This window comes from Pseudomonas sp. Eth.TT006, from assembly GCF_054456575.1.
In genome coordinates, this window is record NZ_JBTJEN010000024.1 from 1 (window position 1) to 55325 (window position 55325).

At 61.2% G+C, this 55325-nt stretch carries 51 protein-coding genes; 19 read left to right on the top strand and 32 right to left on the bottom strand.

The genetic code is table 11. The annotated features are described in order from the left end of the window. Nucleotides 1–149: 149 nt before the first annotated feature. The 9 genes from ACXR0M_RS25510 to ACXR0M_RS25550 all read right to left on the bottom strand — a co-directional run bounded on the left by ACXR0M_RS25510 (nucleotide 150) and on the right by ACXR0M_RS25550 (nucleotide 8322). Nucleotides 150–1202 (bottom strand): AI-2E family transporter, encoded by a 1053-nt coding sequence (locus tag ACXR0M_RS25510; protein WP_458834395.1) that lies wholly within the window; start codon nucleotides 1200–1202, stop codon nucleotides 150–152. A gap of 69 nt (nucleotides 1203–1271) precedes the next feature. After that, nucleotides 1272–2078 carry a DUF4892 domain-containing protein gene (locus tag ACXR0M_RS25515; RefSeq protein ID WP_458834396.1) on the bottom strand — a complete coding sequence of 269 codons (807 nt, stop codon included), beginning with the start codon at nucleotides 2076–2078 and terminating at the stop codon, nucleotides 1272–1274. Nucleotides 2079–2193: 115 nt separating this feature from the next. Continuing rightward, nucleotides 2194–3048 (bottom strand): alpha/beta hydrolase, encoded by an 855-nt coding sequence (locus tag ACXR0M_RS25520; RefSeq protein WP_458834397.1) that lies wholly within the window; start codon nucleotides 3046–3048, stop codon nucleotides 2194–2196. Then, complete coding sequence (locus ACXR0M_RS25525) at nucleotides 3045–3851, bottom strand: alpha/beta fold hydrolase (protein ID WP_458834398.1); 807 nt, start codon at nucleotides 3849–3851, stop codon at nucleotides 3045–3047. The genes ACXR0M_RS25520 and ACXR0M_RS25525 overlap by 4 nt, the downstream gene beginning before the upstream one ends. 297 nt (nucleotides 3852–4148) lie before the next feature. Beyond that, nucleotides 4149–4592: a hotdog fold thioesterase gene (locus ACXR0M_RS25530; RefSeq protein ID WP_458834399.1), complete on the bottom strand. Its 444-nt coding sequence runs from the start codon at nucleotides 4590–4592 to the stop codon at nucleotides 4149–4151. Nucleotides 4593–4623: 31 nt separating this feature from the next. After that, nucleotides 4624–6279, bottom strand: a complete 1656-nt coding sequence (locus ACXR0M_RS25535; protein WP_458834400.1) for an AMP-binding protein — start codon at nucleotides 6277–6279, stop codon at nucleotides 4624–4626. Between the two features lie 202 nt (nucleotides 6280–6481). After that, a complete protein-coding gene (gene sixA / locus ACXR0M_RS25540) occupies nucleotides 6482–6934 on the bottom strand; it encodes a phosphohistidine phosphatase SixA (protein WP_458834401.1) in 453 nt (150 codons plus the stop codon). Next, nucleotides 6931–7278 (bottom strand): DUF4389 domain-containing protein, encoded by a 348-nt coding sequence (locus ACXR0M_RS25545; RefSeq protein ID WP_458834402.1) that lies wholly within the window; start codon nucleotides 7276–7278, stop codon nucleotides 6931–6933. The genes sixA and ACXR0M_RS25545 overlap by 4 nt, the downstream gene beginning before the upstream one ends. An 18-nt stretch (nucleotides 7279–7296) precedes the next feature. Further along, nucleotides 7297–8322, bottom strand: a complete 1026-nt coding sequence (locus tag ACXR0M_RS25550) for an NAD(P)H-dependent glycerol-3-phosphate dehydrogenase (RefSeq protein ID WP_458834403.1) — start codon at nucleotides 8320–8322, stop codon at nucleotides 7297–7299. A 196-nt stretch (nucleotides 8323–8518) separates the two neighbouring features. Here ACXR0M_RS25550 and ACXR0M_RS25555 point away from each other — a divergent pair, with 196 nt between their 5' ends. The 6 genes from ACXR0M_RS25555 (at nucleotide 8519) to ACXR0M_RS25580 (ending at nucleotide 16080) form a co-directional block, all read left to right on the top strand. Further along, entirely contained in the window at nucleotides 8519–10642 is a 2124-nt protein-coding gene (locus tag ACXR0M_RS25555; RefSeq protein ID WP_458834404.1) for a TonB-dependent receptor plug domain-containing protein, read from the top strand. 1 nt (nucleotide 10643) lies between these two features. After that, the gene (locus tag ACXR0M_RS25560) at nucleotides 10644–11576 is read left to right on the top strand and encodes an ABC transporter substrate-binding protein (RefSeq protein ID WP_458834405.1); all 933 of its coding nucleotides are present in this window, start codon (nucleotides 10644–10646) and stop codon (nucleotides 11574–11576) included. Beyond that, nucleotides 11573–13477: a response regulator gene (locus tag ACXR0M_RS25565; RefSeq protein ID WP_458834406.1), complete on the top strand. Its 1905-nt coding sequence runs from the start codon at nucleotides 11573–11575 to the stop codon at nucleotides 13475–13477. Before ACXR0M_RS25560 ends, ACXR0M_RS25565 begins: the two co-directional genes overlap by 4 nt. Nucleotides 13478–13724: 247 nt before the next feature. Further along, nucleotides 13725–14240: a 3-hydroxyacyl-[acyl-carrier-protein] dehydratase FabA gene (gene fabA, locus ACXR0M_RS25570; RefSeq protein ID WP_003227150.1), complete on the top strand. Its 516-nt coding sequence runs from the start codon at nucleotides 13725–13727 to the stop codon at nucleotides 14238–14240. Nucleotides 14241–14251: 11 nt separating this feature from the next. After that, entirely contained in the window at nucleotides 14252–15472 is a 1221-nt protein-coding gene (fabB, locus tag ACXR0M_RS25575; protein WP_007968959.1) for a beta-ketoacyl-ACP synthase I, read from the top strand. 419 nt (nucleotides 15473–15891) lie between these two features. Beyond that, on the top strand, nucleotides 15892–16080 hold the full coding sequence (locus ACXR0M_RS25580) for a hypothetical protein (protein WP_458834407.1): 189 nt from the start codon (nucleotides 15892–15894) through the stop codon (nucleotides 16078–16080). A gap of 155 nt (nucleotides 16081–16235) precedes the next feature. Here ACXR0M_RS25580 and ACXR0M_RS25585 read toward each other — a convergent pair whose 3' ends face one another. From ACXR0M_RS25585 to ACXR0M_RS25620, 8 genes are all read right to left on the bottom strand, one after another. Beyond that, the gene (locus ACXR0M_RS25585) at nucleotides 16236–16778 is read right to left on the bottom strand and encodes a DUF2058 domain-containing protein (protein ID WP_458834408.1); all 543 of its coding nucleotides are present in this window, start codon (nucleotides 16776–16778) and stop codon (nucleotides 16236–16238) included. 25 nt (nucleotides 16779–16803) lie between these two features. After that, the gene (mazG, locus tag ACXR0M_RS25590) at nucleotides 16804–17637 is read right to left on the bottom strand and encodes a nucleoside triphosphate pyrophosphohydrolase (RefSeq protein ID WP_458834409.1); all 834 of its coding nucleotides are present in this window, start codon (nucleotides 17635–17637) and stop codon (nucleotides 16804–16806) included. 132 nt (nucleotides 17638–17769) lie between these two features. Next, nucleotides 17770–20013 carry a GTP diphosphokinase gene (relA, locus tag ACXR0M_RS25595; RefSeq protein WP_458834410.1) on the bottom strand — a complete coding sequence of 748 codons (2244 nt, stop codon included), beginning with the start codon at nucleotides 20011–20013 and terminating at the stop codon, nucleotides 17770–17772. A gap of 101 nt (nucleotides 20014–20114) precedes the next feature. After that, complete coding sequence (gene rlmD / locus ACXR0M_RS25600) at nucleotides 20115–21491, bottom strand: 23S rRNA (uracil(1939)-C(5))-methyltransferase RlmD (protein WP_458834411.1); 1377 nt, start codon at nucleotides 21489–21491, stop codon at nucleotides 20115–20117. Further along, entirely contained in the window at nucleotides 21491–22393 is a 903-nt protein-coding gene (gene cysM, locus ACXR0M_RS25605; RefSeq protein WP_458834440.1) for a cysteine synthase CysM, read from the bottom strand. The genes rlmD and cysM overlap by 1 nt, the downstream gene beginning before the upstream one ends. 107 nt (nucleotides 22394–22500) lie before the next feature. Further along, entirely contained in the window at nucleotides 22501–23526 is a 1026-nt protein-coding gene (locus ACXR0M_RS25610) for a PDDEXK nuclease domain-containing protein (protein ID WP_458834412.1), read from the bottom strand. 185 nt (nucleotides 23527–23711) lie between these two features. Continuing rightward, nucleotides 23712–25136, bottom strand: a complete 1425-nt coding sequence (locus ACXR0M_RS25615; RefSeq protein ID WP_458834413.1) for a histidine kinase sensor domain-containing protein — start codon at nucleotides 25134–25136, stop codon at nucleotides 23712–23714. After that, the gene (locus ACXR0M_RS25620) at nucleotides 25123–25845 is read right to left on the bottom strand and encodes a response regulator transcription factor (RefSeq protein WP_458834414.1); all 723 of its coding nucleotides are present in this window, start codon (nucleotides 25843–25845) and stop codon (nucleotides 25123–25125) included. Before ACXR0M_RS25620 ends, ACXR0M_RS25615 begins: the two co-directional genes overlap by 14 nt. A 217-nt stretch (nucleotides 25846–26062) precedes the next feature. Between ACXR0M_RS25620 and ACXR0M_RS25625 the strand changes: the two genes are divergently transcribed. Together ACXR0M_RS25625 and ACXR0M_RS25630 are read left to right on the top strand one after the other, a co-directional pair. After that, nucleotides 26063–28816, top strand: coding sequence for a response regulator (locus ACXR0M_RS25625; RefSeq protein ID WP_458834415.1), 2754 nt, complete (start codon nucleotides 26063–26065; stop codon nucleotides 28814–28816). An 81-nt stretch (nucleotides 28817–28897) separates the two neighbouring features. Beyond that, nucleotides 28898–29887 (top strand): 2-hydroxyacid dehydrogenase, encoded by a 990-nt coding sequence (locus ACXR0M_RS25630; protein ID WP_458834416.1) that lies wholly within the window; start codon nucleotides 28898–28900, stop codon nucleotides 29885–29887. A 12-nt stretch (nucleotides 29888–29899) separates the two neighbouring features. Here the strand turns inward: ACXR0M_RS25630 and ACXR0M_RS25635 are convergent, their stop codons facing one another. After that, the gene (locus tag ACXR0M_RS25635; RefSeq protein ID WP_458834417.1) at nucleotides 29900–30331 is read right to left on the bottom strand and encodes a hypothetical protein; all 432 of its coding nucleotides are present in this window, start codon (nucleotides 30329–30331) and stop codon (nucleotides 29900–29902) included. Between the two features lie 133 nt (nucleotides 30332–30464). Between ACXR0M_RS25635 and ACXR0M_RS25640 the strand changes: the two genes are divergently transcribed. Together ACXR0M_RS25640 and ACXR0M_RS25645 are read left to right on the top strand one after the other, a co-directional pair. Then, entirely contained in the window at nucleotides 30465–30899 is a 435-nt protein-coding gene (locus tag ACXR0M_RS25640) for a hypothetical protein (RefSeq protein ID WP_458834418.1), read from the top strand. Next, the gene (locus tag ACXR0M_RS25645) at nucleotides 30899–31303 is read left to right on the top strand and encodes an META domain-containing protein (RefSeq protein WP_458834419.1); all 405 of its coding nucleotides are present in this window, start codon (nucleotides 30899–30901) and stop codon (nucleotides 31301–31303) included. Before ACXR0M_RS25640 ends, ACXR0M_RS25645 begins: the two co-directional genes overlap by 1 nt. Before the next feature lie 327 nt (nucleotides 31304–31630). On the opposite strand, the gene ACXR0M_RS25650 is transcribed toward ACXR0M_RS25645, so the two are convergent. Continuing rightward, nucleotides 31631–32098, bottom strand: a complete 468-nt coding sequence (locus tag ACXR0M_RS25650; RefSeq protein WP_458834420.1) for a TlpA disulfide reductase family protein — start codon at nucleotides 32096–32098, stop codon at nucleotides 31631–31633. A 114-nt stretch (nucleotides 32099–32212) separates the two neighbouring features. Between ACXR0M_RS25650 and arsC the strand changes: the two genes are divergently transcribed. Genes arsC through ACXR0M_RS25665 form a run of 3 tightly spaced genes read left to right on the top strand, consistent with a single transcriptional unit; the run spans nucleotide 32213 to nucleotide 33587 of the window. Continuing rightward, the gene (gene arsC / locus ACXR0M_RS25655) at nucleotides 32213–32566 is read left to right on the top strand and encodes an arsenate reductase (glutaredoxin) (RefSeq protein WP_458834421.1); all 354 of its coding nucleotides are present in this window, start codon (nucleotides 32213–32215) and stop codon (nucleotides 32564–32566) included. Then, nucleotides 32563–33159, top strand: a complete 597-nt coding sequence (gene wrbA, locus ACXR0M_RS25660) for an NAD(P)H:quinone oxidoreductase (RefSeq protein ID WP_458834422.1) — start codon at nucleotides 32563–32565, stop codon at nucleotides 33157–33159. Before arsC ends, wrbA begins: the two co-directional genes overlap by 4 nt. Nucleotides 33160–33161: 2 nt before the next feature. Then, on the top strand, nucleotides 33162–33587 hold the full coding sequence (locus tag ACXR0M_RS25665; RefSeq protein WP_458834423.1) for a DUF2069 domain-containing protein: 426 nt from the start codon (nucleotides 33162–33164) through the stop codon (nucleotides 33585–33587). A 113-nt stretch (nucleotides 33588–33700) separates the two neighbouring features. Here the strand turns inward: ACXR0M_RS25665 and ACXR0M_RS25670 are convergent, their stop codons facing one another. Next, complete coding sequence (locus tag ACXR0M_RS25670; protein ID WP_458834424.1) at nucleotides 33701–34375, bottom strand: DNA-3-methyladenine glycosylase I; 675 nt, start codon at nucleotides 34373–34375, stop codon at nucleotides 33701–33703. A gap of 152 nt (nucleotides 34376–34527) precedes the next feature. Further along, nucleotides 34528–35352: a tRNA 2-thiocytidine(32) synthetase TtcA gene (gene ttcA, locus ACXR0M_RS25675; RefSeq protein ID WP_041067551.1), complete on the bottom strand. Its 825-nt coding sequence runs from the start codon at nucleotides 35350–35352 to the stop codon at nucleotides 34528–34530. A 352-nt stretch (nucleotides 35353–35704) separates the two neighbouring features. Between ttcA and ACXR0M_RS25680 the strand changes: the two genes are divergently transcribed. Both ACXR0M_RS25680 and ACXR0M_RS25685 read left to right on the top strand, forming a co-directional pair. After that, nucleotides 35705–36307, top strand: a complete 603-nt coding sequence (locus tag ACXR0M_RS25680; RefSeq protein WP_458834425.1) for a Yip1 family protein — start codon at nucleotides 35705–35707, stop codon at nucleotides 36305–36307. Between the two features lie 146 nt (nucleotides 36308–36453). Next, nucleotides 36454–36948 carry a SprT family zinc-dependent metalloprotease gene (locus tag ACXR0M_RS25685; protein WP_041067555.1) on the top strand — a complete coding sequence of 165 codons (495 nt, stop codon included), beginning with the start codon at nucleotides 36454–36456 and terminating at the stop codon, nucleotides 36946–36948. A 132-nt stretch (nucleotides 36949–37080) separates the two neighbouring features. Here ACXR0M_RS25685 and ACXR0M_RS25690 read toward each other — a convergent pair whose 3' ends face one another. Continuing rightward, complete coding sequence (locus tag ACXR0M_RS25690; RefSeq protein ID WP_458834426.1) at nucleotides 37081–38262, bottom strand: CaiB/BaiF CoA transferase family protein; 1182 nt, start codon at nucleotides 38260–38262, stop codon at nucleotides 37081–37083. A gap of 256 nt (nucleotides 38263–38518) precedes the next feature. Beyond that, nucleotides 38519–39853, bottom strand: a complete 1335-nt coding sequence (locus ACXR0M_RS25695; RefSeq protein WP_458834427.1) for a dicarboxylate/amino acid:cation symporter — start codon at nucleotides 39851–39853, stop codon at nucleotides 38519–38521. A gap of 351 nt (nucleotides 39854–40204) precedes the next feature. Between ACXR0M_RS25695 and ACXR0M_RS25700 the strand changes: the two genes are divergently transcribed. Continuing rightward, nucleotides 40205–41203, top strand: coding sequence for an AraC family transcriptional regulator (locus ACXR0M_RS25700; protein WP_458834428.1), 999 nt, complete (start codon nucleotides 40205–40207; stop codon nucleotides 41201–41203). Between the two features lie 147 nt (nucleotides 41204–41350). Here ACXR0M_RS25700 and ACXR0M_RS25705 read toward each other — a convergent pair whose 3' ends face one another. Continuing rightward, nucleotides 41351–42697 carry an ATP-binding protein gene (locus ACXR0M_RS25705; RefSeq protein WP_458834429.1) on the bottom strand — a complete coding sequence of 449 codons (1347 nt, stop codon included), beginning with the start codon at nucleotides 42695–42697 and terminating at the stop codon, nucleotides 41351–41353. After that, on the bottom strand, nucleotides 42694–43371 hold the full coding sequence (locus tag ACXR0M_RS25710; RefSeq protein WP_458834430.1) for a response regulator: 678 nt from the start codon (nucleotides 43369–43371) through the stop codon (nucleotides 42694–42696). Before ACXR0M_RS25710 ends, ACXR0M_RS25705 begins: the two co-directional genes overlap by 4 nt. A 219-nt stretch (nucleotides 43372–43590) precedes the next feature. Here ACXR0M_RS25710 and ACXR0M_RS25715 point away from each other — a divergent pair, with 219 nt between their 5' ends. Both ACXR0M_RS25715 and ACXR0M_RS25720 read left to right on the top strand, forming a co-directional pair. Further along, nucleotides 43591–44382, top strand: a complete 792-nt coding sequence (locus ACXR0M_RS25715; RefSeq protein WP_458834431.1) for a dienelactone hydrolase family protein — start codon at nucleotides 43591–43593, stop codon at nucleotides 44380–44382. A gap of 169 nt (nucleotides 44383–44551) precedes the next feature. Further along, nucleotides 44552–45277 (top strand): 4'-phosphopantetheinyl transferase family protein, encoded by a 726-nt coding sequence (locus ACXR0M_RS25720; protein WP_458834432.1) that lies wholly within the window; start codon nucleotides 44552–44554, stop codon nucleotides 45275–45277. 117 nt (nucleotides 45278–45394) lie between these two features. On the opposite strand, the gene ACXR0M_RS25725 is transcribed toward ACXR0M_RS25720, so the two are convergent. Further along, nucleotides 45395–47005, bottom strand: coding sequence for an ATP-binding protein (locus tag ACXR0M_RS25725; RefSeq protein WP_458834433.1), 1611 nt, complete (start codon nucleotides 47003–47005; stop codon nucleotides 45395–45397). Further along, nucleotides 47002–47724, bottom strand: coding sequence for a response regulator (locus tag ACXR0M_RS25730; RefSeq protein ID WP_458834434.1), 723 nt, complete (start codon nucleotides 47722–47724; stop codon nucleotides 47002–47004). Before ACXR0M_RS25730 ends, ACXR0M_RS25725 begins: the two co-directional genes overlap by 4 nt. 846 nt (nucleotides 47725–48570) lie before the next feature. Between ACXR0M_RS25730 and ACXR0M_RS25735 the strand changes: the two genes are divergently transcribed. Beyond that, nucleotides 48571–51465 carry a ribonucleoside-diphosphate reductase subunit alpha gene (locus tag ACXR0M_RS25735; protein WP_458834435.1) on the top strand — a complete coding sequence of 965 codons (2895 nt, stop codon included), beginning with the start codon at nucleotides 48571–48573 and terminating at the stop codon, nucleotides 51463–51465. A gap of 636 nt (nucleotides 51466–52101) precedes the next feature. On the opposite strand, the gene flgE is transcribed toward ACXR0M_RS25735, so the two are convergent. From flgE to ACXR0M_RS25760, 5 genes are all read right to left on the bottom strand, one after another. After that, nucleotides 52102–53418, bottom strand: a complete 1317-nt coding sequence (gene flgE / locus ACXR0M_RS25740) for a flagellar hook protein FlgE (protein ID WP_458834436.1) — start codon at nucleotides 53416–53418, stop codon at nucleotides 52102–52104. 30 nt (nucleotides 53419–53448) lie between these two features. Further along, on the bottom strand, nucleotides 53449–54177 hold the full coding sequence (gene flgD / locus ACXR0M_RS25745) for a flagellar hook assembly protein FlgD (RefSeq protein WP_458834437.1): 729 nt from the start codon (nucleotides 54175–54177) through the stop codon (nucleotides 53449–53451). A gap of 15 nt (nucleotides 54178–54192) precedes the next feature. Beyond that, nucleotides 54193–54636, bottom strand: a complete 444-nt coding sequence (flgC, locus tag ACXR0M_RS25750; RefSeq protein ID WP_003227217.1) for a flagellar basal body rod protein FlgC — start codon at nucleotides 54634–54636, stop codon at nucleotides 54193–54195. Nucleotides 54637–54639: 3 nt separating this feature from the next. Beyond that, nucleotides 54640–55047 carry a flagellar basal body rod protein FlgB gene (flgB, locus tag ACXR0M_RS25755; RefSeq protein ID WP_007917581.1) on the bottom strand — a complete coding sequence of 136 codons (408 nt, stop codon included), beginning with the start codon at nucleotides 55045–55047 and terminating at the stop codon, nucleotides 54640–54642. After that, nucleotides 55044–55325: hypothetical protein (locus ACXR0M_RS25760; RefSeq protein WP_458834439.1), on the bottom strand; the 282-nt coding region annotated here is incomplete at its 5' end. The genes ACXR0M_RS25760 and flgB, both read right to left, overlap by 4 nt.

The window sequence follows — 55325 nt, forward strand, 5'->3', positions numbered from 1 at the left end:
CAAGCGTTTTTTTGCTTACTTTTTTTAGGCGTTTGTAAAAAAAGTGAGTCGCCGTCAGGCGAAACCGCCAGCCGCAGCACCCGAAGAAACGGATATTCACACGATCAAACCAAGAACCTGGTCGGCCCAAAGGCCGCCAAGTCAACGCGTCACCGCCGATCCTCAACCCGACCCTGACTCTGGCTCCAATCCGTCAACAAACTATAAGCCACCGCCAACAACGTAGGCCCGATAAACAACCCGATAAACCCGAACGCAATCAACCCGCCAAACACCCCAAGCAACACAATCACCAACGGCAGATTGCCGCCACGACTGATCAAATAAGGCTTCAACACGTTATCCACGCCACTGATGATGAACGTCCCCCAGATCCCGAGAAACACCGCCATCCCATACTCACCTTTCCAGGCCAGCCAGGCCGTGGCCGGAATCCACACCAGCGGCGGCCCCATCGGAATCAGACTCAGCAGAAAGGTCACGATCCCCAGTACCAACGCCCCCGGAACCCCGGCAATCAGGAAGCCGATCAACGCCAGAATCGCCTGTGCCGCTGCGGTACCGATCACCCCGTTGACCACCCGCTGCACGGTGCCGGCCACCAGCTCGATGTAATAGCCGGCCCGCTCGCCGATCAGCCGCTGCAGCAGACTGTGCACGAACGCCGCCAGCCGTGGCCCGTCACGGTAGAAAAAGAATACGAAAACAATGCTCAGGGTCAGCTCGAGAATCCCGCCGCCGATCTGCGCACTGCGCGCCAGCAACCAGTTGCCGACCTGCCCCAGGTACGGCTTGATCGACACCATCAGTGCCGCGCCCTGCTGATCAATGCTGTTCCAGACCCCGACCAGCCGTTCCCCCACCAGCGGCACCGTGCCCAGCCAGACCGGCGCCTCCGGCAAACCGTCGACCTGCACATCCTTGATGAACGCCGTGGCATCGCGCACATGATCGGCCAGGTTGAACCCCAGCCATACCAGAGGTGCCGCCACCAGCAACATCCAGCCCAGGGTCAAGATAGCCGCGGCGAGGGACTCACGGCCATTGAGCCAGCGGGTCAGCAGCACCATCAACGGCCAACTGGCGAACGCCAGCACCGCGCCCCAGAACAGCGCCGACCAGAACGGCGCCATCACCCACAGGCTGGCGCCAAACAGCACCAGCAGAAGGATTTGCACCAACAGCCGATCATTATTGAGCATGTAAGGTCTCGAAAAAGTCAGTCCGTCATAGAGTAGGCGAACATGCCAGGCATGCTCGCCCGCTACAGCTTATCGCAGCAGATCGATGCGCAGCCCCGCGCTGTCGGCGCTCCCCGCTTCCATCCGCGCCGCACGCACGCCTTGAGCGATCAGCGCCTGACGCCAGGCCTCGGCCTTCGGCCCGGAAATTGTCACGCGCTGGGTGGTGTCGAGATTCAGGCCACGAGAAATCAGGCGTAGCCAGGTGTCATCCGGATCGCCCGCCAGTTTCGGCAGATCCAGCTCACCCGTGCTCTTGAGCTGGCGCAACAGCGTGGCCGAGGTCGGCAGCAGCTCGCCCAGTGGCGCGCTCGCCTCGAACTGCTCGACATGCAGGTAGGCTTTGCGATTGCCTCGGGTGATGCTGTAGAGCGCCACCAGAGTGTTGTCCTGCGGTGCCGCCAGGCGCAACAGCAGATAGGCCTGCTGCTCGTCGGCGCCGTACAGCTGGGAATTGCCGAACACCTCGTTGGCCCACAGGCTGCTTTCGCCGCAGTCACGAGCCTGACACCAGAACAGCAGCTCGGCGCCCTGTTTCTGCAGGGCTTCGCGGGCAATGGTGAAGGCTTCGGTGGCGGCGTGTTCCGGTGGCAACTCGTAGGTTACCGAGGTGCGCTGGCCGCGCGCGGTGACCTGGCCGTCGAAGCGCAACTGCCCGCTGATCTTGCGGATCGAGCCCATGGGATAGATGCGCTCCTGCTCCACCGCAGGGCGATAGTCGACGATCTGCGCATCGGCCAGACGCGGCACGATCGGCAGATCCTGACTGCCCGGCACATCGGCGGCGAAAAGCACGGGACTGACCCAGCACAGTGCCAACAGACTGAGAGTGCGCATGGTCAGGCTCATTGGATCGGCAGGGCTTGGCGGGTCGGGGTCGCAGCGGTATAGCAATCCATCGTGGTTGTCTCCCATTTCAACCCGCCCAGCCTCGACAGTTGCCCGGTGCAAGTCAAGGAATGGCGAAGAAGCGATTGAAACAGTCTGCGACAAGGTCGGCACCGGACTCATCGTTCAGGTGCAAATGGTGCCCGCCCGCCAGCTGTTCCTGGCTAAAGGGTAGACGCTGCAGCAACTCAGGATGCTTGGCCAGCATGCCGTCGGCCGCCACCACCAGGTGCGCCGGGCAACTGATGCGCTGAACGAACGCCATGGCCTGCTCCTGGGTCAGGCGCAGCGGTGATGGCAAGGTCAGGCGATTGTCGGTGCGCCATGTATAACCACCGGGCACCGGCATCAAGCCGCGTTGCGCCAGCAGTTCGGCAGCTTCGCGACTGACCGCCACCAGGCCTTTCATCCGCGCTTCGATGGCGCGATCAAGGTTGGTGTAAACCGGTTTGCGCTTGTCGCGCAGGCCCAGTTGCGCCTGCAAGGCCATGCCCATGCGCTCGGCCGCATTTTCGCCTTTGTCTGTAGGCGGAATCACTCCGTCGATCAGTGCCAGATGGCTGATGCGCTCCGGCAACGAACCGGCCAGCACCAGCGAAACGATCGCGCCCATCGAATGCCCGAGCAGACCGAAGCGCTTCCAGCCCAGTTGCTCGGCGACCTGCAGCACATCATGAGCGTAATCCCATAGCGCATACCCGGCGCCATTCGGACGATGCCCGGAGTGACCGTGCCCGGCCATGTCCAGAGCAATGATGCGCAGGCCTTTGAGCCTGGGTGCCAGCCGCGCGAAGCTGTTGGCATTATCGAGCCAGCCATGCAGCGCGATCACTGGCAGACCGTCCTCGGGACCGAACAAATGCGCCGCCAGTTCGATATGCGGCAGGCTCAAGCGCACCTCTTCGAAGGTCGGGCTCATGCGCAATCCTTGTCCTGACGGCTTTCCCAGCGGCTGAACAGATTCTTCAACAGCCGCGCCGTGTCTTGCGGACGCTCCAGAGGAAACATGTGCCCGCCGGGCATGCTCAACAATTCACCCTGCGGCAGTCGCGACACGTAACTGCTGTGATGACGCATCACCACGCGGCTCTTGTGCCCGCGCACCACCGCCAGCGGCACTTTCAGTTGTCGCGTGCGGCCTGGACTGGTGTGCGGCACGCCGCGATAGATGCTGATTTCGGTGGCCGGGTCGAAGCGCAGACGCAACGTGTCGCCGACTTTGTGCAAGCCATGTTGCAGGTAAGCGTCGAAGCACTCCGGATCGAAACCGCGAAACAGGCTCTTGCCGGCAAAATAACGGCGCGCACTGTCGAGGTCGGCAAACTCTTCGCGACGGCCGAGAGTGCGACCGGCAGGCGTCAACTTGTCGATGAAGCCGAAGCGCTTGGCCGCGCGGATCACCCATTGATCGGTGCGGGTCAGCACCGGCGAATCGAGCATCACCACGCCGCGATACAGCTCAGGACAACGCAGGGCTGCGTGCAGGTGCAATACGCCGCCAAAGGAATGGCCGACGCCCCACACCGGTTGATCCTGCTGCTGCAAATGGTGGATCAGTTCATCGACCAGGTTGTACCAGTTGTCGTCCGCCGGGAAACGCGGGTCATGGGCGTGCTGCTCCAGATGCGTAACCCGATACTCGGGCGCCAGCGCCGCGAACAACTTGCCATAGGTGCCCGAAGGAAACCCGTTGGCGTGGGCGAAAAAGATCGGTTGCGACATACCGGTAAATCCATGAGCGGGAAACGTGGCGTTGATTGTCCGTAAGACTGCGCCTTACAGCAATGACCGTAACTGCCAGGAATGATGACAGTCCGGTCAGGGCTATGGTGAGTCAGTCGGATCGCTACCCCCTCACCCCAGCCCTCTCCCCCTGGGGGCGAGGGGAAAGGGAGCAGATCTCCATGCTTTTCCGAATCTTTATTCGACTCGGTATCTCAGGTCGATGTACTTCGAATAACCACTCGGTCAGTCCCCTCTCCCTCGGGGAGAGGGCTAGGGTGAGGGGCTTTTTCGACATCAACGTGCCGGCGGCTGCTCGCCAAGCGGCACCACAGCCATGGTCAGGCGCGACACGCAACTCGCCTTGCCTTCGTCGCTGGTCAAACGGATATCCCACACATGCGTGGTGCGGCCAATATGGATCGGTTTGGCCACCGCCGTCACCCGCCCGCTGCGCAAACCGCGCAAATGGTTGGCGTTGATCTCCAGCCCTACGCAATAGAACTTGCTGGCATCGATGCACAGGTAACTGGCCATCGAACCGACGGTTTCCGCCAGCACCACCGACGCGCCGCCATGCAGCAGGCCGTAAGGCTGGTGGGTGCGGTGGTCGACGACCATGCTTGCCGTCAACGACTCTTCGTCGAAGGACTCAAAGCGGATATCCAGCACTTCACCGATGGTGTTTTTCTGGATTGCGTTCAACTGCTCGATGTTCGGAGTGGTGCGCCACAAGCTCATCGCCGGCTTCCTTTATTGTTTTGATCGTCCGTCAATCCTGCCACAGCACCGCCTCGCTGCGCGCGCTCCATTCTTCAAAGCGTGCGCCGTAGGTGTCTTCGATGACGTTGCGCTTGATCTTCAACGTCGGCGTGAGAAAGCCGTTTTCCACCGCCCAGTTGTCCTTGACCACCACCAGCCGCCGCAGCCGCTCATGTTTGTCGAGTGCGGCGTTGACCTCTTCGAGGAGTTTTTCCAGGCTCGAATGCAGACTCGCCCGACCCTCGTCCTGATTGACCGTCGACAGCACGCACAAGCCCAGCGGCGCGCTCAGGCCATCGCCGACGACACACACCTGCTCGATCCGCGAATGCACCGCCAGACGGTTTTCAATCGGCGCCGGGGCCACGTATTTGCCTTTGCTGGTCTTGAAGATTTCCTTGAGCCGTCCGGTCAGACGCAAGCGCCCTTCGGCATCCTGTTCGCCCTTGTCGCCGGTGCGCAGGAAACCATCCTCGGTCAGGGTTTCGGCGGTTTTCTGCGGCTCCTTGAAATAACCGAGCATGTTCGCCTGACTGCGCACCTGCACCTCGCCGGACTCGTCGATCCGTACCTCGACCTGCGGGCACGGTTTGCCGATCCAGCCTTGTTTATATTGGCCGGGCAGACAGATGTGCGAATAACCGCAACTCTCGGTCATGCCATAGACCTCCAGCACTTCGAGGCCGAGCTTCTGATACCAGCCGAGCAAGGTTTGCGGCACTGGCGCCGCGCCGGACAAGGCGACACGCAAGGCATCCAGCCCCAGCCCGGCCAACACTTTGTGCCCGACGCGCTTGCCGACCCACGGCAGGCCCAAAAGGAAATCCAGACGCTTGGCCGGAATCTTGCCGTACACGCCCATCTGGAATTTGATCCAGATGCGCGGCACGCCGAACATTGCCGTGGGCCGCGCCCGCTGCAGATCGGTGATGAAGGTGTCGAGGCTTTCGGCAAAGAACACGGTTTGCCCGGTATAGATCGACGCCAGTTCGACGAACATCCGTTCGGCGACGTGGCACAAAGGCAGGTACGACAGCAGTCGATCGTTCTCGTTGAGACCGAACAACTGCGTGCCGTGGGTCGCGGCAAACCCGAGATTGGCGAAGCTGTGCATCACGCCCTTGGGCAGCCCGGTGGTGCCGGAGGTGTAGATGATGGTTGCCAGTTGCTCGCCTGCGGGACGCGGATCGTCCTGAATCGGTGAGCTCTGCTGCAGGTCGTCCCAACTGAAAGCGAACGCGCCGGGCGGATGCAGCGGCAGGCTGATGGTCGGCAGCCCCGGCGGAATGCCTTGGGACATCCCGGGCCAGTCATCGAGTTTACCGATAAACGCCAGCGCGCTTTCCGAATGGGTGAGGACCTGATTCACCGAGTCGGCGGTGAGGTTGGGATACAGCGGCACCGACACATGCCCGGCCATCCAGATCGCCAGATCGGCAATGATCCAGTGCGCGCAGTTTTTCGAGATCAGCGCGATGTGGCTGCCCTGCGGCAATTCCCGGGCGCGTAGCCAGTTTGCCGCGCAACGGGCCTGATGACCGACTTCGCCCCAGCTCAGGGTCTCGACCTGTCCGCCGCCGCTGGGCTGCACGAGAAAACGCTGGCGCGGGTGGCGCGCCTCACGTTGGTAAAAAACGTCCAGCGGCAAACGGAAGGCGGCAGGCATGCGACTCGCTCCTGTTTTTTGGTCTGGAGCAAGCGTAGTCAACCAAGCAAGTGCTTGGTTGGATTTTTCAAACAAATAATTTCAACTGACAATGAGGTCACCTGTGGGAGCGGGCTTGCTCGCGAATGCGCTGTGTCAGCCACTGTAAATGTCACTGATACACCGCATTCGCGAGCAAGCCCGCTCCCACAAGGGATCAGCGTCAAGGGTGCTTGAGGCTGTTGAGTTTCATAGAGCCAATCAACAGCTCAGGACTCTCCAGCTCGGCCAATCCCGCAGTGTCGACCCTTTCCGGCGGATACCCGGCGCCATGCTGCAGATAGCTCAGCAGATTGCCTACCAGCGGGTTATGGCTGACCAGCAGCGCATTGCTCACCGAGACCAATTGATCGGTGACCTTGTCCGGATCGGTCTCCGGGGTCAGCCAGTCAACGGTGCGAATCTCCGGCTCGAACCCCAACGCCTCGCGCACGATCTGCGCGGTCTGTTGCGCACGCAGATAAGGACTGGCGTAGATCGCCGTCAGAGGCTGGCCGACCAAGCGGTTGGCGCTGCGCAAGGCTTCCTCGCGTCCGTGTTCGGTCAGTGCCCGCTCGGAGTCGGGGCACGAGCCATAAGGCACCGCTTCACCGTGACGCAATACCCAGAGTTTCATAGCTTGGGTTCCTCATCGCGAACCGGATGCGGGGCTGGCGGCACGGCGTGCGGCGCTTCGCCTTCCGGGGTACGCGGGGTCGGCCAGTCGGCGAACGGCCAGGGTTTCTGGTCGCTGTGGAAGCTGCCGAAGCGGCCGATCTGCGCGAGAAACTGGCTGAGGCTGTCGCCGAAATTCATCAGGCTGGCGCTCGGCGCGCCGTAAATCAGACGATAGATCAGTTGCACCAGCACCAGCGCGCCGAGGATGAACTGCGCCACTTGCCAGACCAGCACGTAGACGATCATCCACAACACCCGCAGGAGAATGGATTCGTACTTGGCTTCGGTTTTCGGATCGTTCATGGCTCGCTTCCTGTTGAATCAGTTGAAACCGCTGGTGGAAATAAAGTCGACGTCGGTTTTCGGCTCGGCCCGCATCAGTAGACCGATCACCTGTTCCAGCGTGCGTCCCTCGAACAGAATCGCGTGCAGCCCGGCGACCAGCGGCATGTACACGCCCGCCTCCTGGGACTTGGCCTTGAGCACTTTCAGGGTGTTCACGCCTTCGGCGACTTCGCCCAGACGCGACACTGCTTCATCCAGGCTCAAGCCCTGGCCGAGGGCAAACCCGACCTGATAATTACGGCTTTTTGGCGACGAACAGGTGACCATCAAATCACCGACCCCGGCCAGACCGAGGAAGGTCATCGGGTTGGCGCCCTGATTCACCGCAAAGCGGGTCATCTCGGCCAAGGCGCGGGTGATCAGCATGCTCTTGGTGTTCTCGCCCATCTCCAGCGCTACCGCCATGCCGGCGATGATCGCGTAAACGTTTTTCAACGCGCCACCCAGTTCCACGCCAAAGCGGTCGGCACTGGCGTAGACGCGGAAAGTGCGGCCATGCAACGCCGCCTGCACCTGCTTGCACAGGTCTTCGTCTTCACTGGCGACCACGGTGGCGGTCAGCGCATGTTCGGCGATCTCGCGCGCCAGGTTCGGCCCGGACAGCACGCCGATGCGCGCCTGCGGGGCGATCTCTTCGAGGATCTGGCTCATCAGCTTGAAGGTCTGCGCTTCGATGCCCTTGGTCAGGCTGACCAGCATCTTGCCGCGCAGGCGCTCGGCATGCGCGGCAAGCACCGTGCGCAGGGCGCTCGAGGGCAGCGCGACGAAGCACAGGTCGCAGGCGTCGAGGGTGGCCTGCAGGTCAGTGACGGCGGTCACCCCCGGCAGAATCTTGATGCCCTTGAGGTAGCGCGGGTTCTCGCGATTGACCCGGATGGCCTCGGCCTGCTCGGGGTCACGCATCCATTGCCGGACTTGATGGCCGTTCCCGGCCAGCAGATTGGCCACGGCGGTACCAAAACTTCCGCCTCCCAGGACCGCAATCGGGCGCTGTTCAGTCATATGCAATCCGTTAATCCATACCAGTGGCGATGCCGGCATTATACGGGGCGACCGGGGCGCAGCCAGCCCCTGCGTCAATTACCGGCACTTGTCGGAAGAAGGCCAATAAAACCGAGGAAAATGCCCGCATCGCGACTGGAAAAGTCGCGGCCCTCGGTTAACATGCGCGCCAATTCTCTGTGTTCAAGGCTGTGCCGTGTCCTTTGGCTCTTCCCCATCGCGTTCGTCCCTGCTGCTGGCGCTACTATTGAGCCCGGTGTCGCAGGCGGACGACCTGTTTGTCGACAGCGAAACGCTGCCGCAGGTGCTGACGGCCACGCGCCTGAAACAGACTGCGGCGGAAGTGCCGGGGAGCATGAGCGTACTCGACAGCGAACTGATCAACGCCAGCGGTGCCCGCGACATCAGCGAACTGCTGCGCCTGGTACCAGGGATGATGGTCGGCAACATCAACGGCAATCAGGCGGCAGTCAATTATCACGGGACCAATGCCAGTGAGGCGCGGCGCATGCAGGTGCTGATCGATGGCCGTTCGGTGTACCGCGCCGGCCTTGCCACGGTGGACTGGAGCGATATTCCGGTGGCCATGGAAGACGTCGAGCGGATCGAGGTTTTTCGTGGCCCGAACACCGTCAGCTACGGCGCCAACGCACTAATGGCGGTGGTCAACATCATCACCCGCAACCCGGCGGACAGCCACGGCACACGCCTGAAGTACACGCGTGGCCAGCGCGGCATCAATGACTTCTACGCCAGCCAGGGCACCGGCTGGGATGGAGGCGATTTGCGTCTGTCGCTGTCTGGTCAGGAGGACGATGGCTTCGACAGCGACCGCAACGGCGGCGATTATCGCGACAGCCGCCGCTTGAACCGCTTCAGCCTCGCCGTCAGCCAGACGTTGAGCGACAACCAGAGCCTCGACTGGCAGGTCAACGCCAAGGACGGCAGCAATCAGCGACCTTATACCTACCGCCCAGTGTTCTCGGGGATTACCGCTGCCGGGAACAGTTCCGACGTGGTCGCCAAGGATTACGCCGGCTCGGTGCGCTGGAATCTCGACATCAATCCGCAACACAGCCTTTATGTACAAGGTTCGGCCCAGCACTGGGATCGTCAGCAGGTGTGGCGCGCTTGCGACGCCGAAGTGTCGTTCAGCCCGCAGCTGACGCAACTGTGGCAGCTCAACCCGAATTACACCGAACGCCTGGCGCGCAACATCACCCGTTTCACCGGCCCCGGTCCGGAAACCGGTACCCCGCAGGAAATGGCCCTGGCCAATCAGGTGCTGGACCAGTGGCGCAACGGTGCCAGTCAGACGCTGTGCGGCGACATCGACCAGAGCGCCCGCGAGTCGCGTTACGATCTGGAATTGCAGGACACCCTCAGCCTGTCCGACAGTCTGCGACTGGTCAGCGGCATGAACTATCGTTACGACCGGGCCGATTCCGAGACTTACTTCAACGGCACGCTGGACGACACCACCTGGCGGGCGTTCGGCCAGCTCGAGTGGCGCGCCAGCGAACACTGGCTGTTGCAGGGTGGCGCAATGTTCGAGAACACCCAATTGATCGGCAGCTCGCTGACGCCGCGTTTCGCAGTCAACTACCTGATCAACCCGCGCCATGGCCTGCGCGCGGTGTACTCGGAGGCGATCCGCTCGCCGGACATGTTCGAGAACAACGTCAACTGGAGCTATCAGGTGAGCAACCTGCGGCCCTCGGCCTACGGTCAGTCCTCGGCGCGCTACTTCGTCAAGACCCGCGGCCCGGGCGATCTCGATCAGGAACACATGCGCTCGCGCGAGCTGGGCTACAACGGCTATTTCGCCGAACTCGGGCTGGCGCTCGATGTGAAGCTGTTCTACGACGAGATCACCGGGATGATCAGCGAGCCGCTGCGCAACAACCAGTACATCGCCAGCAATGCCAACAGCTCGCGCTTTCGCGGCACTGAAACCCAGCTCGACTGGCGCGTGAGCCTGATCGATCGCCTGCGCTTGACCTACGCCTTCGTCGACGCCGAGGCGAGCAATCCGCAGGATCAGCAATTCACCTCGCGCAACAGCGGCTCCGCCGGTTGGCTGCGCGACTGGGGCCATGGCTGGAACAGCGCCCTCTTCTATTACGGCGACAATGCGCTCAACGGTTACCGTTTCAAACGGGTCGACACGCGCATCGCCAAACGCATCTCTCTGGGCAAGGCCCAGTTGCAATTGGCCGGCGTGCTGCAACAGCGGCTCGACAACGAGCCAACCACTTTCGTCGATAACAATTACGACGAACGCCGGGTGATGTACTTCAGCGCCGAGCTGGAGTTCTAGGGTGCGCTACGCGAAGGCAAACAAGGCGCCAACCCTTGGCCACTGGCTGGCCGGTGCCTGTCTGTTTTTGACCGCGTGGCTGCACGGCGTGGCGGTGCAAGCCGCCGACATTCTGTTGACCGGCGCTGAAGAAAGCCCTGGAGTGCAGGCGTTCGTCCAGGCCCTTAGCGAGCTGCGCCCCACCGATAACGTGCGCTTCCAGCCACTGGCCAGCCTGCCGACACCGGGCAAATTACCGAGCAATCTGCGGATGATTCTGCTCGACCTGCCCAGCCTCGATTGGCGCCTCAAAGAGCCGCAGGGACCGGCGACGCTGGTGTTGCGCATCAGCCGCCTGCAAGCCCGGCAGCGCCTGGCTGGCGCGCAACCGCCGCACTTGAGTCTGTTGTGGAGCGATCCACCGTTGGCGCGGCAACTGCAACTGATTCGGCGGATTCTGCCGCAGGCGCAGCGCGTCGGCGTGCTGTTCGACCAACACAGCGAATTCCTGCTCAAGGAGCTGCAACTGGCCGCCGCGCCATTGGACCTGCAAATCGTCAGTCAACGCTGGGACAACACTCAGGACAGCCGTCCGTTGCAGACAGTCCTGAGAAACAGCGATGTGTTGCTCGGCCTCGACGACCCCGACCTGTACAACCCGAAAACCGCGAAAAATCTGTTGCTCAGCAGTTACTCTCGGCAGACCGCCCTGATCGGGCCCAACGCGGCGTTTGTCCGCGCCGGCAGCCTGGCCAGCACTTACAGCGACCAGTCCGACTGGCTGGCGATCCTCGACGAATTGCTCGATCGGCCCCCGGCCTTGTGGCCACGAACGCTCTATCCGCAACGCTTTAAAGTTTCAACTAATGCGCAGGTCGCTCGTTCCCTGGGTATCGAGCCAATCAATGGAACGACTGTTGCCCGCCAGTTGGCTGAAGGAGAAAGCCACCCATGAATCTGCGTCGCCGCTGGGATATCAATACCCGCACGCAACTGATCAGCCTGGGCCCGGCACTGCTGCTGACGCTGTTGCTGATCAGCTTCTTTACCTTCGTGCGGATTCAGGATTTGCGTCAGGAGCTCAATCACACCGGGCAACTGATCGCCAATCAACTGGCCCCGGCCACCGAATATGGGGTGATCTCCGGCAACAACGAAGTGCTCGAAAGCCTGCTCAAGGCGACCCTGGCCACGCCGAACGTGCGTTTTATCGAAGTGCAGGACAGCGCCAACCGGATTCTGGCTTACGTGGAACAGCCCGCCGATGCGCATAACCGACCGCATCAGGTCGAGGTGTTCCAGGCCCCGGTGCGCCTGCAACGGATCGCCCTCAACAGCGATTTTTTCCATGACGCAAAAGCCAGCAACCACGTGACCAGCGAGGATTATCTGGGGCGGGTGATCGTCGGTCTGTCCAACGACGCCTTCAGTCAGCGCCAGCAGGAAATTCTGTTCAAGGCGGGAATTCTGGCGCTGTTCGCCCTGCTCTTCACCTTTGTCCTCGCGCGGCGTCTGGCCGGCAGCCTGTCGGCGCCGATCCGCGACATCGGCAACGCGGTCAAGGCGATTCAACAGGGTGATTACAAGATCCCGCTGCCGATCGTTGATGACACCGAACTCGGCGCGCTGTCGCAGCACATCAACAATCTCGCCCACGCTTTGGAGCAGGCCAGCCGCGAACAGCATCAGGCGATGGCGCAACTGATCCAGACCCGTGAGGAAGCAGAAAAGGCCAACAACGCCAAATCCGACTTTCTCGCGATGATGAGCCACGAGCTGCGCACGCCCATGAACGGCGTATTGGGCATGCTGCAATTGCTGGAAACCACGGACATGACCGAGGAGCAGGTCGAGTACGCCGCACTCGCCTCCGAGTCCACCGAGCATCTGCTGAAAGTCATCAACGATATTCTCGACTTCTCGCGGATCGAACGTTCGGAGCTGGAACTGGAGCACATTCCGTTCAACCTCGCCGACCTGATTGGCGCTTGTGCACAGTCGTTCCAGCACAGTGCGCTGCAGCGTGGTCTTGAGTTGAACCTGAGGATTCCCGAGGACCTGCGCGACTTGCAGGTGCAGGGCGATCCGACACGGATCCGGCAGATTCTGGTCAACCTGGTGGGCAATGCCTTGAAGTTCACCGAGCGCGGCCGCGTCAGCATCGAAGCGCAGTGGCAGCCGCTGGATCACGAATTACTCTGGTTCACCTGCTCGGTGCGCGACAGCGGCATCGGCATTTCGTCGGAGAGTCTGGAGCTGATGTTCAACGCCTTCCAGCAGGCCGACAGTTCGATCTCCCGGCGCTACGGCGGCACCGGCCTCGGTTTGCCGATCGCCCGCACCCTGGCCGAACGCATGGGCGGCACGCTGCGGGCACAAAGTGAAGAAGGCCTGGGCTCGGTGTTCACCCTGGAAATCCCGCTGGCCTTATATAAGCAGACAGCGCCGCCACTGGTGGCACCGCGCGCGGTCAACGGCAATGGCTATGGCGAGGGGCGCAAGGTGTTGCTGGTCGAGGACAACCCGGTCAACCAGACGGTCATCGAAGCGATGCTGCGCAGCCTGGGTTTTACCGTCGGCGTCGCCACCGATGGCGCGCAAGCGGTGCGCAGCGCCGAGGGCAATGATTACGAAGTGATTCTGATGGACTGTCGTCTGCCGGTCATCGACGGTTACGAGGCGACCCGGCAGATCCGCCAGTTGCCAGGTCGTGGCGACGTGCCGATCATTGCGCTGACCGCCAACGCCTTGCAGGGGGATCGCGAAACCTGCCTGTCAGCGGGAATGAACGATTATCTGGCGAAGCCGTTCAAACGCAACGACCTACAACAGATTCTGCAGCGCTGGGTCCAGTAGTGACAGTTTTTCGACCATCTGCGACTGGCATGAAAAGCGAAAGTGCGGCAGTCTTAGGCACCCGAACACGCCTCAAAAGAGGCTTGAATAAAAATTTCAGTGCACAAGTGTACATTCATGTCCTTGGTGCTGTGACTTTCACCACAACGCAATAGTCTATGAGTAGGCTGCCGGTACGAGGCATGAACGCGTCGATCGGCCGGGAAGATTTGCCCCACCTGCCGCATGGGATTATTGAGGAGCTCGCATGACCAAACAAAACGCCTTTACCCGGGAAGATCTGCTGCGCTGCAGTCGCGGTGAGCTGTTCGGCCCAGGTAACGCGCAATTGCCCGCCCCGAACATGCTGATGGTTGATCGCATCACCCTGATCAGCGAAGAAGGCGGCAAGTACGGCAAAGGTGAATTGGTCGCCGAGCTGGATATCAACCCTGACCTGTGGTTCTTCGCCTGCCACTTCGAAGGCGATCCGGTAATGCCGGGCTGCCTCGGTCTGGACGCCATGTGGCAACTGGTCGGCTTCTTCCTGGGCTGGCAAGGTCTGCCGGGCCGTGGCCGTGCACTGGGTTCGGGCGAAGTGAAATTCTTCGGCCAGGTCCTGCCGACCGCCAAGAAAGTCACCTACAACATTCATATCAAACGCGTCCTCAAGGGCAAGCTGAACCTGGCCATCGCCGATGGTTCGGTGACTGTCGACGGTCGCGAAATCTACACCGCCGAAGGCCTTCGCGTCGGCGTGTTCACCTCCACTGACAACTTCTAAGGGTTATTCGCATGCGCCGCGTCGTTATCACTGGTCTGGGCATTGTTTCGTGCCTGGGCAATGACAAAGAGACCGTCTCCGCTAACCTGCGTGCAAGCCGCCCTGGCATCCGGTTCAACCCGGAATATGCTGAAATGGGTCTGCGTAGCCAGGTTTCCGGCTCCATCGACCTCAACCTTGAAGAACTGATCGATCGCAAGATCTATCGTTTCGTCGGCCACGCGGCAGCTTACGCCTACCTGGCCATGAAAGACGCCATCACTGACTCCGGCCTGACCGAAGAGCAAGTGTCCAACCCGCGTACCGGCCTGATCGCCGGCTCGGGCGGCGCCTCGACCCTGAACCAGATGGAAGCGCTGGACATCCTGCGCGAGAAAGGCGTGAAGCGCGTTGGCCCTTACCGCGTCACGCGGACCATGAGCAGCACCGTTTCCGCGTGCCTGGCCACTCCGTTCAAGATCAAGGGCCTGAACTACTCCATCGCTTCTGCCTGCGCCACCAGTGCTCACTGCATCGGTACCGCCATGGAACAGATCCAGATGGGCAAGCAGGACATCGTCTTCGCCGGTGGCGGTGAAGAAGAGCACTGGAGCCAGTCGTTCCTGTTCGACGCCATGGGCGCTCTGTCCAGCAAGCGCAACGACACTCCGGAACAAGCCTCCCGCGCCTATGACGCCGACCGTGACGGTTTTGTCATCGCTGGCGGTGGCGGCATGGTCGTGGTTGAAGAGCTGGAACACGCACTGGCCCGTGGCGCCAAGATCTACGCCGAAATCGTTGGCTACGGTGCAACGTCCGATGGCTACGACATGGTTGCCCCGAGCGGCGAAGGCGCGATCCGCTGCATGCAGATGGCAATGTCTACCGTCGACACCCCGATCGACTACCTGAACACCCACGGCACCTCGACTCCGGTCGGCGACGTTGCGGAAATGAAAGGTGTGCGTGAAGTGTTCGGCGACAAGGCTCCAGCGATCAGCTCGACCAAGAGCCTGTCCGGTCACTCCCTGGGCGCCGCCGGCGTGCACGAAGCGATCTACTGCATGCTGATGATGGAAGGCAACTTCATTGCCGGTTCCGCCAACATCGACGAACTGGACCCTGAAGTGGCCGATCTGCCGGTGCTGACCAAGACCCGCGAGAACGCCACTATCAACACCGTGATGAGCAACAGCTTCGGTTTTGGCGGCACCAACGCCACGCTGGTGCTGAAGCGCTGGGAAGGCAAGTAATTCCCGCCCGCTGAGCCGCACATGAAAACGCCCCGACTGGTTCGGGGCGTTTTTTTTTGGCCTGCACAAACATAACCCCTGTAGGAGCTGCCGCAGGCTGCGATCTTTTGACTTTGATTTTTTAAAAACAAGATCAAAAGATCGCAGCCTGCGGCAGCTCCTACAGGGAGATTGATCGTTCCCACGCGGAGCGTGGGAACGACCAACAGCGGCTAGCGGTGCGTTTGAAAATGAAACTTCTGTCATGCAACCAACCGCCCTGCGACCGAATGTCGCGGATTTCGCGGGCTGCAGCACTGTTGCAGAAAACGCAACAACACCTTGCGCAAACAAGCCGTTTACTTAGCAAGCTAACAGATCATATAAAAGAGTCCTGCACACGCCTTGCTGCAGATAACTTGAGATTTGGAGCCAAGCAGATGACTGTAAAAGTGACTGAACGCGACGATTCACACATGTCCCATGAAGGCGTAGCCGCTGGTGTACGGATCTGGGATGTGCATCAACAAGACTTGCTGGTCGGCATGTTCCACAACGAGATCGACGCCCACAACTACAAGGCTGAACTCGAATTGCAAGAGCAGCAACGGGATCAGAAATCCGCCTGATTCAAAGCATCCAGGCAAACATCCATGTGGCGAGGGAGCTTGCTCCCGCTGGACTGCGCAGCTGGCCCTGTTCTCGATTGAAAAACAGGTCCGCTTCGCGCCCCAGCGGGAGCAAGCTCCCTCGCCACATTTGTCTTTGTTACGGCTTTATCGATTTACCACATCAGGTCGTCAGGGATCACATACGCCGCGTACGGATCGTCCTCGGTGCTGACCTCCTCGGTCTGCACGTTGAGCTGGACGATGCGCTGTGGGTCGCGCTCCTGGATCTTCAGCGCCGCTTCACGCGGGATCACTTCGTAACCACCGGCATGGTGCACGATGGCCAGCGAGCCGCTGCTGAGCTTGTTGCGCATCAGCGTGTTGACCGAGATGCGCTTGACCTTCTTGTCATCGACGAAGTTGTAGTAGTCCTCGGTGGTCAGCTTCGGCAGACGCGAGACTTCGATCAACTGCTTGACCTGCGCGGCGCGGGCCTTGGCCTCGGCTTTCTCCTGCTGCTGACGGTTCAGCTCCTGGTCGCGCTTGACCTTCTCGGCCATGGCTTCCTGAGCCGCGCGCTGCTGCGAATCATCCAGCTCGGCCTGCCCCTTGTGGGCCAGACGCTGCTGCTTCTGCTTGTCTTTGCTGACCTGCTTGGCCTGCTTCTGGTTGACCAGCCCTGCCTTGAGCAACTGGTCGCGAAGGGAAATACTCATCTAATCACTCACTTGGGCAAATGGCTCAGCCGCAGCCGGGCGTATTCTTTTCCTGACGTTTGGCTTCGCCCCACAAGGCGTCCAACTCTTCGAGGGTGCAATCTTCCATGGGACGACCGGTGTCGCGCAATGCCTGTTCGATAAAACGGAAACGTCTTTCAAACTTGGCGTTGGCACCGCGCAGCGTGGTTTCCGGATCGACCTTCAGGTGCCGCGCCAGGTTGACCACGGAAAACAGCAGATCACCGACCTCGTCGGCCACCGCCTGCGGATCGTTTTCCGACATCGCTTCGAGCACTTCATCGAGTTCTTCGCGCACCTTGTCCAGCACCGGCAGCGCCTCCGGCCAGTCGAAACCGACCTGAGCGGCGCGCTTCTGCAACTTGGCCGAACGCGACAGAGCCGGCAACGCGGCAGGCACGTCATCGAGCAGCGACAGTTGCTCGGGCGCGGCGGAATGCTCGGCGCGCTCTTCGGCCTTGATCTCCTCCCAGCGCTGTTTGACCTGTTCTTCACTCAAACGCGGCACGTCCAGCGGCGCATACGGATCACCGGTGGGAAACACGTGCGGGTGGCGACGGATCAGCTTGCGGGTGATGCTGTCGATCACCCCGGCAAATTCGAAGCGCCCGTCTTCCTTGGCCAGCTGGCTGTAATACACGACCTGGAACAACAGATCGCCGAGTTCGCCCTGCAGATGATCAAAGTCGCCACGCTCGATGGCATCGGCCACTTCGTAGGCTTCTTCGAGGGTGTGCGGAACGATGGTCGCGTAGGTTTGCTTGATGTCCCACGGGCAGCCGTACTGCGGATCGCGCAGACGGTTCATCAGGTGCAGCAGGTCTTCAAGTGAATACATCTGTCATGCCTCTACACAAAACCAATGTGGGAGCGGGCTTGCTCGCGAATGCGGTGTGTCATTCAGCGTAAATATCCACTGACACGCCCTCTTCGCGAGCAAGCCCGCTCCCACATTCGAACGAAGCCATCTTCACGGAGTACGGTTACGCCGCGTCTCGATGATGTTCGGCAACTGCGAAATCCGCCCCAGCAAGCGCCCCAGCGCGTCCAGCCCCGGAATCTCGATGGTCAGGGACATCAGCGCGGTGTTGTCCTCCTTGTTCGAGCGGGTGTTGACCGCCAGCACGTTGATCCGCTCGTTGAGCAGCACCTGCGAGACGTCACGCAGCAGACCGGAACGGTCGTAAGCGCGGATGATGATATCCACCGGGTAGGTGAGCACCGGCACCGGGCCCCAGCTGACCTGGATGATCCGCTCCGGCTCGCGCCCGCCCAGTTGCAGCACCGAGGCGCAGTCCTGGCGGTGAATGCTCACGCCACGGCCCTGGGTGATGTAACCGACGATCGCATCGCCCGGCAGCGGCTGGCAGCAGCCGGCCATCTGCGTCATCAGGTTGCCGACGCCCTGGATCTGAATGTCGCCACGCTTGCCCGGCTTGTAACCGGTGGCCTTGCGCGGGATCAGTTCCAACTGTTCGTTGCCGCGCTCCGGCTCGACCAGTTGCTGCGCGAGGTTGACCAGTTGCGCCAGACGCAGGTCGCCGGCACCAAGAGCGGCGAACATGTCTTCGGCGGTTTTCATATTGGCCTTTTCGGCCAGCTTGTCGAAATCCACCGCCGGCAGACCGAGGCGATTGAGTTCGCGTTCGATCAGGGTTTTACCGGCCGCCACGTTCTGGTCACGGGCCTGCAGCTTGAACCAGTGAACGATCTTCGCCCGCGCCCGCGAGGTGGTGACGTAGCCCAGGTTCGGGTTCAGCCAGTCGCGGCTCGGGGTGCCGTGCTTGCTGGTGATGATCTCGACCTGTTCACCGGTCTGCAGGCTGTAGTTGAGCGGCACGATCCGCCCGTTGATCTTCGCGCCACGGCAGTTGTGCCCGATTTCGGTGTGCACGCGGTAGGCGAAGTCCAGCGGTGTCGCGCCCTTCGGCAGGTCAATGGCGTGACCGTCGGGGGTGAAAATGTAGACCCGGTCCGGTTCGATATCGACCCGCAGCTGTTCGGCCAGACCACCGATGTCGCCCAGCTCTTCGTGCCACTCGAGGACCTGACGCAGCCAGGAGATTTTCTCTTCGTAGTGGTTGGAACCGGATTTGACGTCGGTGCCCTTGTAACGCCAGTGCGCGCAGACGCCGAGTTCGGCTTCTTCGTGCATCGAGTGTGTACGGATCTGCACCTCAAGCACTTTACCCTCAGGGCCGATCACCGCCGTGTGCAGCGAGCGGTAGCCGTTCTCTTTCGGGTTGGCGATGTAGTCGTCGAACTCTTTCGGGATGTGCCGCCACAGGGTGTGAACGATGCCGAGCGCGGTGTAGCAGTCGCGCATTTCCGGCACCAGCACGCGCACCGCGCGCACGTCGTAGATCTGGCTGAATTCCAGACCCTTGCGCTGCATTTTGCGCCAGATCGAATAGATGTGTTTGGCCCGGCCGCTGATATCGGCATCGACGCCGGTGGCCTGCAATTCGTCCTTGAGCTGGGTCATCACGTCGCTGATGAAACGCTCGCGGTCGAGCCGCCGCTCGTGGAGCAGCTTGGCGATCTGCTTGTATTGATCGGGTTCCAGGTAACGGAAGGACAAGTCCTCCAGTTCCCACTTGATATGACCGATACCGAGCCGGTGCGCGAGTGGCGCATAGATGTCGAAGACTTCCCGCGCCACCCGGTTGCGCTTCTCGTCGTCGGCGGTTTTTACCGCACGGATCGCACAGGTGCGCTCGGCGAGTTTGATCAGTGCGACGCGCACGTCGTCGACCATCGCTACCAGCATCTTGCGCAGGTTTTCCACTTGGCCCTGGGTGCCCATCACCATCGACTGGCGCGGGCTGAGGCTGGCACTGATCGCCGCCATGCGCTGCACGCCGTCGATCAGCTTGGCCACCACCGGACCAAAACGCTGGCCGACCGCCGCGAGTTCGATCTGGCCCTCGCGCACGCCGCGATACAGGACCGCGGCGACCAGCGAATCCTGATCGAGCTTGAGGTCGGCGAGGATCTCGGCGATTTCCAGCCCGGTACGGAAACTGCCGGAGCCTTCGGCCCACAGGTTCTTCCGCGCGTTGGACTGTTGTTCGGCCTCGCGAGCGAACTCGCAGGCTTCTTTCAAGGCTTCGCGATCCAGAGCCAGGTCGACACTGACCGCATGATCGAGCCAAGCCTCGAGATTGATACTGCCGTCGGTGTTGATCGGCTGGTGTGCTCTCACCTGTACCATCTTGCTTTACCTTCCCTACGACGCAGATTCAATGCGTCAAATCGCTGATCCTTGTTGCCCGTTGGCGCTCGCGGGGCCGGAGCGAGCGCTGCGCGGACAGATCAGTCGGATTCAGACGAGCCATCCTGGCTCGCTTCAAATAACGCCATGGCCTCGACATGTGCCGTCTGAGGAAACATATCGAGAATCCCGGCACGTTTTAACCGGTAGCCCTGCCTGATCAATTCGACCGTATCGCGCGCCAGCGTTGCCGGGTTGCACGACACATACACCAACCGCTCGGCACCCAGGGTCGCGAGCTTGCGCACCACCTCGAAAGCACCGTCACGCGGTGGGTCCAAGAGTACCGCAGAAAAGCCGTTTCCGATCCACTGGGCATCGGTCAAAGGTTGGGATAAATCGGCTTGAAAAAACTTTGTGTTATGCAAATTGTTACTAGCGGCGTTGGCGGCGGCGCGATCGACCATGGTCTGCACGCCCTCCACCGCCACCACTTCCCGCACGCTTTTGGCCAGCGGCAAGGCGAAGTTGCCCAGGCCGCAGAACAGGTCCAGCACGCGTTCGTCGGCGCGCGGCTGCAGCCAGTCCAGCGCCTGCGCAACCATCGCTTCGTTGACCCCGGCGTTGACCTGAATGAAATCTCCCGGCCGCCAGGCCAGCTCCAGATCCCACTGCTCCAGGCGATAGCCCAGCGCTTGCGTGGCGTCCACCGGTTGCGGCTGGCCTTCGCCATGCAGCCACAGTTGCGCATCATGCAACTGGCAGAATTCCTCGAGAATCGTCAGATCTGCTTCGGACAACGGCGCCATGTGCCGCAGCAGCACGGCCAACGAGGATCCGCTGAACAATTCGACATGGCCCAGCGCCTGCGGCTTGCTCAAGCGCCGGAGCATCTGCGGCAGACCGCTCATGATCGGCTGCAAGGGCTGTACCAGCACCGGGCACTCGCTGATCGCGACGATGTCCTGACTGCCGGCGGCACGGAACCCGACTTCGAGTTGCTTCGCTTTCATGTCCCAGCGCACGGCGATCCGCGCACGACGGCGATAGCCGAATTCGGGGCCGGTCAGCGGTGCTGCCCATTCTTGCGGTTCGACCCCGGCAACCCGCGACAACTGCTCGGCGAGCATGCGCTGTTTCAGGGCGAGCTGTTCGTCGTGGGGCAGATGTTGCACGCTGCAACCGCCGCAGCGGCCGGCGTGCGCACAGGCAGCCGCACGGCGCAGTTCGCTGGCCTTGAACACGCGTTCGGTGCGCGCCTCGACCACTTTGCCGTGGGCGCCCAGCACCCGCGCCTCGACCTCTTCACCGGCGAGGGCGCCGAGGACGAACCAGGTTTTGCCTTCGAAAAACGCGATACCGCGACCGTCATTGGCCAGGCGCTCAATGTTCAGGCGCTGCTTCTTGCCGGTCGGAATTTGCGCGGCCTTGCTCCCGCCGGTGGGCTGGAAGCGCAGGCCTCTCTCGTGCTTGGCCATCAGTTCGGCGCGTCGAAAATGCCGGTCGACAGGTAACGGTCGCCACGGTCACAGATGATCGCGACGATCACCGCGTTTTCAACTTCTTTGGACAGGCGCAGCATCGCTGCCACCGCCCCGCCCGAGGACACGCCGCAGAAGATGCCTTCTTCGCGGGCCAGACGTCGGGTGACGTCCTCGGCTTCGCTTTGCGCCATATCGACGATGCGGTCGACGCGGTCGGCCTGGTAGATCTTCGGCAGGTATTCCTGCGGCCAGCGACGGATACCGGGGATGGCCGAGCCTTCCATCGGCTGCAGCCCGACGATCTGTACGCTGTCGCTCTGCTCTTTCAGGTAGCGCGAAACGCCCATGATGGTGCCGGTGGTGCCCATCGAACTGACGAAATGCGTAATGGTGCCCTGGGTCTGGCGCCAGATTTCCGGGCCGGTGGTGGTGTAGTGCGCTTGCGGATTGTCGCCGTTGGCGAACTGATCGAGCACCTTGCCACGGCCTTCGGCTTCCATGCGCTGAGCGAGATCGCGAGCGCCTTCCATACCCTCTTCCTGACTGACCAGAATCAGCTCGGCGCCATAGGCGGTCATCGCCGCCTTGCGCTCGGCGCTGGAGTTGTCCGGCATGATCAGGATCATCTTGTAACCCTTGATCGCTGCGGCCATCGCCAGCGCAATGCCGGTGTTGCCCGAGGTCGCCTCGATCAGCGTATCGCCGGCGTGGATCTGCCCACGCAGTTCGGCACGGGTGATCATCGACAGCGCCGGACGATCCTTGACCGAACCCGCCGGGTTGTTCCCTTCGAGCTTGAGCAATAGGGTGTTGCTGGTGGCACCGGGCAGGCGCTGCAAACGCACCAGCGGAGTGTTGCCGACGCAATCGGCGATGGTTGGGTACTGCAGGGTCATGGCGTATTCGCAATCCAGACGTGCGGGGGCGCCTATCATACCGGCAAACCTGCGAAGGCCATATCACGCAAAGTGCGGTGCTTATGGTTTATGGGAATAAGCAGCGGTTAGTCGCTATTTTCTGCTGGCGCCGTATCCATCGCATAAAACTCATGCAACTTGGCCTGCAGCAATTGCTTATCCGGCAGACAGGTTTGATATTCAGCTATCAATGCGGGCGAAAGACTGCGATTGAGTGCGTACTCGACGACCTCATCTTCCTTGCTTGCACAGAGCAGGACACCGATGGCCGGACTTTCGTGAGGCTTGCGGACATTGCGATCCAGCGCCTCCAAATAGAAATCCAGCTTGCCGAGGTATTCCGGTTCAAAACGGCCGACCTTGAGTTCAATGGCTACAAGGCAATTGAGCCCTCGGTGGAAGAACAGAAGATCGAGTGAGAAATCCCGACCGCCGACTTGCAGCGGATATTCGGAACCGACAAAACAGAAATCGCGACCGAGCTCAATAAGGAACGCCTTGAGACGTGAAAGAAGCCCCTGGTGCAGATCGGTTTCGGAATGAGCAGCGGGCAAGTCGAGAAATTCGACCATGTAGGAATCGCGGAATATCTCGAGAGCTTCGGGATGATTTTGTTTCAGTGCGGCGGAGGCTTTTGCAGGATCGGTGACGCTTCGCTCAAACAAAGCAGACTTGAATTGGCGTTCCAGTTCGCGCTTCGACCACTGTTCCTGAACGGCCATTCGCAGGTAGAACCCACGCTCTTCCGGGTGTTTGCTTTGGCTCAAAATGATCATGTTATGAGTCCACGGCAATTGTCTCACCAGTGGTGAGACAATTGGATCATCCCGATAGGTTTCATAAAACTGGCGCATTCGGAACAGATTTGGTCGGGTGAACCCACGCAAGCCCGGTTGGGTATACGCCAGATGTGCGGCCAGTTGAGTTATGACCGAATCGCCCCACTCCGCCTGCTCAATCTTACGACTGATATGCGCCCCCACCTGCCAATAAAGCTCAATCAGCTGTGTATTGACCGCTTGCATGGCCTTATGTCTGGAACTGTGAATCAGCGCGAGCACTTCGTTGAAACGTTCGTCATCCGGGCTGCCAGTAAGTCTGGATACAGTCATGCGCAATTCCTTGGAGATCAGGTGAAGCACGAGCCTAACCCCTTCAGGAAGCTTGAAATGACCGCCGATGCAGCTTGGGAAATGTCGTACAAAAAAAGGCGAGCGCTCCCGCAAAACCGGAGGATTGGCCACTCTAATGGACTACATCGCGAGCAGGCTCACTCCTACAGGAGATCGCGTGTTGTTCACACAACCTGCGGCGAGCATATTTCCAATGCAGGAGTGAGCCTCCTCGCGATAACGTCAGCCGTCACAACGCCGTCATCGGCAATTAACCGCAAATTCATTCGCAACCCCGCGCCGCCATTCTCCGCCCACAACTGGCCGCCCTGACGCTGCACGGCATTGCGCGCGATGCTCAGGCCCAAGCCAAATCCACCGTCTCCCGGTCGCGAGCCGTCGAGGCGGATGAACGGTGAGAAGATCCGCTCCAGATCCCCTTCCGCTACGCCAGCGCCCTGATCCTCCAGCCACAGATGCCAGCAATCGCCATCCCTGCGTCCATCCAGTCGTACGATCCCACCCGCAGGCGAATGGCGGATCGCGTTGCGCAGAACGTTTTCCAGCGCCTGCGCCAAGGTGTTGAGGTTGCCGCGCACCCAGCACGTCGGCGGCAGCGCGCACTGCATTTGCAGGCTCGGCCAGCCGCTTTCATAACAGGCGTTGTCGGTGAGCATTTCCCACAGGGCCTGAATCTGGATCGCCTCGTCGGGCAATGGCGAGCGGTCAGTATCGAGCCAAGCCAGTTGCAGGGTGTCTTCGACCAGTCTTTGCATACCGTCGACTTCGCGACCGATACGTTCGCGTAGCTGCACTAAATCCTGTTCGCTCTCGCTGGCAACGCGCAGTCGGCTCAACGGTGTGCGCAACTCGTGTGACAGATCGCGCAGGAGTTGCTGCTGCAGAGCCACGGTGGATTGCAGGCGCTCAGACATCGAGTCGAACGCCCGCGCCAGTTCACCGAGTTCATCCGGCCGTTGGGTGATGCCACTCGACAGACGCACATTCAATTGATCGGCGCGCCAGGCGTTGGCCTGTTCGCGCAGGTTGTTCAGCGGCACCACCAGCAAGCGATACAGGCCGACGCACAGCAACAAGGTGAACAGCCCCGGAATCACACCGTTGGTAATCACCCGCCAGAACAGCCGGTATTGCCCCGGCAGGAAGCGCTCGGGCAACTCGATCACCAGGCTGCCGGCGGACGGCTGCTTGGGAAACGGTACGCGCAGCCACGGTCGCCCCTGCTTGTGGATCGGCCAGTCGAGGCCGCGCAAAAAGGTCAGGTGCTGGATGGCCTGTTCGTTCAACGGCTCGCTGCTTAACGACTGCAGATTGCGATCAATCACCCCGACCCAACCCGCCTCGCGCAGCTGCATGCTCTGCAACCAGCTATCGATCCCGTCACGCCCGCCGTGCTGCCACGCCCGCTCCGCTTCAGCGGCATAACGAGTGAGGGTGGCGCGCGCCTCGTCGGAGAGGAACTGATTGCGCTCCTCCATGTAACGCCCCCACGACCAGCTCAGCCAGATCATCAGCAGACAGAAAGCCACCAGCAGGCACGCCAGTTTCCAGAACAGCGAATGCCGCCCCGGCAGGTCAGAGACCTTCATCGACTGCACTCAACACATAACCCTTGCCCCACACTGTGCGCACTTCGCGCTCGGTGTATCCGATGGCCTTGAGTTTGCGGCGGATCTGGCTGATGTGCATGTCGAGGCTGCGGTCGTGGGCGGCGTATCCGCGCTGCAGCACCTGCTGATAAAGGAAGGGTTTGCTCAACACTTCCTCGTCATTGCGACTGAGGGTTTCCAGCAAACGGTATTCGCTGCGGGTCAGGCCGGCGGCCTGCTGGTTGTAGAAGACGTCGCACTGTTCATCTTCGAAATGCAGCGCGCCGCTGGCTGCTGGCGGCGTAATCGTGGTCGGGCGCCGATCCAGCGCCACGCGACGCAGGATCGCCTCGATCCGTACATGCAGCTCGGCCATGCTGAACGGTTTGGGCAGGTAGTCATCGGCCCCCAAACGGAAGCCACTGATGCGATCGGCCTCGGCTCCCAGCGCCGACATCAGCAGCACCGGCGTCGAATGGCTCTGGCGCAATTGCGTCAGCACCTTCAGGCCATCGAGCCCGGGCAACAGAATGTCCATCAGCACCACGTCGAACGGCTGATGGCGGGCAATGTTCAGGCCGTCCTGGCCGTTCTGGCACCAGGTCACGGCAAAGCCGCTGCGACCGAGATGTTCGTGAACATAGGCGCCCAGCACCGGGTCGTCCTCGATGGCAAGAATGCGTGGCAGGTCGGCGGGAACAGGAGTCATGAGTATCTGCAAATAATTCTCAGTTGAGCGATTATTCAAGATTGCCCGCCATCGGGCAACCCAAGCCTGACCGGTCGGACAAACGCGCCAGCCAGCGTCGACCGATAGCGAGATGATTTTTCCGGAGATTGCCTGCCTGCAAATCGCTACACTGCGCCCATGTCGCGTGCCGGACGCACGTGCGAGTCAACAGTTCAGCGGGATGCGGGAGATGGGTGTGCTCAAGAAACTGGGAATCAAAGGTCGCGTATTGTTGCTGACCCTGTTGCCGACCAGCCTGATGGCGCTGGTGCTCGGTGGCTATTTCACCTGGATGCAACAGTCCGATCTGCAGACCCAGTTGATGCAGCGCGGCGAAATGATCGCCGAACAACTGGCGCCGCTGGTCGCGCCCGCCATGGGCCACGGCAATACCGATCTGCTCGAACGCATCGCCACCCAGTCCCTCGAACAACCGGATGTGCGTGCCGTCACCTTTCTCGCCCCCGACCGCACACCGCTGGCGCATGCCGGCCCGACCATGCTCAATCAGGCACCCAGCGGCGACAGTGCGCAACTGCAACGGCGCAGCGGCAATGACGCCACTCGTTATTTAATGCCGGTGTTCGGCAAGCATCGCAATCTGGCCGGCGACGTGATCCCGGAAGAATCCGAGCGCCTGCTCGGCTGGGTCGAACTGGAGCTGTCGCACAACGGTATGCTGCTGCGCGGTTATCGCAGCCTGTTTGCCAGCCTGCTGTTGATTGCCGCAGGTCTGGCTGGCGCCGCCCTGCTCGCGCTGCGCATGGGCCGCACCATCAACCGCCCGCTGAGCCAGATCAAACACGCGGTCGCCCAGCTCAAGGACGGCCACCTGGAAACCCGTCTGCCACCGCTCGGCAGTCAGGAGCTGGACGAGTTGGCCTCGGGCATCAACCGCATGGCCGGCACCCTGCAGAATGCCCGCGAAGAACTGCAACACAGCGTCGATCAAGCGACTGAAGACGTTCGGCAGAATCTGGAAACCATCGAGATCCAGAACATCGAGCTGGATCTGGCGCGCAAAGAAGCGCTGGAAGCGAGCCGGATCAAGTCCGAGTTCCTCGCTAACATGAACCACGAGATCCGCACGCCGCTCAACGGCATTCTCGGCTTCACCCACCTGCTGCAGAAAAGCGAACTGACCCCGCGTCAGCTCGACTACCTGGGCACCATCGAAAAGTCCGCCGACAGCTTGCTGGGCATCATCAACGAGATCCTCGATTTCTCGAAAATCGAGGCTGGCAAACTGGTGCTCGACCATATTCCGTTCAACCTGCGCGACCTGTTGCAGGACACCCTGACGATTCTGGCGCCGGCCGCACATGCCAAGCAGTTGGAACTGGTCAGTCTGGTGTACCGCGACACGCCGCTGTCGCTGGTCGGCGATCCGCTGCGGCTGAAGCAGATTCTCACCAACCTGGTCAGCAACGCGATCAAGTTCACCCGCGAAGGCACCATCGTTGCCCGCGCCATGCTTGAAGAAGAACACGAGGACAGCGTGCAACTGCGCATCAGCATTCAGGACACCGGCATCGGCCTGTCGAGTCAGGACGTGCGCGCGTTGTTCCAGGCCTTCAGTCAGGCCGACAACTCGCTGTCGCGCCAGCCCGGCGGCACCGGTCTGGGGCTGGTGATTTCCAAGCGCCTGATCGAACAGATGGGCGGCGAAATCGGCGTCGACAGCACCCCGGGCGAAGGCTCGGAATTCTGGATCAGCCTGAGCCTGCCGAAAACCCGTGACGACACCGAAGACCTGCCGGGCCCGCCGCTGCTCGGGCGTCGTGTAGCGGTGCTGGAAAATCACGAACTGGCGCGGCAGGCGCTGCAGCATCAACTGGAAGACTGTGGCCTCGACGTTACGCCTTTCAATACGCTGGAAAGTCTGACCAATGGCGTCACGGGCGCACACCAGACCGATCAGGCCATCGATTTCGCGGTACTCGGCATCACCAGCAACGACATGCTCCCGGAGCGCCTGAACCAGCATATCTGGGATCTCGAACACCTCGGCTGCAAAGTGCTGGTGCTGTGCCCGACCACCGAACAGACGCTGTTCCACCTCTCGGTGCCCAACCCGCACAGTCAGTTGCAGGCGAAACCGGCCTGCACCCGCAAGTTGCGTCGGGCGCTGGCGGATCTGGCCAACCCGCGTCAGCCACGCAACGAACCGGGCGAACCGCTCTCGAGCCGCGCGCCGAAAGTGCTGTGCGTCGACGACAACCCGGCCAACCTGTTGCTGGTGCAGACCCTGCTCGAAGACATGGGCGCCAAGGTTCTCGCGGTGGAAAGCGGTTATGCCGCGGTCAAGGCGGTGCAGAGCGAATCGTTCGATCTGGTGCTGATGGACGTGCAGATGCCCGGCATGGACGGGCGCCAGACCACCGAAACCATCCGTCAGTGGGAAAGCGAACGGCATTGCACGCCGCTGCCGATCGTCGCCCTCACCGCCCACGCCATGGCCAACGAAAAACGCGCCTTGCTGCAAAGCGGCATGGACGACTACCTGACCAAACCGATCAGCGAGCGGCAACTGGCGCAAGTGGTGCTGAAGTGGACCGGTCTGGCCTTGCGCAATCAAGGACCGGAACGGGTCAGCGACAGCGCCGCGGGCAACAATGAACTGCCGGTGCTCGACCACGAAGAAGGCCTGCGCCTGGCCGCCGGCAAGGCCGATCTGGCGGCGGACATGCTGGCGATGCTGCTGGCGTCGCTGGAGGCCGACCGCGAAGCGATTCGCGCGGCGTGCGAAAGCCGTGACCAGAATGCCCTGATCGAGCGCGTGCATCGCCTGCACGGGGCGACCCGCTATTGTGGCGTGCCGCAATTGCGCGCGGCCTGTCAGCGCAGTGAAACCCTGCTCAAGCAGGGCGACCCGAAGGCGGTGGCGGCGCTGGAAGAACTGGAGCGGGCGATCAATCGTCTCGCAACGCAAGCCCGGATCAGCGCCTGATCCACGGCAATGCCGCATACGCTATCCCGCGCTAAAGTGATGGCGGGTCCACTGACTCGCCACCCGTTTCAGGAGGAACGCATGCGCACGATTGTCTTCAGCAGCCAGACCTACGACCGCGACAGTTTTCTCGCCGCCGATTGCCCGGCCGGCATCGAGCTGCACTTTCAGCCGGCCCGGCTCAGCCTCGACACCACCGCCCTCGCTGCGCAACACGAAGTGGTCTGCGCCTTCATCAACGATGACCTCAGTGCACCGGTGCTGGAGCGCCTCGCTGCCGGCGGTACGCGACTGATCGCCCTGCGCTCGGCGGGCTACAACCATGTCGATCTGATCGCGGCGAAACGTCTCGGAATGTGCGTGGTGAGGGTGCCGGCCTACTCGCCGCATGCTGTGGCCGAACACGCCGTGGCGCTGATTCTGGCGCTCAACCGGCGCCTGCACCGCGCCTACAACCGCACCCGCGAAGGTGATTTCACCCTGCATGGCCTGACCGGTTTTGATCTGGTGGGCAAGACCGTCGGCATCGTCGGCACCGGGCAAATTGGCGCCACGTTCGCGAAAATCATGCACGGCTTCGGCTGTGAGTTGCTGGCCTACGACCCGTATCCAAACCCTGATGTTCTGGCCTTGGGTGCACGTTATCTGAGTCTGCCGGAACTGCTCGCGCAGTCGCGGATCATCAGCCTGCACTGCCCGCTCAACGCGCAGAGCAAACACCTGATCAACCGCGAGTCGCTGGCGCATCTGCAACCGGGGGCGATGCTGATCAACACCGGGCGTGGCGGTCTGGTGGACACGCCGGCGCTGATCGACGCCTTGAAGGACGGGCAACTTGGCTACTTGGGTCTGGATGTCTACGAAGAAGAGGCGCAGCTGTTTTTCGAGGATCGCTCCGACCTGCCGCTGCAGGACGATGTGCTGGCGCGGTTGCTGACCTTCCCGAACGTGATCATCACCGCGCATCAGGCGTTTCTCACCCACGAAGCGCTGGGCGCGATTGCCGCGACCACCCTGCACAACATCGCGACCTGGGCCGCAGGCGCGCCGCAGAACCAGGTCGAGGGTTGAAGGCTTGCCGGATTATTTCGGCGACAGCGAAGAGGCCAGGATCAGCAGCGCCAGCCAGCCGAAACCGAAGAAGCGCTGCTTCAGCGAATGACCGTTACGCAGCAGGAACCAGACAAACACCATCGGCAACAGAAAGATCATGATCTTCAACCAGCCTTCCACCGGCCGCGAACCGTCGGGATTGGCCTGAACTTGCGGGGCTGGCGCGGCTTGCCGACGACGGCGGCCGACAGCGGCCGGTGACACTTTCGGCGCCGGTTCTGCAGCCGGGGGCGGGACAACCGCCTCGGGCACCGCTTTGTTGCGTGGCAGGCTGCCAAAGGAAATCGTTGTCGCAGCTTGCGCCGGGCTGTGCTGCTGCGCCAGCGGCGCTCCACAATGAATGCACGTCTTCGCTTCAGAGCTGATGCTCCGCTTGCATTCATAACATTCGATCAGCGCCATGTTCCGTTCCCTCAGAGTGAAGCGCGGCAGTTTGCCATGAGCCACCGCCGATTTGAACCGGATCGAAGGTCGCAACGGCACGCCATCCTGTAATCAAGCCCGTGCTAGCATGTCGCGCATATTTGGAGGACCCATGGTCGAACACGATTTCCGCTACACCCTGATGAACCCGCAACACACCCTCACCGAATGCCGCGCCCTCGTTCCGGGCCGCTATCAGGTCACCGGCAACGGTGGCTCGATCCGCATCGGCGACGTCCTGTTGGTCACCCTCAAGGGCAGCAAGGACTTGTCCATGCGCCTGACCGTCGACACCGTGCGCCACCTGATCAATCCGCCAGGCCAATGGACCGCGATGACCACCGGCCCGGTCTTCGGCGAACTGGCGATCCACACCTGGCAGGTCAACTGCGACAGCTGCGCCAAAGAGCTGAGCTTCGAGTTCGCGGTGGATGCCAAGCTGGGCAAAACCGCGGAAAAACCGGCGGCCACGGCGCGTATTGCCGAGCTGGGCTGGAAAGCCGTTGGCGACAAGCATCTGTGCCCGAAATGCCAGGAGCCTGCGTGATGAAACGCCTTGCCCTGCCCCTGCTGATGGGTGCCGCTCTGGTGGGCTGCGCCGCAGAGCCTGTGCAACTGCAACAGAACCGCAGCTACATTCTGGAATGGATCGGCGAGCGACCGCTAATGGATTACAGCCACCTGACCGTGACCCTCGGCGACGATGGCCGCGCGTATGGCAACGGCGGCTGCAACCACTGGTTCGCGCCGTACACCCTCGACGGCGACAAGCTGAGCTTCGGCCCGATCGGCAAGACCCGCAAACTCTGCGCCCCGGCGCTCATGGAGCAGGAACAACGCTTCCTGCAGGCGCTGCAAGGCGTCGAACGCTGGGACATCTCGCCGATCGAGCAGATGCGCTTCTGGCCGGCGGAAGGCAAGCCGCTGCGCTGGTGGCTGGAGGAGGGTTAAGCCTCGAGGCCGCCAAGCCCTCACCCTAGCCCTCTCCCAGAGGGAGAGGGGACTGAATGGGGGATATTGGGGAGCTACGCCGACTTGATCCTGCTTTGGTGAATCCATAACCAACTTACCGATGCTTCGCAGAATGCATAACCGACTTGATGTGGCTTTGGTGAATCCATAATCGACTTGCTGATGCTCTGCAGAACGCATAACCGACTTGATGTGGCTTCGGCGAATCTGTAATCGACTCGAACTTTCAGGTCGATGTAACTCGCCAGACACTTCGGTCGGCCCCCTCTCCCTCTGGGAGAGGGCTGGGGTGAGGGGCTTTTGACGTTACTTGGTAGCCTGCAACGCCTCCAGCTTGGCCATCACCCCCGCCGCCGTCTGCTCGCCCAGCAACTGTTCGCGCACCTTGCCCTTGTTGTCGATGATGTACGTCACCGGCAAGGCCTCACTGCGCGGCAGGTCGAACAGGTCGGCCGGATCCTGCGCCAGCACGGTGAACTTGATCCCCAGCTTCTCGCTGGCAGCCTTCAGGTCCTCACCCTGCACGTTGTCGAAGTTGACCCCGAACACGCCGATGTTCTTGCCTTTCAACTCATCCGCCAGATGATTGAGTTCGGGAATTTCCGTACGGCACGGGCCACACCACTCGGCCCAGTAATTGAGCACTACCCATTGCTTGTCCAGACGCTCGGACGCGACTTTCTGACCGTTCTGGTCAATCCCGTAGTCGTTACCGCAGCCCCCCAGCATCAACGCCCCGATTATGGTCAATGCCGCTGCCAATCGCCGTGTCATGTCATGTTCCCTGGTCAAAAATTGAAGGCGCCTGCGACCCATCGCCTCTGACGGTTCTGGATTGCGCGCTGCACAGTTAGAATAGCCGCCACTTTACGCCAGAAGCGACCCGCCATGACCGATCTGACGCTTTATCACAATCCGCGCTGCTCGAAATCCCGCGGCGCGCTGGAACTGCTTGAGGCCCGCGGCCTGACCCCGAACGTGGTGCGCTACCTCGAAACCCCGCTGAACGCCGCGCAAATCAAGGCCCTGCTCGGCAAGCTGGGCATCAGCGCACGCCAGGTGCTGCGCAGCGCAGAAGATGAATACAAAATGCTTCAGCTGGCTGACGAAAACCTCAGCGAAGCGCAACTGATCGACGCCATCGCGCAACATCCGAAACTGCTGGAGCGACCGATTCTGGAAGTCGGCCACAAGGCGGTGATCGGCCGACCTCCGGAGCGGATTCTGGAGTTGCTGCCGTGAGCGCGCCATACATTCTGGTGTTGTATTACAGCCGCAACGGCTCGACCAACGAGATGGCCCGGCAGATTGCCCGGGGTGTCGAGCAGGCTGGCCTGGAAGCGCGCCTGCGCACGGTGCCGGCGATCTCCACCGAGTGCGAAGCAGTGGCCCCGGACATCCCCGACGATGGCGCGCTCTACGCCAGCCTCGACGACCTGAAGAACTGCGCCGGCTTGGCGCTGGGCAGTCCGACCCGTTTCGGCAACATGGCCGCACCGCTGAAGTACTTCCTCGATGGCACCAGCAACCTGTGGCTGACCGGCGCCTTGGTCGGCAAACCGGCGGGCGTGTTCACCTCCACCGCCAGTCTGCACGGCGGCCAGGAAACGACCCTGCTGTCGATGATGCTGCCGCTGTTGCACCACGGCATGCTGATCACCGGCCTGCCGTACAGCGAATCGGCACTGCTGGAAACCCAGGGCGGCGGCACGCCATATGGCGCCAGCCACCATGCCGGGGCGGACGGTAAAAAAGGTCTTGATCAGCACGAAATAGCCCTGTGTCGCGCCCTCGGTCAGCGCTTGGCCGGGACCGCACAGAAACTGGAGGGCTGAGGGTGGCGAAGAAGCCGAAAGTCCTGCCCTCGGTCGAGTGGCTGCAGCCGCGCGTCAAGGCGATGCGGGTTATCAGCCTGCTGTGCTTCTTCGGCCTCGCCGGGTTGCTCGCCGCGTATTACCTGGTGTTCGCCGACCTGCATGGCGCCCGGCCGTGGGTGATTCTGCTGGTCGAGCTGATCCCGTGGATCGTCCTCGCGCCGGCGATGATCATGGGCAGCGCCCGTGGGCATTCGTGGATGTGTTTTGTGGTGAACCTGTATTTCATCAAAGGCGCATTGGCGGCCTATGACCCGAGCCGGCAGCTGTTTGGCGTGCTGGAGATGGTCGCGAGCCTGGCGCTGTTCTGCTCGGCGCTGCTGTATGTGCGCTGGCGGTATCAGTTGAATCGCAAGCTGGCTGGCGAGGGCCAGATCTCCGTCGCCTGACAGATTGCTATCGCTGGCAAGCCAGCTCCCACAGGTTCTGTGTCGATCACAAAATTGTGTTTCAACACGGATCCTGTGGGAGCTGGCTTGCCAGCGATTGGGGCGACGCGGTCTCAATGGTTGACGGTGTAGGCGAGCATCATCGAAATCTGGCTCATCGGCCGCCCGCCGCTCTGTTCATGCCACTGGTTGAACGCGTCCTGCACCAGCGCCAGATCGCGCAGGCTGGTCGGTGCCTTGTCGACAATTTTCTGCGCATTCAGTGCCGCGACCACGTCGTAGCTCGGCACGAAGGTGTCCTTGCCGACCATGCGCAAAAAGCGCGGTGCCGAGAGACCGCCCAACTGACTGCCGTGCTTCTTCAGGTAGGTCCACAGACCGACGATATCGGTCACCGGCCAGTCGGCGATCAGCGCGCCGAAACTGCCCTTGTCCTTCTCGACATCGAGGATGAACTGCGCATTGCGCGGCACGCTCTTGAGCTTGCCCAGGTGGCGAATGATCCGCGCGTCCTGCATCAGGCGTTCGAGGTGTTCGGCGCTCATCAGCACAACTTTTTCCGGATCGAACCTGAAGAACACTTCTTCGAACGCCGGCCACTTGGCGTCCACCAGACTGTGTTTGAGCCCGGCACGGAATACGCGCAGGGCCATGGTCGAGAGGTAGCGGTCGTCGCTGATCTTGCGCAATTGCGCGGGGGTCTTGGGAACGGGCAGATGGGCTTCCAGTTCAGCCGCCGAACCGAAGCGGTTCAGACAGTATTCGTGCAGCCACTTGTAATCACGCATGCCCTCTCCCGGGAATTGAAAATGAGTTTCTACGAACGAATACAAGACACTGTGGGAGCGAGCTTGCTCGCGAAAGCGGTATGTCATTCAACACTCATGTCGGCTGACACGACGCCTTCGCGAGCAAGCCCGCTCCCACATTTGAAACGGTTTTACAGGTTAACGACGTTAACGAAGCGCGAAGCCGCAGTCTCGTCGATCTTCAGGCTGGTGAAGTCGAACAGGTTGCGGTCGGCCAGTTGCGACGGCACCACGTTCTGCAGACTGCGGAAGATGCTTTCGGTTCGACCCGGTGTCTTGCGCTCCCAGTCCTGAAGCATTTCCTTGACCACCTGACGCTGCAGGTTTTCCTGCGAACCGCAGAGGTTGCACGGGATGATCGGGAATTCCTTGAAGTCCGAATAAGCCTGGATGTCTTTCTCGTTGCAGTAGGCCAGCGGGCGGATCACTACGTTACGGCCGTCATCGGCGCGCAGCTTCGGTGGCATCGCCTTGAGGGTGCCGTTGAAGAACATGTTGAGGAAGAACGTCTCGACGATGTCATCGCGATGGTGACCGAGGGCCATCTTGGTCGCGCCGATTTCGTCGGCAAAGGTGTACAGCGTGCCGCGACGCAGGCGCGAGCACAGCGAGCAGGTGGTCTTGCCTTCCGGGATCAGCTCCTTGACCACCGAGTAGGTATCCTTCTCGACGATGTGGTACTCGACACCCAGCTCTTTCAGGTAGGCCGGCAGCACATGCTCAGGGAACCCCGGCTGCTTCTGGTCCATGTTCACCGCGACGATCTCGAACTTGATCGGCGCCACCTTCTGCAGGTGCAGCAGCACGTCGAGCATGGTGTAGCTGTCCTTGCCCCCGGACAGGCAGACCATGACCTTGTCGCCGTCTTCGATCATGTTGAAATCGGCGACCGCCTCGCCCGCCAGACGGCGCAGGCGCTTTTGCAGTTTGTTCTGATTGACCGTAAGAGTGCCCATGACGCGAAATCCGTGAGGTGTGACGAAGGGCCGGCATTTTACGCAAAAACCTGCCACCGGCGAAGCATCCTGACAGACGCACCCTGTAGGAGCTGCCGCAGGCTGCGATCTTTTGATCTTGTTTTTTACAATCAAAAGATCGCAGCCTGCGGCAGCTCCCACAGATGCAACTGCGATTACCCCATCTGTTTACAGCGCGATTTGCTCTAAGTCCCTGCTCCCTGTGCGGTTAAGTCCTTTCTATACTGCGACATAAGGTCGCACACATCTGAAGACCTGGTATTTGCTCGGCCACCTTGGCCCGTAGGCGCTCCGTTGGGGGGCGATGGCAATAACAAGAGGAGTGACTGGCATGATCCATCACGTAGTGGGACTGTTTACCCACCCCGATCAGGAATGGAAGGAAATCCGTGGCGACCAAGAGGAAAGCATCAGCCACATGTACCTGACCCACACGCTGATTCTGGCGGCAATTCCCGCCGTGTCGGCGTTTATCGGCACCACCCAGGTCGGCTGGGTGATCGGCAACCGCACGCCGGTGATGCTCACCGTGGAAAGCGCAATCTGGATGACGGTGATGTCGTACCTGGCAATGCTCGGTGGCGTCGCGGTGATGGGCGCTTTCGTGCACTGGATGGCCCGCACCTATGACGCCAACCCGAGTCTGGCCCGTTGCGTGGCGTTCGCCACCTACACCGCGACTCCGTTGTTCGTCGGCGGGTTGGCAGCGCTGTACCCGCACATGTGGCTGGGGATGATCGTCGGCACGGCGGCCATCTGCTACACGGTGTACCTGCTGTACGTGGGGCTGCCGACGTTCATGAACATCCCGTCGGACGAAGGTTTTCTGTTTTCCAGTTCGGTGCTGGCCGTGGGCCTGGTGGTGCTGGTCGCGATCATGGCGTTCACCGTGATTGTCTGGGGCCTCGGCGTGGGGCCGGTGTATACCAACTGACAAGCTTCCCCCCGAAAACGACAAGATCTGCCAATACAGGCCGCCGCAAGGCGGCCTTCTCGTTGACGGATGACCATTCGGCAGGTCGGCGATTCGCAAGGCACGGAGGTTGCGGCATACTCGACGCCTCTGGAGATCCATCAAGCATGCCCGAGCAACTCAATACCCGCGTCGAAGACTGTTACCAACTCGCTGAAGCCTTTTTCAAACGTCATTTCCAACGCCCCGTCGTCAGCCTCAAGCTGCGCGGACAGAAAGCCGGGGTCGCGCATCTGCACGAGAACCTGCTGCGCTTCAACCCGCAGCTGTACCGGGAAAACACCGAACACTTCCTCAAACAGACCGTGGCCCATGAAGTCGCGCACCTGATCGCCCATCAACTGTTCGGCGACCGCATCCAGCCGCACGGCGAGGAATGGCAACTGATCATGCGCGGGGTCTATGAACTGCCGCCGGATCGCTGCCACACCTACGCCGTGAAACGCCGCAGCGTGACGCGCTACATCTACAAATGCCCGTGCGCCGACAGTGATTTTCCGTTTTCCGCGCAGCGGCATAGTCTGGTGCGGCAGGGGCGGCGGTATTTGTGCCGGCGCTGCCGAAATACGCTGGTGTTCAGTGGTGAGATGCGGGTGGAATAAGCAGCCTGTGCTGCATTGAAAGGCCTCATCGCTGGCAAGCCAGCTCCCACAGGTTTTGTGCCGTACGCAGAGCCTGTGAACACCTCGAAAACTGTGGGAGCTGGCTTGCCAGCGATGAGGCCGGTACCGGCGCTAGAGAATCACCCTGGCTGCCCGCAACCGAGCAATCCGCTCAGCACTGAACCCCAACTCCCCCAGCACCTGCTCCGTATGCTGCCCCAGCGCCGCGCCAACATGCCGCGGCGCCGGCAGCGCCTCGGAGAATTTCAACGGACAGGCCATTTGCGCTTGACTGGTCCCATCACCACGCGGCACCTGAGTCACCAGCTCGCGCGCCTGCAACTGCGGATGCTGCACCGCTTCGCTCAGGTTCAACACCGGCTCGACGCAGGCATCGACTCCGGCAAACAACTCGCGCAGCTCGGCAAAGTCGTGTTTCTCGAATTCAACCTTCAACGCATCCTTCAATGACCGTTGCTGCTCGGGTTTCGGCGACAAACCCAGCGCTGCCAGCTCCGGGCGGCCCAACGCTGTACACAGTTGTTGCATGAAGCCCGGCTCCAGACTGCCCACCGACAGCCAGCGCCCGTCGCGCGAGCGGTAGTAGTCGTAGAAGCTGCCGCCATTGAGCATCTGCTCTTCCCGGTGCGGCTCCTCGCCACAGGCCAGATATCCGGCAGCGGCCATGGCGTTCAGGCTGAATGCGCAATCGGTCATGCTCACGTCGAGGTGGGTGCCCTGCCCGCTCTGCTGGCGCGCTATCACCGCCGCCAGCAGACCGATCACCCCGTGCAACGAGCCGCCCGCCACATCCGCCACCTGCATGCCCAGCGGCAACGGCCCGCTGTCGGCACGCCCGGTGTAGCTGGCCAGCCCGGCCAGTGCGAGGTAATTGATGTCATGCCCGGCGCGATCCTTGTACGGCCCGGTCTGCCCGTAACCGGTGATCGACACGTAAATCAGCTTCGGGTTGATCGCCTTCAGCGCCTCATAACCCAGGCCCAGACGCTCCATCACCCCGGGGCGGAATTGCTCCAGGACTATGTCGTACTCCGCCAGCAATTGCCTGACCACCTCCAGCGCCTCGGGCTGCTTGAGGTCCAGCGCCAGACTGCGCTTGTTGCGGTTGAGGTAGGCATGGCTGGCCGAGACGCCTTGATCGTGAGGCGGCAGCACGCGCAACAGATCCACACGCGTCGGCGATTCGATGCGCAGCACCTCGGCGCCCATGTCCGCCAGTAATAGCGAGGCAAACGGCCCTGGCAGCAGGGTCGAGAAATCCAGAATCTTCAATGAGGCCAGCGGCGCGGACATGGGCGATCTCCTTGGGCGATGCATCCAGCCTAGGCAGCGCTGCCGTGGACAGCAATCACCGGATGGATCAGCGGCAGTGACCGTAATGCTCAAATCGCAGGCAATAAAAAACCCTGTGGTGAGGGGATTTATCCCCGATGGGTCGCGCAGCGGCCCCTTCTTGAGATGGAAGGGGACTGCTGCGCAGTCCATCGGGGGTAAATCCCCTCGCCACAGGGGCTCTCACACTCCAGCATTACACTGGAGCCGGTTCAGATTACTTGACGTTGCTCGGCGTCGGGCCTTCGGCCACACCCAGGTCATCTTCAGGACGGGTATCGGCGATACCGCGACCGCCCGAGGCCAGCTCGGATTGCAGCACGTCGGTGTCCAGCTCTTTCACCCACTTGGCCACGACGATGGTCGCGACAGCGTTGCCGACCAGGTTGGTCAGGGCGCGGGCTTCGGACATGAAGCGGTCGATACCGAGGATCAGCGCCAGACCGGCCACCGGCAGGTGACCGACGGCCGACAGGGTGGCGGCCAGCACGATGAAGCCCGAACCGGTCACACCGGCTGCGCCTTTGGACGACAGCAGCAACACCACCAGCAGGGTGATCTGATGGGTGATGTCCATGTGGGTGTCGGTCGCCTGAGCGATGAACACTGCGGCCATGGTCAGGTAGATCGCGGTACCGTCGAGGTTGAACGAGTAACCGGTCGGGATCACCAGACCCACCACCGATTTCTTCGCGCCCAGACGCTCCATCTTGATCAGCATGCGTGGCAGTACCGATTCCGACGAGGAAGTACCCAGTACGATCAGCAGTTCTTCACGGATGTAGCGGATCATCTTCAGCACGCTGAAACCGTGCATGCGGGCGATACCGCCGAGCACGATCAGGATGAACGCCAGGCAGGTGATGTAGAAGCAGATCATCAATTGACCCAGCTGCACCAGCGAGCCGACACCGTAAGCGCCGATGGTGAACGCCATCGCACCGAAGGCACCGATTGGCGCGAGCTTCATGATCATGTTGATGATGTTGAACATCACGTGGGCGAAGCGATCGATGAAGTCGAGAATCGGACGGCCGTAGTCACCCAGGCGATGCAGGGCGAAACCGAAGATCACCGAGAACATCAGCACTTGCAGGATGTCACCGGTGGCGAACGCGCCGACGATGGTGGTCGGGATCACGTTGAGCAGGAAGCCGACCACGCTCTGATCCGCGCCTTGCGCCACGTAGGTCGCAACTTTCGAAGCATCCAGGGTGCTGACGTCGATGTGCATGCCGTTGCCCGGTTGCACGATGTTGACCACGACCAGACCGACCAGCAGGGCGATGGTCGATACGATTTCGAAGTACAGGAGCGCGTAACCACCGGTCTTGCCGACCGATTTCATGCTCTGCATGCCGGCGATGCCGCTGACCACGGTGCAGAAGATGATCGGAGCGATGATCATTTTGATCAGCTTGATGAAACCGTCACCCAGCGGCTTAACCGCCACACCGAATTGCGGGTAGTAGTGACCAAGGGCAATACCGATGATGATCGCGACGATCACCTGGAAATACAGGGATTTGTACAGTGGCTGACGAGTCGTCATTGCAAGCTTCCTCAAACGTCCCGCGGGCAACATCCACCTGTTGAGCGCAGAACCTGAATTGCGAACCCTCCTGCACTGGAGGGATTTGTTGTTGGAGCGGCGTTTTTCTCACGGGATAAAACGCACGCTTCTGTCGCTCTTATCGCAAACGCCGTGCCACTTTGGTGCAAATCGCTGCAAGCCTTTTGATATCAGGGGATGCAGAGTGTTTTTTGTCACGGGCCGGTGACGCCAGTGTGGCGGATTTCCGCCAAGTCGCCAGCTCTCGTCCTACAATTTGGCGGAAATCCGCCTTGTTGCGGATCAGGCCCGCCCGCTACCATCCGGCGCCTGAACAAGGATCTGCCGTTTATGCGCGAACGTACCATCGCCAGTCATTTCGCCCGTGCCGCCCTCGGTGGCGCGCGCCGCGCGGGGTTCGATTATCTGCCGTTGCTGCAGCAACTGGGCATCAGCCCGGAACTGCTCGACGAGCCACGCGCGCGCATCGCCCCGGAACAATTCACCCGACTGATCCAGAGCCTGTGGCTGGCCCTGGATGACGAATACCTGGGCTTTGGCAACGCGCCGAGCAAACCCGGCAGCTTTGCGATGATGTGCCACGCCCTGATTCACTGCCGCAACCTGGAGAAGGCACTGCAACGCGGTTTATTGTTTTATAGCCTATTCCCCGAAGCCCCGCGCCTGAGCCTGCAACGCGAAGACGAATGGGTGCGCCTGAGCCTCGACGATGCGCAGTTATGGGACCCGGACCATTTTCTCAGCGAAAGCCTGCTGGTGATCTGGCATCGCCTCGGCAGTTGGCTGATCGGCCAGCGGATTCGTCTCGAGCAGGCCACCTTCAGCTATGCGAAACCGGCACACGGCGCCGAGTACGATCTGCTGTTCCCTTGCCCGCTGGTGTTTGGCGCCGGGCACAGCAGCCTGCTGTTTCACAGCCGCTATCTGTCGATGCCGCTGTTGCAGGACGAACGCACCCTCAAGCACTTCCTCGAACGCTCCCCCGCCGACCTGCTGTCACGCCCCGACGACGGCGACAGCCTCAGCAGTCGCCTGCGCCGTTTGCTCAGTCGCGACAGCGCGCAGTGGCCGGACCTCGAAGCTGTGGCCGTGCAACTGCACCTCAGCCCGCAGACCCTGCGCCGGCATTTGCGCGAGGAAGGCAGCAGCTTTCAGGAGCTGAAGGATCAGTTGCGGCGGGATATCGCCATTTACCACTTGGGCCGGGCGGAGCTGTCATTGCAACAGATCGCCGAACAGCTGGGATTTTCCGAGCCGTCGGCGTTTCACCGGGCGTTCAAGAAATGGACCGGGCTGACACCGGGGGCTTATCGGGCGCAGGAGCAGTGAGATAAACCCTGAGTCTTGTAGTGAATTCACTGACGCTATCGCTGGCAAGCCAGCTCCCACAGGTTTTGCGGGTGTACATAATTGCTCTGTACGACTCCGACACTGTGGGAGCTGGCTTGCCAGCGATGGGGCCGAAAAGGCCAACAGCTAAACCGCCGGAAAATGAATCCTGAACGCCGCCCCACCCATCGGTGAATCGCCGAGCATCAATTTGGCGTTGTAACTCTCGATGATGTCCTTGGCCACCGCCAGCCCGATCCCCTGCCCCGGATGCTGCCGGTCCAGGCGTTCGCCCCGCTCGAGAATCCGCGCGCGCTGATTTGGCGGGACGCCGGGGCCGTCGTCTTCGATGCACAGTTCGCTGCCGCTCAGGCTTTCGCGCACGCTGATGCGCACTTCGCCCAGGCACAGGCGATAGGCGTTTTCCAGCAGGTTGCCGAGCATCTCCAGCAGCGCGCCCTGCTCGATTGGCAGATAACAATGCTGCGGCAAATCGAAGGCCACCCGCACGCGTTTGTCGCGATAGACCTTGTCCAGCGTGTCGCACAGGCTTTTCAGCACCGGCTGCAATTGCACCTGATGGCGTACCAGACCGCTTTTGCGCAGGCTGGCGCGCTGCAGTTGATAGCTGATCTGCTGGCTCATGCGTTCGATCTGGGCTTGCAGCACCCAAGCCTGATCGCGATCTTCCGGGCGCTGGGCCATGTCTTCGCTGACGCCCTGCAACACCGCCAGCGGGGTTTTCAGGCTGTGCGCCAGGTCATCGAGGGAGTCCCGGTAGCGGCTGCGCTGCTGGCGTTCGCTGTGCAGCAAACGGTTGAGCGAGCCGGTCAGGCGCAGCAGTTCGCGCGGGTGCTGTTCGGTGAGGCTTTCGCGGGTGCCGCTTTCGATTTCATCGAGTTCCTGACTCAGCCGGCGCAGCGCCTTGAGGCCCCAGGTCAGGCCGATCCACAGCAGCGCCAGCAACACCAGCAACGCGGCGCCAAAGCCCAGATAGAGATTTTCGCGCAGGCCTTCGAGGGTGTTTTCGTATTCACGTACCGGTTGCAGGGCAACGATACTGAACGCCGCACTTTTGCCGCCGAGCAGTTTGACCTCGACGTCGTAGACGAAGAATTCCTGACCGCTGGCCTCACGAATCCGCGCGAACTCGTTGCCCATCCCGTCATAACGCGGCTTGTAGTTGATCTGTTCTTCCTGGGTCGCCCGGGAGCGCCACACCAGATGACCTTCGCGATCATAGATGTAGCCGAGCAGGCGGAAATCGGCGAGGTTGAAGCGCTCGTCCGGCAGCTGCGTGGGCATCACCAGCCGACCGTTTTCGATGCGCGCCGCCGAAATCAGCGTGGTGACATCCGAGGCCAGGCGCTGCTCGATCGAATCCTGCAGCGCCAGGCTGAACGCGCCTTGCATCGCCGGCAGCAAGCCGAGCATGAACAACACCGCCAGCGTGGTGGCGGCGAGCATCAAGCGGACGCGAAGCGAACGAATCAAGTGCAGCGCTCATTGAACAGGTAGCCGAGGCCGCGCACGGTGTCGATCGGCTTGAACCCGGCCGGGCCTTCGAGCTTGCGGCGCAGGCGGCCGACCAGCACTTCGATCACGTTCGGATCACGCTCGTCATCGTCCGGGTACAACTGCTCCATCAGCCGGTCCTTGGGCACCACTTGCTGATGGTGGCGCATCAGGTATTCGAGGATCCGGTATTCATAGGCGGTCAGCGCCAGCGGCTGCTCTTCCAGCGATGCCTGCTTGCGATTGAGGTCCAGCAGCAACGGCCCGGCAACAATGGTCGACTGAGTGAAGCCGCTGGAACGGCGCAGCAGCGCATTGAGCCGCGCTTCGAGTTCTTCGAACTGGAATGGCTTGACCACGTAGTCGTCGGCACCGGCGGCGAGGCCTTCGACCTTGTCCTGCCAGTTGCCGCGCGCGGTGAGGATCAGGATCGGAAAGCTCTTGCCGTTCGCGCGCAACTGCCGGATCAGATCGAGGCCACCCATGCCCGGCAGGCCGAGATCGATCACTGCCAGATCGAAGTTGAACTGCCCGGTCTGGTACAACGCCTCCTCGGCATTGGCCACGGACTCGACCACATGCCCGCTCTCCGTCAGGCGGGTTTGCAGGTGATGGCGCAACAGCGCTTCATCTTCGACGACCAACAGTTTCATAACGCTCTCCCGGGTAAATCAAATGCGCCAGCACCAACAGCCTGCCTGCGGGGGCAAACCTGCTCGCGAAACAACGGCGCAGGCGGCCACTTTCTCACTGCTGTTCGATAGGGTGCAAGGTTAGCAAGCCGCCCCTGTACCTGCCCTGAACGCACGCTGAACCGCGGCCGCAGCAATTCGGCTAGGCTGTCCTGACCACTTTCGATAAGGAAACCGACCATGCGCCTGTTTTTCGCCCTCGCCCTGCTCGCTGCCAGCAGTCTGGCCCACGCCGCGATCAAGACTCAGGAAATTCCCTACCAGAGCGCCGATGGAACAAAACTGATCGGCTATTACGCCTACGACGACGCGATCAAGGGCAAGCGCCCGGGCGTGGTGGTGGTCCACGAATGGTGGGGCCTGAACGATTACGCCAAACGCCGCGCCCGCGATCTTGCCGAACTGGGTTACAGCGCGCTGGCGATCGACATGTACGGCGAAGGCAAAAACACCGAGCACCCGAAAGATGCGATGGCGTTCATGCAGGCCGCGACTCAGGACGCCGCTGCATCCAGCAAACGCTTCGAGGCCGGGTTGAACCTGCTCAAACAGCAGCCACAGACCGACGCGAACAAAATCGCCGCCATCGGTTATTGCTTCGGCGGTGGCGTGGTGCTTAACGCCGCGCGTCAGGGCGAACCGCTGGCGGGGGTGGTGAGTTTCCACGGTGCACTGGCGACCACCACGCCGGCCACTCCCGGCAGTGTGAAGGCGAAGATTCTGGTGGAGCATGGCGCGCTGGACAGCATGGTCACCGCCGACAATGTCAGCGCGTTCAAGGCGGAAATGGACAAGGCTGGCGCCGACTACAAGTTCGTCAGCCTCGACGGTGCCAAGCATGGTTTCACCAACCCCGACGCCGACCGCTTGAGCCACGGCGAACACGGTGGCCCGGATATCGGCTACAACAAGGCGGCCGATGAAAAATCCTGGGCGGACATGAAGGCGTTCTTCCAGAAAATCTTCAGCTGATCCACGCCTCCCCTGTAGGAGCTGCCGCAGGCTGCGATCTTTTGATCTTGTCTTTCTAAAAGCAAAATCAAAAGATCGCAGCCTTCGGCAGCTCCTACAGGTTCAGCGTAACCGCCAGATAGAGGTCTGGCTCTACCCAGCGCCCGCTTCAACCGGCAAAATGCCCGCCATGAATCCAGCCCCGCCCCTCCCCGCCTGCTGCACCCCGCTCGACGCCCACTGGCCGTTGCCCAACGTGTTGCCCGACACGGTCCTGCTCAGCACCCGCTTCGATCCGAAGCTATTGCTCGGCGATGACTTCCAGCGCAGCGCCGTCGAGCCGCCGCCGAGCATTCAGCGTTCGGTGGCCAAGCGTCAGGCCGAGTTTCTCGCCGGGCGGATCTGCGCCCGCGCCGCGCTGCAGCAGCTCGACGGCACAAGCGTGATCCCGGCGATTGGCGAAGACCGCGCACCGGTGTGGCCGGCGCACATCTGCGGCTCGATCACCCACAGCACCGGGCGTGCGGCGGCGATTGTCGCCAATAAACAGCACTGGCGTGGTCTAGGCATGGACCTGGAAAACCTGCTCGAGCATGACCGCGCCGAACGCCTCGCCGCCGAGATCCTGACCCCGGCGGAACTGCAGCGCATGGCCGCCGGCCCGCAGGAGCAATTGGCGCTGTGCGTGACCCTGACCTTTTCGGTGAAGGAAAGCCTGTTCAAGGCGCTGTACCCGATCGTGCAACAGCGCTTTTACTTCGAGCACGCCGAGGTGCTGGAGTGGTCGGCGCAGGGGCAGGTGCGACTGCGCCTGCTGACCGATCTGTCTGCCGAATGGCGTCATGGCACCGAGCTGGAGGCGCAGTTCGGGGTGCAGGATGGGCAGTTGTTGAGTCTGGTCAGTATTTCTGCCTGAAGATGTGTGCGGCCTGTCAGGACGCCTTCGCGAGCAAGCTCGCTCCCACATTTTGCACTGCACTCTCCTGTGGGAGCGGGCTTGCTCGCGAAGGCGCCGTTCCTGCCGGCACAAAACTCAACGGCGTTCCTGATTCCTCGGCCAGCTCAGACTGAAGCACGCCCCACCCAGACTCTTGCTCTTGTTGATCAGCGCCCGGCCGTCATGCCAGTGGATGATCCGCCGCACAATCGACAGGCCCAGACCATGCCCGCCCGAGGCGCGGGTGCGGCTGTCGTCCAGGCGCAGGAACGGCGTGAAGATGCGCTCCCAGGCCGACTCCGGCACACCCGGCCCGTCATCCTCGACATCGACCCGGCAGCGCAACTGCCCGACCTGATAACTCACGGTCACCTTCGAACGCGCATGACGCATCGCGTTGCTCACCAGATTCTGCAACGCACGGTGCAGGAAGCGCGGCTCAGCCTCGACCCAGGCGCCATCATTGTCCGCCGCAGACAGGCACATGCCGCGCTGCACCGTGACCTCGGCGCGCAACGGCGCCAGCTCGTCGATCACCTGATTGACCAGCGCATCGAGGTCGATGCGTTGAAAGGTCAGCGCCGGCGAACCCTGTTCCAGCCGCGCGTAGGTGAGCATTTCGTCCACCAGTTTATCGAGGTCCTCGATGTCGTGGTCCATGCCTTCGCGGTACTTTTCCAGCGCCTCGGGGGTGGTGGCCGAGCCGATCATCTCCAGTCCGAAACGCAGACGCGCCACCGGAGTACGCAATTCATGAGACACCGCGCGCACCAGTTCGCGCTGGATCGCCAACAACTGCTGCAAGTGCTCGGCCATGCCGTTGAACGCCGCAGCCAGGCGCCCGACCGAGTCGGCGCCGCGCGCCGGCACCCGGGTTTCCAGACTGCCTTTGGCGATGCGCGTGGCTGCGGCTTCGAGACCGCGCAAACGTCGTTCGAGCTGGCGCACCAGCAGATAAACGATCAGCCCGATCAGGCTCAAGCCGAGGGCAGCAATCAGCACCAGCCATTGCGGCGGATACGGGTTCATCTGATACAGCGGGCCGATCTCCAGCACCCACGGCGTTCCGACCATCCCGGCAAACACCCGGATCGAGTCACCACCCTTGCCCAGCGCCATCACCGTATCGCCCTCGGACACCCGACGGCTCTGGTCTTCGTCCATGTCGGCCTCGCTCACCGTGACCAGCCGCAGATCGAAACCGAAACCCTTGTCTTCCTTTATCTGCGCCAGCCTCTTGGGCTGTTCGCCGACCGGAAAGCGCACCAGTTCATCGGCCAGCAGATAAATAGTCGCCCGCGCCAACTGCTCGCTGATCTGCTGCACGTCGCCGGTGAGCACCAGCTGTTCTTTGTCACTGACCAGCCGATAGACCCGCGCCGCATGCGGCCCGGTCTGCTCCACCAGCGCCTGACCGCGCTGCACCCGGGCACGCTGGGACAGATCCAGACCGGTCTCGCTAAACGTTTTCAGCGCCAGCGGAATGCCCAGCAAGCGCTCCCACACCAACAGCGCCCGATGGCGCTCGGTCTGGTTCATCGGTTGCAGGTTGTCGGCCATCAGCGAAAACGTGCCGTGGGCCAGGCGCTCGCGGTATTGCTCGCTGCGTACCTGGTTGAGCAGGTGCAGCGCCAGCACGCCCAGCACCGCCACCAGAATCAGCGCCGCGCACATGCCGCCGTAGATGCGCAGGAAGATCGAGTTCACAGGGTCAGATCCACGCAAGCTTCCGGGACGAACAGATAACCTTTGCTGCGGATGGTCTTGATCAGGCGCGGGTGGTCGGGGTCGTCGCCGATTTTCGGGCGGATACGCGAGATGCGCACATCGATCGAACGGTCCTGACCGTCATAGCCGATGCCGCGCAACGCGGTGAAGATCTCTTCGCGGGAGAGGATCCGCCCGGCGTTCGACACCAGCAGCCAGAGCAGATCGAATTCGGCGCTGGTCAGTTCGATGCCGCTGCCGCTGAGCCAGGCTTCGCGCAAGGCGTTGTCCACCAGCAGCGGGCCGAACTGCAGGCGCCGGCTTTTCTCCGCGACAGGCTCGGCAGGTTCACTGCGGCGCAGCAAGGCCTGGATCCTGGCCAATAACAGCCGTGGACGCACGGGTTTGCACACGTAATCGTCGGCGCCGAGGTCGAGGCCCTGGATCTGATCGGCATCGTCGGTGCGGGCGGTGAGCATCAGGATCGGCCCGTCATAGCGGTCGCGGACCTTGCGGCAGATGCTCAGGCCGTCTTCACCGGGCAACATCAGGTCGAGAATCACCAGATCCGGCTGCTCGCGGATGATCCGCGCCGCCGCCAGCGCACCGTTGCCTTCAATCTCCACGCGCAATCCATTGGCTTGCAGGTACTCGCGGGTGAGTTCGGCCAGACGCTGGTCGTCCTCGACTATCAATACCTGCCAGGCTTCTTGCTCCACCGGTGACCTCTGCTTGTCATTGTTATAGATGCATTGCTTCCTGTAGGAGCTGCCGCAGGCTGCGATCTTTTGATCTTGCTTTTTAAAATCAAAAGATCGCAGCCTGCGGCAGCTCCTACAGGGGCACGCGGTCGTCTGAAAATCCTTGATCCTCCGGTGTTTCTGTCATCTTTCGGGAGGATAAATGTGGGTGAACAGCGCTCGATTGTATAAACGGCGTACCGCCAGAAAACAAGTCGGCAAATGCGTTCGGACAAGGCGGTTTTTTGTGATAGGGTTCGCGCCCTTAAAAATCCGCTGAAGCGTTTTTCTTGCATGAAAAACAGTGACCAACGGTCTAGGTCAGCAGGGTCGCGGCCTACACGGGAATTCCTGCTTTCTTACACAATTTACGCACAGGTTTATCCACAGCTAGTACGTTGCAAGCCCCCTCGAAACGCATTATCTTGTAGCACGGCGCGAGGCGAGACCCTACATATAGGGTTTTCCACCTAAAAGCCCAACCACATTTCAGACCTGAAACTCAAGTGCTTTATTGCCGGTTTCCGGTTGAACCAAGCAAGTTTTTCAAAGCCCAAACCGCGCTTGCGGATGGCACCGTTTTTTCCGGTCGGAAACGACCGTAACGGTACGGGTGTTGCAATCGTTACTGTGACCCTGGAAGGAATCCGGCTCGAGCTCAGGCTCGCAGCCAAAAACTTCGGCAAGGATGCGGCGTCATTAGCCTTTTTCCTACTGGTCCGAAGTGGTTATGCCCGACGCCCGTCGGTTGTAGTGCTTCGGACCAGAACGGTGAGCACCATGATGGTGCCCAAACAAACATAGAGAATGTGGAGATCACCCCCCATGCAAACCGACACAACTCGCGAGAACCCGCAGGGCACCTTGCCGCAGGCCGCCGATTCGAATTCGGATCTGGCTGCTACCGCGCCTGGTCAACTGCGCGTGATCAAGCGTAATGGCACTGTCGTTCCTTACACCGATGACAAGATCACCGTCGCTATCACCAAAGCGTTTCTCGCAGTTGAGGGCGGCACCGCTGCCGCTTCGTCGCGAATCCACGACACCGTTGCGCGCCTGACCGAACAGGTCACCGCGACCTTCAAGCGTCGCATGCCATCGGGCGGCACCATCCACATCGAAGAAATCCAGGACCAGGTCGAACTGGCCCTGATGCGTGCCGGCGAGCAGAAAGTCGCTCGCGACTACGTGATCTACCGTGATGCCCGTTCGAAAGAGCGCGCGGCCCACGCCCCGGTCGAAACCACTGTCGACGCTCACCCGTCGATCCGCATCACCCGCGCCGACGGCAGCCTCGCGCCGCTGGACATGGGCCGTCTGAACACCATCGTCAGTGAGGCCTGCGAAGGCCTGGCTGAAGTCGATGGCGAGCTGATCCAGCGCGAAACCCTGAAGAACCTGTACGACGGCGTCGCGCTGAACGACGTCAACACCGCTCTGGTGATGACCGCGCGTACTCTGGTCGAGCGTGAGCCGAACTACTCGTTCGTTACCGCCCGCCTGCTGATGGACACCCTGCGCGCCGAAGGCCTGGGCTTCCTCGGTGTGGCCGAGAGCGCCACTCACCACGAGATGGCCGACCTGTACGCCAAGGCACTGCCGGCTTACATCGCCAAAGGTATCGAGTTCGAACTGCTGAACCCTGTGCTGGCCTCCTTCGACCTGGAAAAACTGGGCAAGGCGATCAACCACGAGCGCGATCAGCAATTCACCTACCTCGGCCTGCAGACCCTGTACGACCGTTACTTCATCCACAAGGATGGCGTGCGCTTCGAACTGCCGCAGATCTTCTTCATGCGCGTGGCCATGGGCCTGGCGATCGAAGAGAAGCAGAAAGAAGACCGTGCGATCGAGTTCTACAATCTGCTGTCCTCGTTCGACTACATGGCGTCGACCCCGACCCTGTTCAACGCCGGCACCCTGCGTCCACAGCTGTCGAGCTGCTACCTGACCACCGTTCCGGATGACCTGTCGGGCATCTACCACGCGATCCACGACAACGCCATGCTGTCGAAATTCGCCGGTGGCCTGGGCAACGACTGGACTCCGGTGCGTGCGCTGGGCTCGTACATCAAGGGCACCAACGGCAAATCGCAAGGCGTCGTGCCATTCCTCAAAGTGGTGAACGACACCGCTGTGGCCGTCAACCAGGGTGGCAAGCGCAAAGGCGCTGTGTGTGCCTACCTGGAAACCTGGCACATGGACATCGAAGAGTTCATCGAGCTGCGCAAGAACACCGGTGATGACCGTCGTCGTACCCACGACATGAACACCGCCAACTGGATCCCTGACCTGTTCATGAAGCGCGTCTTCGATGACGGCAAGTGGACCCTGTTCTCGCCATCCGAAGTCCCGGACCTGCACGACCTGACCGGTAAGGCCTTCGAAGAGCGCTACGAGTACTACGAAGCCCTGACCGAGTACCCGGGCAAGGTCAAGCTGTTCAAGACCATCCAGGCCAAAGACCTGTGGCGCAAAATGCTCTCCATGCTGTTCGAAACCGGCCACCCGTGGCTGACGTTCAAAGATCCGTGCAACCTGCGCAGCCCGCAGCAGCACGTCGGCGTGGTCCACAGCTCGAACCTGTGCACCGAGATCACCTTGAACACCAACAAGGACGAGATCGCCGTTTGCAACCTGGGCTCGATCAACCTGCCGAACCACATCGTGGATGGCAAGCTGGACACCGCCAAGCTGCAACGCACCGTGAACACCGCCGTGCGCATGCTCGACAACGTGATCGACATCAACTACTACTCGGTGCCGCAAGCGAAGAACTCCAACTTCAAGCACCGTCCGGTCGGTCTGGGCATCATGGGCTTCCAGGACGCTCTGTACCTGCAGCACATCCCTTACGGTTCCGACGCTGCCGTCGAGTTCGCCGACAAGTCGATGGAAGCGGTCAGCTACTACGCAATCCAGGCGTCCTGCGACCTGGCCGATGAGCGCGGCGCTTACGACACGTTCCAGGGTTCGCTGTGGTCCAAAGGCATCCTGCCGCTGGATTCGCAACAGATCCTGATCGAGGCCCGTGGCGCCAAGTACATCGATGTGAACCTGGAAGAAACCCTGGACTGGGCACCGGTTCGCGCCCGTGTGCAGAAAGGCATTCGTAACTCCAACATCATGGCCATCGCACCGACCGCGACCATCGCCAACATCACCGGCGTCTCGCAGTCGATCGAACCGACCTACCAGAACCTGTATGTGAAATCGAACCTGTCGGGCGAATTCACCGTGATCAACCCGTACCTGGTTCGCGACCTCAAGGCTCGCGGCCTGTGGGACTCGGTGATGATCAACGACCTGAAGTACTACGACGGTTCGGTTCAGCAGATCGAGCGCATCCCGCAAGAACTCAAAGAGCTCTACGCGACCGCGTTCGAAGTGGACACCAAGTGGATCGTTGACGCCGCCAGCCGTCGTCAGAAGTGGATCGACCAGGCCCAGTCGCTGAACCTGTACATCGCCGGCGCCTCGGGCAAGAAACTCGACGTGACCTACCGCATGGCCTGGTACCGTGGTCTGAAAACCACCTACTACCTCCGTGCCTTGGCCGCGACCAGCACCGAGAAGTCGACCATCAACACCGGCAAGCTGAACGCTGTTTCCGCTGGCGGCAACCACGGCGACGATTCGGTTCTGGCAGCTCCGGCAGGTCCGGCGCCAGTGCCAAAGGCTTGCGCGATCGACGAGCCGGATTGCGAAGCTTGCCAATAAGCTGAGCTGAATCAGGCGTTGCGAGACGCCTGATCCGAGAAACCCCCGACAGACTTCTGGTGTGTCGGGGGTTTTCTTTTGTCTGCCATTTTTCTGTAGGAGCTGCCGCAGGCAGCTCCTACAGGGGTTGGGTGTGTTCAGCTGGAAATTGGTCAGTTGGCAGGCCGCCTTCGCGAGCAGGCTCGCTCCCACAAGATCAAGATCAAAAGATCGCAGCCTTCGGCAGCTCCTACACAGGATGAGCGTTAGCTCGGCTGCAGCTCTTGATCTTGATCCACCCGCACCGTCGGCAGGCTGAGTGGAGGGATTTATCCGGGGGTGGGAGCGCAGCGACCGTGCGGCGCAGCCGCACACATCGAGAGGAGGTGCAGCGAAGCAAACCGTAGACGATGCCCCCGGATGAATCCCGGAGCGAAGGAACCCGAGCCACGGCGAGGGCCGAACGTTGGGGCAAGCGTTTTTTTGCTTACTTTTTTTAGGCGTTTGTAAAAAAAGTGAGTCGCCGTAAGGGCGAAACCGCCAGCCGCCACACCCGAAGCAACGGATATCCCCCCAATCAAACCAGCCACCACCAAACCGCCACCCACAAAAAAGCCCCTCAAACGAGGGGCTCCCTTGCACAATCAGCAACCAGAATCAGGTCATCTGAATGATGGTCTGCATAATGGTGCTCTGCGTCGAAATGGTCTTGGCGTTCGCCTGATAGTTGCTCTGCCCCTTGATCAGGTCCACCAGCTCGTTGGTCAGGTTGACGTTGGACTCTTCCAGCGAGTTGGACTGAATCGAACCCAGGGTCCCGGTTTCCGGAGCGTCATAACCCGGGATACCCGAAGCGAACGTCTCCTTCCAGCTGGTGCCACCTACCGCTTGCAGACCTTGTTCGTTAGTGAAGCTGGCCAGCGCAACCTGGCCGATGGCCTTGCTCTGGTTGTTGCTGAAGTTGGCGAACAGGGTACCGGTACCGTCGATGGTCAGGTTGGTGATCTGGCCAGTGGCGTAGCCGTCCTGAGTCGGGATCGAACGGGCGGTGTCGGCGTTGTACTGGGTGGTCTTTGCCATCGAAATGGTAATGCCGGCCGGGTTTGCCGCAGCGCCATTGGGCTTGAACACGCCATTGACTACGTTACCCGGCACCCAGCCGGCGAGTTTCAGATCGCTGCTGATCACCGGGCCTGGCAGGGTGCTGACCTGGGTCAGCTTGCCAGCGGAGTCAAAGGTCATGGTAGACGGGGTCGGCGCGGTAAGCTTGGGATCGCTACCGGTAGCGTCCGGGTTACGACCGTCGACCAGGGTGTAGACCTTCCAGGTGTTGGCACCGGTCTTGACCACGTACTGATCCATCGGGTGCATGTTGCCCTGGCTGTCATAGATCGGCGTGCTGAACGACTTGGTGTAGGTCGCGAGGTTGGCCGGGTCGAATTTGCCGGCAGGCACCGTGTCATCGATCACTGCCGCGGTCGAATCCAGGTTGATCGTCGACGTCACCAGCGAAGTGGATTTCGGCGCCAGATTGGACGTGTCGATCTTCAGATCAGTCAACACGCCATTGAGGATCTTGCCGTTGGCATCCACACCATAGCCTTGCAGACGCGAGGTGTAATCGGTGTTGGTGATGAAGCCGTTGTTGTCGACCTTGAAGGTACCGGCACGGGTATAAGTCACCGAACCGTTGTTGCTCATGGTGAAGAAACCCGAGCCGTTGATGCCCATGTCCAGCACGTTACCGGTGTTGTTGATGTCACCCTGGGTGAACTGCTGGGACACGTTGGCCAGGCGCACACCGTTGCCGATAACCTTGCTGCCGCTACCAAGGCGCGTGGCCGAGTAGACGTCTTCGAATTCTGCACGGGACGATTTGAAACCGGTGGTCGCCACGTTGGCGATGTTGTTGCCGGTCACGTCCAGTTGTTTGTTGGCTGCATAGAGACCGCTAAGGCCGATATTGAAAGACATATTCCACTCCTTTGTGCCGGTTAGTCGGCTCTATATACCAATGGTTTGTACTTTGGACAGGGCGACGGTGCCCTTGCCGGACAGGTTGAGCATCAGCTCGCCACCGGTCTGGCTGATGGTCACGCTGTTGACCGTGGCTGGCAGATAGGTCGCCAGGTCGGTCGAGGTGCCATTGATCGAAGCGTTGGCCTTGACCGTGTAGGTACCGGCCTTGACCAGGTTGCCGTCCTTGTCCTTGCCGTCCCAGGTGAAGCTCGCATTGCCTGCAGCGCGACTGCCCAGATCAATAGTGCGCACCGCGGTGCCGCTGCTGTCGGTGATGGTGACAGTGCCGCCGGGAATCGACGTCGGAACGGTGACCGAACCGGTCATGCCTTTGCTTGGATCGTCCATCTGCACACTGTTGGTCTGCACGATCACGTTGCGGCCCACCAGCGACGACGCCTGCAGTGCCTGCGACGAGTTGTAATTGCCGGCCAGCGAGCTGACGGTGGTGTTGAGGGTGGTGATGCCCTCAAGGCTGCTGAACTGCGCCAACTGCGCGACGAAGGCGCTGTTGTCCTGCGGATCGAGCGGGTTCTGGTTCTTCAGCTGGGTAACCAGCAGCTGCAGAAACGCGTCCTTGCCCAGCGCTTTGCCGCCGGTGGCGCTGTTGGTCGCCGACGCAATGCCCCCGGTGGTCGTACTGCTCGTCTTCTTCGAGGAGTTCGCCAGGATGTCATTCATGCTCAGGCTGCTGGTGGAATCGGAAACACTCATGGCAGTCGCCCCTTATTACTGACCGAGGGTCAGTACCTTCTGCATCATGGTTTTGGCGGTGTTCATCATTTCCGCGTTGGTCTGGAACGAACGGCTCGCGGAAATCATGTCAGCCATTTCTTCCACCACGTTGACGTTCGGGTAGTAGACGTAACCCTTGGCGTCGGCCGCCGGATGGTTCGGCTCGTAACGCGCTTCGAGGTTGCTCTGGTCTTCGACCACACCGAGCACCTGCACGCCCTGCCCGGCGGCGTCCTGGCTCTGGAACAGCGAGTTGCTGCCGCTGTTCTGGCCACCCTGGAACATGGTGGCGAACACCGGGTGACGGGCGCGGTAGGTCTGGTCGATGCTCGACGAAACGGTTTCGGCGTTGGCGATGTTCGAAGCCACGGTGTTCAGACGCGTGGTTTGTGCGCTCATGCCGCTGCCGGCAATGTTGAAAACGCTGGACAGGGACATTGATTACTCTCCGCGCAGGGCTGACACCAGCCCTTTGAATTTGCTGTTGAGCAGGGTGAAGCTGGCCTGAAAGCCGACCGCGTTTTCCGCGTAGTTCGACTGTTCAAGCTGAGCGTCCACGGTGTTCTGGTCGATCGAAGGCTGCATCGGCGTGCGATACATCAGCGACTCGTCGCCATTGCCCAGACCTTCAGCTTCGATGTGACGGCTGTTGGTCATGTTGAGGGCGATGGTGCCGTTGGCGTTCTTCTGGGTCTGTGCTTCAAGCACTTTGGAGAAGTCCAGATCCCGAGCCTTGTAGTTCGGGGTATCGGCGTTGGCGATGTTGTTGGCCAGCACTTCGGCGCGCTGGGCGCGGAAGCCCAATGCCTTTTCGTGAATGCCGAGCGCTTTGTCGAAGCTGATGCTCATGTCGGGAACCTTCGGGTGACCGGTTTTTCGTACGTGAGCTTTAGCAAGCGCCGTGCCAAACAGAAAAAGCCCCGTAAACCGGGGCTTTGCCGGATGCGGCCGCTGCGGCAATGCCAGAAAAGCGGCAACCGCTTTCCGCTGACTGCCGCTTTTCTGCCGCCTGACCCGCACCAATCCCTGTAGGAGCTGCCGCAGGCTGCGATCTTTTGATTTTGTTTTTCAAGATCAAGATCAAGATCAAGATCAAGATCAAGATCAAGATCAAGATCAAGATCAAG

Excerpts from the sequence above, each read along its gene's own strand:
- ACXR0M_RS25635 (WP_458834417.1), bottom strand. The coding sequence starts at position 30,331 with ATGGCGCTGATCGAATGTTATGAATGCAAGCGGAGCATCAGCTCTGAA.
- ACXR0M_RS25510 (WP_458834395.1), bottom strand. The coding sequence starts at position 1,202 with ATGCTCAATAATGATCGGCTGTTGGTGCAAATCCTTCTGCTGGTGCTG.
- ACXR0M_RS25610 (WP_458834412.1), bottom strand. The coding sequence starts at position 23,526 with ATGACTGTATCCAGACTTACTGGCAGCCCGGATGACGAACGTTTCAAC.
- fabA (WP_003227150.1), top strand. The coding sequence starts at position 13,725 with ATGACCAAACAAAACGCCTTTACCCGGGAAGATCTGCTGCGCTGCAGT.
- flgE (WP_458834436.1), bottom strand. The coding sequence starts at position 53,418 with ATGTCTTTCAATATCGGCCTTAGCGGTCTCTATGCAGCCAACAAACAA.
- cysM (WP_458834440.1), bottom strand. The coding sequence starts at position 22,393 with ATGACCCTGCAGTACCCAACCATCGCCGATTGCGTCGGCAACACTCCG.
- flgC (WP_003227217.1), bottom strand. The coding sequence starts at position 54,636 with ATGTCCCTGTCCAGCGTTTTCAACATTGCCGGCAGCGGCATGAGCGCA.
- ACXR0M_RS25690 (WP_458834426.1), bottom strand. The coding sequence starts at position 38,262 with ATGTCCGCGCCGCTGGCCTCATTGAAGATTCTGGATTTCTCGACCCTG.
- ACXR0M_RS25525 (WP_458834398.1), bottom strand. The coding sequence starts at position 3,851 with ATGTCGCAACCGATCTTTTTCGCCCACGCCAACGGGTTTCCTTCGGGC.
- fabB (WP_007968959.1), top strand. The coding sequence starts at position 14,252 with ATGCGCCGCGTCGTTATCACTGGTCTGGGCATTGTTTCGTGCCTGGGC.
- ACXR0M_RS25680 (WP_458834425.1), top strand. The coding sequence starts at position 35,705 with ATGATCCATCACGTAGTGGGACTGTTTACCCACCCCGATCAGGAATGG.
- flgB (WP_007917581.1), bottom strand. The coding sequence starts at position 55,047 with ATGAGCATCAGCTTCGACAAAGCGCTCGGCATTCACGAAAAGGCATTG.
- ttcA (WP_041067551.1), bottom strand. The coding sequence starts at position 35,352 with ATGGGCACTCTTACGGTCAATCAGAACAAACTGCAAAAGCGCCTGCGC.
- ACXR0M_RS25515 (WP_458834396.1), bottom strand. The coding sequence starts at position 2,078 with ATGCGCACTCTCAGTCTGTTGGCACTGTGCTGGGTCAGTCCCGTGCTT.
- ACXR0M_RS25615 (WP_458834413.1), bottom strand. The coding sequence starts at position 25,136 with ATGAAGGTCTCTGACCTGCCGGGGCGGCATTCGCTGTTCTGGAAACTG.
- ACXR0M_RS25535 (WP_458834400.1), bottom strand. The coding sequence starts at position 6,279 with ATGCCTGCCGCCTTCCGTTTGCCGCTGGACGTTTTTTACCAACGTGAG.
- ACXR0M_RS25710 (WP_458834430.1), bottom strand. The coding sequence starts at position 43,371 with ATGAAACTGTTGGTCGTCGAAGATGAAGCGCTGTTGCGCCATCACCTG.
- ACXR0M_RS25580 (WP_458834407.1), top strand. The coding sequence starts at position 15,892 with ATGACTGTAAAAGTGACTGAACGCGACGATTCACACATGTCCCATGAA.
- ACXR0M_RS25650 (WP_458834420.1), bottom strand. The coding sequence starts at position 32,098 with ATGACACGGCGATTGGCAGCGGCATTGACCATAATCGGGGCGTTGATG.
- ACXR0M_RS25720 (WP_458834432.1), top strand. The coding sequence starts at position 44,552 with ATGAATCCAGCCCCGCCCCTCCCCGCCTGCTGCACCCCGCTCGACGCC.
- ACXR0M_RS25715 (WP_458834431.1), top strand. The coding sequence starts at position 43,591 with ATGCGCCTGTTTTTCGCCCTCGCCCTGCTCGCTGCCAGCAGTCTGGCC.
- arsC (WP_458834421.1), top strand. The coding sequence starts at position 32,213 with ATGACCGATCTGACGCTTTATCACAATCCGCGCTGCTCGAAATCCCGC.
- rlmD (WP_458834411.1), bottom strand. The coding sequence starts at position 21,491 with ATGGCCAAGCACGAGAGAGGCCTGCGCTTCCAGCCCACCGGCGGGAGC.
- ACXR0M_RS25700 (WP_458834428.1), top strand. The coding sequence starts at position 40,205 with ATGCGCGAACGTACCATCGCCAGTCATTTCGCCCGTGCCGCCCTCGGT.
- relA (WP_458834410.1), bottom strand. The coding sequence starts at position 20,013 with ATGGTACAGGTGAGAGCACACCAGCCGATCAACACCGACGGCAGTATC.
- ACXR0M_RS25735 (WP_458834435.1), top strand. The coding sequence starts at position 48,571 with ATGCAAACCGACACAACTCGCGAGAACCCGCAGGGCACCTTGCCGCAG.
- ACXR0M_RS25630 (WP_458834416.1), top strand. The coding sequence starts at position 28,898 with ATGCGCACGATTGTCTTCAGCAGCCAGACCTACGACCGCGACAGTTTT.
- ACXR0M_RS25620 (WP_458834414.1), bottom strand. The coding sequence starts at position 25,845 with ATGACTCCTGTTCCCGCCGACCTGCCACGCATTCTTGCCATCGAGGAC.
- ACXR0M_RS25685 (WP_041067555.1), top strand. The coding sequence starts at position 36,454 with ATGCCCGAGCAACTCAATACCCGCGTCGAAGACTGTTACCAACTCGCT.
- flgD (WP_458834437.1), bottom strand. The coding sequence starts at position 54,177 with ATGAGTGTTTCCGATTCCACCAGCAGCCTGAGCATGAATGACATCCTG.
- ACXR0M_RS25695 (WP_458834427.1), bottom strand. The coding sequence starts at position 39,853 with ATGACGACTCGTCAGCCACTGTACAAATCCCTGTATTTCCAGGTGATC.
- ACXR0M_RS25520 (WP_458834397.1), bottom strand. The coding sequence starts at position 3,048 with ATGAGCCCGACCTTCGAAGAGGTGCGCTTGAGCCTGCCGCATATCGAA.
- ACXR0M_RS25550 (WP_458834403.1), bottom strand. The coding sequence starts at position 8,322 with ATGACTGAACAGCGCCCGATTGCGGTCCTGGGAGGCGGAAGTTTTGGT.
- ACXR0M_RS25545 (WP_458834402.1), bottom strand. The coding sequence starts at position 7,278 with ATGAACGATCCGAAAACCGAAGCCAAGTACGAATCCATTCTCCTGCGG.
- ACXR0M_RS25565 (WP_458834406.1), top strand. The coding sequence starts at position 11,573 with ATGAATCTGCGTCGCCGCTGGGATATCAATACCCGCACGCAACTGATC.
- ACXR0M_RS25585 (WP_458834408.1), bottom strand. The coding sequence starts at position 16,778 with ATGAGTATTTCCCTTCGCGACCAGTTGCTCAAGGCAGGGCTGGTCAAC.
- sixA (WP_458834401.1), bottom strand. The coding sequence starts at position 6,934 with ATGAAACTCTGGGTATTGCGTCACGGTGAAGCGGTGCCTTATGGCTCG.
- ACXR0M_RS25530 (WP_458834399.1), bottom strand. The coding sequence starts at position 4,592 with ATGAGCTTGTGGCGCACCACTCCGAACATCGAGCAGTTGAACGCAATC.
- ACXR0M_RS25670 (WP_458834424.1), bottom strand. The coding sequence starts at position 34,375 with ATGCGTGATTACAAGTGGCTGCACGAATACTGTCTGAACCGCTTCGGT.
- ACXR0M_RS25640 (WP_458834418.1), top strand. The coding sequence starts at position 30,465 with ATGGTCGAACACGATTTCCGCTACACCCTGATGAACCCGCAACACACC.
- ACXR0M_RS25645 (WP_458834419.1), top strand. The coding sequence starts at position 30,899 with ATGAAACGCCTTGCCCTGCCCCTGCTGATGGGTGCCGCTCTGGTGGGC.
- mazG (WP_458834409.1), bottom strand. The coding sequence starts at position 17,637 with ATGTATTCACTTGAAGACCTGCTGCACCTGATGAACCGTCTGCGCGAT.